This window comes from Desulfitobacterium sp. (genome assembly GCF_035539115.1).
Classification (GTDB): Bacteria; Bacillota; Desulfitobacteriia; order Desulfitobacteriales; family Desulfitobacteriaceae; genus Desulfitobacterium_A.
In genome coordinates, this window is record NZ_DATLJA010000032.1 from 1 (window position 1) to 43,982 (window position 43,982).

Consider the following 43,982-nt stretch of genomic DNA (forward strand, 5'->3'; position numbering starts at 1 on the left):
AACCCGGCTTTCGCCGAGCTTTGCGATATAGAAGACTTGGTCAGCGCCAAAGCGGTGGCCTTAGTCGCCTTATCCTGCCGAACTTAACCGCATTCATCGTAGGAAAGCGAAACCGCTGGTTGCACTTAGAGTTTATCTGCCGAAAATTTATACTTTCTGTTAGTATAAAAAAGAAGGGATTTAAGCCCCTTCTTTTTAATATATCCTGAGAACTCAGAAGAACACACGTCAAAGTGAAAAATGGTCCACTTGGAGGAATTATATGTTGGATCTTATGCGCATTTTTGTCCAGGTTGTTGAGGAAGGAAGTTATACTTTAGTCGCTCATCATTTGGGAGTCAGTCAGCCGGCAATTTCCAATCATATGCGTTCTTTGGAAGATAAACTTGGAGTTAAGCTTTTTCAAAGGCATGGTAAAGGTTTCATTTTGACCCAGGAGGGCGAGGTATTCTACCTCCACGCCCAGCGTATCTTGGAGGAGTGGAACCGGCTCAAAGAACATCTCGAAGAAAATTGTGCTGAGGTAAGTGGCAAAGTTCATATCGGAGCCTCACATATTCCGGGAGAGTATCTATTGCCCTATACCTTAGGGCCCTTCCAAAAAGACTATCCGAAAATCAGTTTTAAGTTGAGCATTGGGGATAGCCTGGAAATGGCCGACAAAGTACTTTCCCAAGAAGTCGATTTTGCCGTGATCGGGTCTAATTTCAAAACAGATAAGTTAAATTCTGTTTTCTGGATGCCTGATCAGATAAAACTCGTCTTTACCAAGGATCATCCTTTAAATCAGCTTGAAGTTATTCAGGCAGCGGATCTTAATAATTACGCTATGGTTATTCGTGAGAACGGTTCGGGTCACCGCCGGGCGGTCGAGGATGCTTTAATAAACTTAAACTTGCACCTCGAGGATTTCAGGATTAGTTTGGAAGCCGGTAGTACAGAAGCCGTTAAGAATGCGATACGGGGAGGTTTGGGGTACTCCTTTATCTCGATCAGTGCTCTGCAACCCGATGATGATGCTTTGGTGGCACGGGATGTCGCTGGTCTGGAAATTGAAAGAGGTTTTTATCTCATAACTCGCCGGAATAAGCTGTTAACCAAGCCCACGCAGCTTTGCTATGATTTTCTAACAGGGTCTACAATTGAAAAACAAATCTTAAGAGAGTAAAGGGAGGAGTTCGTTATTGGAGCCTTTTATCTCCCACTTTAACCGTTTAGCTGTTGATACATTGAGACACTATATTCCAGAACAGGCGCAACCGATAACCTTAATTTATGGACCGACAGGTGTTGGCAAAACGGAGTTGTTAAGAACGCTGTATCGCCAACATAAAAATCCTCAGGTTTTGTTGATTGATGCACTCACGTTTAGTCAAAATTATGCTTTTGCAGCTCAGGAAGGCTCCCTCAACGATTTCCGGCTGCACATGAGAACGCTTAAACTCATAATTCTGGATCGTTTAGAAATACTTAAAGGGAAAAAGCATACACTCGAGGAACTTCTCCATACTCTAGATGCTTTGGTCAGTCAAGGCGGAAAGGTTGTTACTAGTTTCCAAGGTGAGCCACAGGAGTTAGCTTTTATGGGCACGAAATTATCTTCTCGTTTTTTAGGGGGAATGACGATCCCTGTATTTGCTCCCTCTCCACTTGAACTGGAGGATTATGCTAACCGTTATGCGCGCTCTCGTTTTTTGCTCCTGCCGGAAGCGATCCTGCAGAGTATTGCTGAACAGACTTCAAGTCTAGTAGAGGTTCAGAAACTGATTAAAGACTTTGGGTTATTTTCCGGAAATTGTGGGGAGAATCAAGATGTTGAATTAACAGAAGAATACTGGCAGGATTTTCTTGAGACACAAAGAAAAAGAAGAGAAGCGGAATTAACGTCGGCTAACATTCTTCGTAAGGTCACTGAGCTAACCGGTGTTTTACCTGAGGATATCAGAGGTAATTCGCGTGCAGCGGCACCACTCGCGTCAAGAAGGTTAGCAGTTTACGCTATTCGTAAACTCTGTGTCTGGTCTTATCCTCAGCTCGGGGAATACTTCCAGCGAGCGCATAGTGTCATGATCAAGTCTTACCATCAATTTGAAGAAATGATGAAGGAAGACCCGGACTGGCGAAAAAAGTTCGAAATATTGCAAGATTATTTTGATCAGGATAAGGGGTGATTTCTTGATGCGAGAAGTCCGAAGCCTCGCTGTATTAACGAGCGGGGGAGATGCTCCGGGAATGAATGCAGCGATTCGGGCAGTGGTCCGAAAGGGAATTTATCATGGGCTAAAAGTATTTGGAATCGAACGAGGGTATGAAGGATTAATTCATGGTATGTTTCGCGAGATGAATCTTGGTTCAGTTGCTGATATTGTGCACCGCGGGGGGACAATGCTCATGACGGCACGCTCCCAGGAAATGCGGACCCCAGAAGGTCAGCGAAAGGCTGCTGAACAATTGGGGGTAGATGGGATTGATGCTCTGGTTGTGATCGGGGGAGATGGCTCCTTTCGAGGGGCTCAAACCCTTTCTCTACAAGGCGTACCCATTATTGGGATACCAGCAACCATCGATAATGATATTCCCGGAACGGACTTAACCATCGGCTTTGATACTGCTGTCAATACGGTGATTGAGTCCGTGAGTAAAATCCGGGATACCGCGACTTCTCACGAGCGAACTTTTCTTGTTGAAGTGATGGGGAGAGAGTCCGGAAGCATCGCCCTCCAAGCTGGGCTTGCCTGTGGAGCAGAATCCATTATTGTTCCTGAGATCGAAGTTGACTTGGATGAGGTCAGTAGCAAACTTGTGCGTGGGCATCAGCGCGGAAAAAACCACAGTATTATCATTGTTGCTGAAGGAGCGGGAAGTGCTTATAAGATCGGGGAAGAACTTCAGTTGCGGACCGGTTTTGATACAAGGGTCACTATTCTTGGACATATTCAACGCGGAGGTAATCCGAGCGCTCTCGATGTTGTTACTGCCTCTGAAATGGGGGCCAAAGCAGTTGACCTCTTACGTGCAGGAAAAAGCGATCAAATGACAGCCCGCGTGAATCAAGAGGTGATTGGACTGCCCTTAGAAGTCGCGTATGGACCCCGAAAACCCTTCAATCTGGCTTTGTATAACTTGGCTAATCAGTTGGCGATATAAAAAGTAAGTGAGAGAAGCGAATATACGTAAAAGCGCGCCTGATGTAAAGATGGCGCGTTCATTATTTCAAGGAAGGAATTTTGCTTAATTAAGTCGAATTCATGCTTCTAAGAGGTGAGACTCATGAAGCGAATTTTCGCCCTAGATATTGGTACAAGAATGGTTATGGGCTTGGTTATGGTCAAAGGAGCAGAAGGAGGATATGAGATCCTGGCGAGTGCCCAAACTGAGCATAAGCAGCGAGCAATGTATGATGGACAGGTCCATGATATTGAAGAAGTGGCCCAAGCCGTTTTAAGGGTTAAAGCAGAATTAGAACAAAAAATCAATGAGCCCTTGGAGTCCGTAGCGGTTGCTGCAGCAGGAAGGGCTCTAAAAACAGTGGTCACATCCTATGAACGGAGCGAGCTATTCCCAGTGGTCTGGGCGCGGGAGGATGTTGTTAGTCTCGAAATGGAGGCGGTTCAAAAGGCGCTCCAGAAAATCGGTGGAGTTGGCGTAAGTGGGGCCTATCATTGTGTTGGCTATTCGACCATTGAGAATCTTTTAGAAGGGCAAAAGATTGCGAATTTGGTTGGACAGCGTGGCAAGATCGCCGAAATCAAGGTAATTACGACTTTTCTACCGAGGACGGTGGTTGATGGTTTGTTAGCTGTCATTCAGCGGGCAGGTCTTAAAATGAAAAGCTTGACTTTAGAACCGATTGCCGCCGGTCAGGCAGCTATTCCTCAGGACATGCGCCGCATGAATTTAGTTTTAGTGGATATCGGTGCTGGCACGGCCGATATCGCACTGACTAAGCAGGGGGCTTTTTTTGCTTATGGAATGGTCCCCATGGCTGGGGATGAAGTTACAGAATGCCTTTGTCAAGCTTATCTCCTTGATTTTCAGATGGGCGAAATACTGAAACGAAGCATCGAGAATAGCACGCATTTGAATTTCACCAATTTTTTAGGCGAAAAGACTGAGCTCTCCCAAAGCGAGATTTTGCAATGTATTGCCCCAGTTGTTGATGAATTAGCGAATAAGATTGTTTCGGAAATTTTGAGATTGAATGAAGGTATTCCCCAGGCTGTAATCTTGATTGGGGGAGGAAGTCTAACTCCTCGGCTGCGTGAAATGATAGCCGAGGAGATCAAGTTGCCCTTAAACCGAGTGGGAATCCAGATCCGAGAAAGAATCGAGCAAGTCTTTGGGGAGAAGGAAATCAAAGGGCCGGACGTGATTACCCCAATCGGAATTGGAATCTCGGCTTTAGAGGATCTTGGACTTCGCTACTATGACGTGGGTGTTAACAAGACTCCAGTATCGATCCTCGAGCTGCAGCAGACAACCGTTGCTGATGCTTTACTATCAGCGGGAATGTCCCCTAGAACACTCTTAGGAAGGCCAGGAGCGGCCTTAACATTTGAAGTGAATGGCGACATCAAATTGGTGAAGGGAGATTTCGGAGAGCCAGCTCAGTATTTTGTCAATGAACAACGGGTTAGTCTCGACTATGTTTTAGCGCCTAATGACCAGATTAGGTTTATCCCAGGAGTCCATGGAGAAGCGGCACATATTCGGTTACAAGATGTCTTCCCTAGTTATGAAGAAAAGAACATCATTTTTAATCAAAAACCAATGTTATTCGCACCTCAATTTTACGTTGACGGACAAAAGCTTCCCCCTGATTCCGAGATTATTGATGGCTGGAAAATTGAATATCATCCCAATCAGACCTTGAGCGATCTTTTAGAAGAATTAAGAATACCCGTAGAAAATACCGAAATTCTCCATTTTAAAGTAAGTGGACAAGAACAAGAGTATAGAACAACGCGAGAAATTTTTATTAACGGTCAGCGAGTTGAGGAAGATTGCCTGCTTCGATCTCAGGATCAAATTGAAATTCAAGAGGCCGAACTTAGAATCGCGGATTTAGATTTGCAAGTGAGTCCCATGGTCTTTAGAATTAATGGCGAAGAAATTAATTATCCACCCCAGACATTGAGGATCTATTCACGTGGACAGAGTCTGGAACTTGAAGATCTCGTGAGAGAGGGAATGGAGATTCGGCTTGACGGGTATGAGCGAATGCCCATACTCTCGGATATTCTGCCCTATATTGAATTGTCGCAACCCAAAGGAGCGGGGGAAACCTTAAAAATTCGTGTTAATGGGTTTCCCGGTGAATTTACAACCTTGCTTCACAATGGCGACCGGATTGAGATTGGCTGGAATAATCCGGAAAATTGAATTTTAATCATGTCGAGAGTATCATCTTTGGGATTTTCAGTGTATAATTACAGCTAAGATGATTAATAAAGAAAACTCGGCTTTCGCCGAGCTTTAGCGATAAAGAAGACTTGGCCAAGCGCCAAAGAGCTGGCCTTAGTTGCCTTATCCTGCCGGACTTAACTACGTGCATCGTAGGAAAGCGAAAGCCGCTGGTTGCACTTAGAGTTTATCTGCCCAAAACTTATACTTTCTGTTAGTATTAAAAAAACCCCATCAGAGATGGGGTAGGGGCTTTCGCCCTGGGTGGAAAAGGGTAGAGGAGTGTTTAAAGTTAGTATAGACGTTAATATCGCTCCTGTCCGGACTTTTCCGCCAACAGTTTATTTTCTTCGGTGAGTGGTGGATTTTGAAGTCTTGACAATCTGAGAATTGTCCATAAAATATTAGTGGAGGTGTCATTATTATGGTGTTGCAGTGGATTGTCGGCCTATTTGTTATTACTGCGCTTGTTTTTACGGGATTTGCTGATCACTGGTGCTCAAAGGCAAAGTCTTTAGACTACTTTGAGAAAAAGAAAATTTCATCTGGAAAAGGATTTAGAGAGGCCAATATTCCCGATTCATCAGAATATGATTCTTTCTATTCTGGTTTAAACGCACGCTAAGTTGGGCGAAAATAACTAAAAGGCTTGATGATATATCAAGCCTTTTAGTTATACTAACAGAAAGTATAAGTTTTGGGCAGATAGCATAAGTGCAACTAAGGCTTCCGCCTACGCCAGGGGCTTGGCGCAAGCCAAGTTTTCTTTATAGGTACATATGGGGAATTTAAGGGGGGTTACTATGCATCAATATTGGTTTTTTATTGGTGATTTTCCAATTCGCGCTTACGGAACTATTTTTGCCTTAGCCTTCATTTTAGGAGTAGGAGTCACTGTTTATTTTGCAAAAGTTGAGGGCAAGAAAGAATGGATCGAACCCTTTTTGGATTTAGCACCACTTCTCTTGATCGGAGGATTGATCGGGGCCCGAATTTGGCAAGTCTTTTTCTTTGAGTGGGGTTACTATCGCGAAAATCCTCAGGAAATTATTGCAGTTTGGCATGGGGGGTTATCGATTCAAGGTGGAGTAGTAGGGGCGCTGCTGGTTGCTGGATGGTACACCTGGAAAAAGAAGCTTCTCTTTTGGAAATTGGCAGACTTGGCGGCACCAGGGCTTATCCTAGCCCAAAGCATTGGTCGGGACGCAAACTTGATGAACGGAGACGCCTTTGGCGGCCCGACCGGAGGAGATTTTGGAATTCTCTATCCGGTAGGTACAATTGCCAGGGATACCTTCGGAGCTCAACCGCTCTGGCCGGCTGAGGTATGGGAAGGTCAGTTTGATATCATTCTCTTTGCTCTTTTGCTCATCTTAAAGACAAGAAAATGGCCTTCCGGTTTTATCTTCCTTGTTTATGTCGCAGGGTATAATTCGGTCCGTTTCTTTTTAGAAAATCTTAGGGGTGACAGTCCTCGCTATCTCTTCAATTGGACTGCAGCTCATTGGAGTAGTGCTATTACTGTTGCCCTCGCGTTAGGTCTTATCGTGTGGCGTTTTATGCGCAGTAAAGATCAATCTCCAAACCAAAATCAAGAGGCTCATGAAGCTGAAGAGAAAGTTAATCGTTAAAGCGAAAATTCATCACTGAAATTAAAATATAAAGGGTTCAGTTCAAACTTGAACTGAACCCTTATATTTTTGATGAGTTCATTGAGAAATGAGTTCTTCAGTTTTTAGTGAGCATTCCCGAGGTCCGTTCGAGTGAACAAAAGTCATCTTCCCCAAGAGTAAGAATGTGTTGAATCATCTCTAGGTTCTTGTTTTGCTTTTCTCTGGCCGATAATGTCTCTGAATGAACAGAAGCTAGACTTTCAATGAGAGTTGGGTTCACAGTTATTTTTAGAATTTCTTGGGTACCTGTAAAATGAAACTGGTAAATGGGTTGATGTGTGTCCTCAATGATGAGTGCCCTTCGCCCGATTGTCGCTTTATTAATAATTTGGAAGGCGTCTAAGGCACAAGAACGGGTCTCAGCCTTGACTAAAAGTTCGGAATCGGCAGTTGGACGGATCCCCATTTCTTTCTGGGCAAGAACGGCAACGCGGTACCCTATGGCGATTCCAGGACAGGTATGTCCATGAAAATCAGTAACTTGTTCCCAAGGAGTTTTCTCTACACACATAATTTTTCCTCCTCTAACATTCCTCTTACTCTTATTCTATCTCTTTAAGTAAAAAAATGAAAGAGTTCTCGGAAAATTGAGTGACAATTCGAAATAAATCTTACTTGATCTTAATCGTATGCTTAGCGTTTAAGGATTGCGCCCATGATTCCACCAACTGCACTACATACGAGGGAGATCACCGTTTTTTCACCGAATCCTAACCAAGAAGGAGAACTGGATACGAAGATCGCGGAAACAACAAGTAGGAAGAGCATGAAGCCTACCCCTACAGCAAGGCCGTAGTAAAGTCCTTTTGCTCCTGCTTGATAGGAAGTCAAAGCTGAACCGCAGAAGATACTAATTCCCAAAATAATATTAAGCGATAACTCGGATTCTGGTGTCCGCGTAAAGGCGAGTATAAAGCTGAATAAAAGGGAAAGAACTAACGCGCATAGGGCTGAGATGAGAATTCCCTTAACGACAAGGCTAAGTTTAAAGGACTTCGGCATAAAAGCATTCCTCCTTTGGCTAGTAGAATCTATGCTTAAGTTGGGGAGAGTATTCTTTATCTTCCTGTTCTAATTTATGGTATAATAATCCATAGAAAAATAATTCATGGTTAGTAATAAGGGAGATGTAAGTATGAGAAAAACAGTACCTGACTTTTTTCAAATGAAGGCAGAGCATGAGAAAATCTCAATGCTAACTGCTTATGATTACCCATCAGCGCATTGGGCGGAAGAAGCAAACCTAGATATGATCTTAGTCGGTGATTCCTTAGGAATGGTCATTCTCGGATATGATTCAACAGTACCAGTAACAATGGAAGATATGATTCACCATGCGAAGGCCGTACGCCGAGGAGCACCACAGACCTTTGTCATTGTTGATATGCCTTATATGAGTTATCCTACAGTTGATTTAGCTTTGAAAAACGCGGGTCGCTTAATTCAAGAGGGCGGCGCTGATGGGGTCAAATTAGAAGGTGGAGAGAGCTTTGCCCCCATAATTAAGGCGTTAACCCAGGTAGGCATTCCCGTAATGGGACATATTGGTCTAACTCCGCAAACAGCAACCCAACTTGGTGGTTTCAAAGTTCAAGGACGTGATGTTGAGACTGCAAAGCAACTGATGCGTGATGCCCATTCCTTGGAAAAGGCTGGCGTCATGGGAATCACTTTAGAAGCAATACCAGCAGAAGTCGCCAAAAGAATTACCCGAGAAATTACGGTTCCCACAATTGGGATCGGTGCGGGTAAAGAATGTGACGGACAAGTTCTTGTGATCCATGACATGTTGGGGATGTTTGATCGCTTTAAGCCTAAATTTGTTAGGTCCTATGCAGACATCAAAACGACCGCTGTTCAGGCTATCTCTCAATATATTACAGAGGTTAAAGAGCAACGCTTTCCGGCAAGTGAACATGAGTTCTCAATCTCGCAGGAAGTTGTGGAGAAGCTTTACGGTAAAGAGTAAACTATCGAGCGTGTAATAACGTGTAATAACTACTATTGAAGTTGGCTACTTTCGTGGATTATATCTCTAAAAACGATTATAATATTAAAAGTGAATTTTCCCTGTTCGATAAATTTCCAGAGGAGATGGGCTTTTGAAATTAAGAGAGAAGACTCATGAAAAATTTATTCGTTTCTTTCAAAACATGTCTAAGGCGCATGAAGGGCAAGCGTTTGAATTGGCCTATTCTGAAATCCAGCGTGAAACGGGGACAGCCAGTTCAACTCTAAAACGTGCTCTCCAATCGCTTGAAGCTGACGGATGGCTCGAAATTCAACCGGGACGGAATACTCGCTATGGACGCTTTCAAGTTGTGACTGCCCAAGAGCCACAAGAGCCAAATGAGACTCCCTCTGATACGGAACATCAAATAGCGTCAGAGGAGGGCCCCCCAGAACAATCTCCTAATCCACAAGAAGAGATCCGTGATTTATATTACCAAGTGGAAAGCTTAAGACGAAGAATTCGTACCCAAGAAATGACGATTGCTATACTCCAGGAACGGTTGGCAGAAGTTGAAGATAAACTATTTAAAAGGTAAATTTACCAATCAAATCAACGAGAGATTTTTGATTAACCGTGTTATAATAAAACCGTATCCTGCGTTGTGCGTGAGATTTTCATGGTTTTGATCCTATTTATGTTTAGGGAACTGGAGTGATCTTCCTGGTACGTCAGGCCCTTTTGTAAGGGAAGGCGGAAAGCTTGATCTAGGTACCCACCTGCGAGAGCAGGGTCAGAAACCTGGAGTTTTACGGCAAGGCGGGGCTGGTAGGGAGTTGATCCCTACCATTTTTATACATAACCAAAGTCTTTGCTCGTTTTGACCTTTAACTAACCACTATACCCTTAGAATAATAGAGGATGAGAGTGAGAACAGAGCATGACAAGAGTAATTTTAACTCGGCATGGAGAAACCCGATGGAATCTTGAAGGTCTTGTCCAGGGGGCGATGGACTCGCCCTTAACTGAAAAGGGAATTCGGCAAGCCCAAGTTTTAGCGAATCGCTTACAAGATGAAGGAATATCCGTTATCTACTCCAGTGATTTACCCAGGGCTATAGCTACGGCCGATGAAATTCGCAAACGATTAAACTTACCGGAAGTATTTATATCAGCGGCAATGCGGGAGTTGTCCTTTGGAGATTGGGAAGGGCGGGCCTGGAAAGACCTGAGAGGAGCTTATCCTGACCTTTTTAAACTTTGGGAAGAGAGTCCTCATCAGGTTCAAATTCCTGGAGGAGAGAGCATACTGCAGGTTACAGAGCGGGCCTGGAGCTTCTTTTCTAGCTTACCAAGCAAATATCCTGAGCAAACGATTTGTATCGTTACTCATGGCATGACGCTACAACTCTTGGTCAAAAAAGCGTTAGGAATTGCGATCGATGATTGGACAAATGTACCCTGGCAGTATAATACAGCGATTAATATTCTGGATCTTACAACGGAAGGGGAAGTCATTCCTATCTTAATCGCTGATCACCAGCACTTGGATCTTGAGTAAAGTTAGGAAAACAAAAATGGAAAATAGGAAAGCCGGTAAGGATAGATATGGCTATCACAGTAGGAAACAGAATTCAATCAATAATTGATCACAAGGCAAAAGGCGAAATTGAATTTGGACTATCAGATGTTTGTATTGCAATTGATAAACAACAAAACTGAATCTCTTCACCAAGGTGCAGCCAGCTTCCAGCGGCATTATTATTGACCGCTCAAGGCATATAGAATCCTGTTTGAAGATTGAGAGGCTGAAAAGCTTATGAATAGCGAATTTTGAGTCGTTAACTCAGAAATTGATATTGTGTACCCCTTGAATGAAGAGATAAAAAAGATAATTTCTCAAAGTGAGCTTTATCTATGCAATTTAAGGCAGATTGAGTAATTTTCAAAGATTAATTTCTTTAGCTGAATGGAAAGTTATAAAAATACAAGAACATAGGTAAAAAATCATAATAATTTACACATGTCTCCTTGACGTGTGCAAATTATTTATATATACTGCACATATAGAGGAGGCGAATACAATGAACGAATATAAATTGCCTATATTGCCGCCAAGTGTTGAATTGGAAACAAGATCTGTGCTCAAAGCCTTAGCTAGAGCAAATCGTGCACTTGCGGAGTTGAAAGGATATGCAGATACAATTCCAAATAAACATATATTAATTAATGCTGTCATTATTAATGAAGCTAAGGATAGTTCGGCTATAGAAAATATAATAACTACTCATGACGAATTGTATAAAGCGATGAGTGGTACCAGTTTTAATAATCTTACGGCAAAAGAAGTTATAAGCTATAGAAGTGCATTATGGCATGGATATGAAAAAGTCAAAGAGAATGGAATGCTCACTACTAATATGATTATTGATATTCAGAGCTACATTGAAAACAATCGGGCGGCTATTAGAAAACTACCCGGTACAGTTCTGATGAATGAGACAACGGGTGAAACTGTCTATACTCCTCCAAGTGGAGAAGATGAAATAAGGATTTTAATGAGCAATCTTGAAAAGTATATAAATGAAGATTTTGATGGTATTGACCCATTAATAAAGCTTGCAGTTATTCACTATCAGTTTGAGAGTATTCATCCGTTTTATGATGGTAACGGTAGGACAGGTAGAATAATCAACGTGCTGTATTTGGTACTAAAAGAATTGCTTGAGAGTCCAATACTTTATTTAAGCAGCTATATAATACGGAATAAATCCGCGTATTACAGGTTATTGCAGGAAGTTCGAAGCAAAAATAACTGGGAAGATTGGATTGTTTATATACTTACGGGTATAGAAGAGACCTCGAAGGAAACCTTAAAGCTGGTTAAGAAGATTAATACTGAAGTAGATGTAATGACTGCGGAAATAAAAGAAAAATTACCAAAGATATATTCAAGAGAGCTGATTGATCTGCTGTTCTACGAGTTTTACACGAAAATCCAGTATATTGAAGAAGGTTTAGGAATATCAAGGAGAACAGCAGTTACCTATCTTAGCACTCTTGAAAAGGAAGGGTTTCTTTTATCTGAGAAAATAGGCAAGGAGCGTATATATCAGAATAAAAGACTGTATGACCTGGTTAAAAGTGTGAATTGATATAAACATGGAAGAGTGATATTGCATGGATATGAGATGGAAGGAAGAGCGAGATGGCATTTGTAAAGCCATTGTAAGATATAGTGAAGAGAAGGATGGTAAGCTGGAATGGTATAGTAAAGAGGTACAATTAACATTTCCGACAGTTTCATATAGCCCTGTGATAATCTCTGATGATTTGCTTGTTCAAAAAATAAAAAAAGCGGGGAGTATGGGAAATGTTTCTCTCCAGGTCGATACCTGCTATATGCCTTCTGCTGTACAGGAAAATAGGGGTGAACGCCCGTACTTTCCCAGAGTTTTCATCCTTGCAGAGCAAAAATCAGGTCAGATCTTGGACTTTGAAATGTACCAAAGTATTAGTGATGATGCCAATGTTACTCTTAACAAGTTAATTGGTTTGTGTATGAAAGATGGTATACCCAAAGAAATTCAGGTACGAAGTGAAGCAATGACTGCCATACTGGACGACTTTTGTAAAAAGACCGTAAGCGCATAATATACGGGTGCATGGTCAACCTACGCTAACTATGAGAAAATACCTCCATAAGGCCAAGGATTGGAGGTATTAAAGTGTCCAAGCGAGAACATAAAATTCGGATATCCGAGAACAATAAAAGGACCGAGGCCGCAGCCTCGGTTTTTCTTATCGCTTTTTATATTTTTATTCTTACTTAATTCGTTTATTACAGTCGAGTCTAGCTTTGACTGCTATTCTGCCAATCCGCATCAAAGTTCTGAATCAGTTTTGCAGTTGCTGAAGGCGAAGGTACGGTAATGGACAGTTCGTGGTAAACCACAAAAGTATAATACGTCCATCCTGAACTCGAGAAAACAAAGCGATTACCATCGAAAATGCCGAAATTAATACCCAGAGGTTGGCTGTTTTTTTCGTTATAGAAACGGACTTGAATTCCAGCTGCCTTCAGTTTTTCTAACAGTACGGGAGTTGATTTTGCTTTTGCATCATCGAGAATGACCCGAACATCAACTCTCTTAGCGGTAGCATCAATAAGCGCTTGTAGCGTATCCGGATCCGTTAGTTCTGTTAGTTCAACCCAAATACTTTTGTTACTTGAGGATATCTGCTCAGAAATCTGTTGCTTGATATTAGCATTTGCTGCAGGAATGATATTATCCTCGGCAAGCGTAGTCGTTTTGGGAACATCGAGAGTCAAAGTTGTCGTAAATTCCCAGTCTCGATTATAGACATTGGCTAATTTCCATGCTGATTTACCGTTGAGAACTACGGCCATGTTAGCAGCATTCCAACTCTCTTTGGCCCAATAGGACGAGTAAACGATAGCTTGACTCGAATCAACAACCAAGAGCTTAACCCGGTTATTTTGGCCTTTACGCGCAGGGTAGAACTGAGCAGAAACTTGATTATTTTTAAGGTCAGTTAAGGTTGTTTTATTGGCAGTATGAAATTGGTCCATTAAAACACGAACGTCAAGGCCGTTTCTTGATTTTGCGATTAGTAACTGAGACAGTCTTTCATCTGTAAATAAGCCTTGTTCAACATAAATCGATTTTTTAGCTATATTAATTAAATCCACGGTTTGGTTATAAATCTCATCATTCGTTAAGAGAATGGAATTCACTGGCAGATTAGAAGCAGGTATCTCCTTTTTTTTAAGCAATTGTTTGTAGTCTAAAGAGCACCCGGTAAGTAACAGAGAAAGGCAAATGAGAATTGCAAAAAACTTTTTAAACATAACAATTTTCCTTTTCTTTTATAGGGTTTCATCGGAATCATTATAACATAGAACTCAAGTATTAAAAAATTGGTCTATTCGTAGGTCCCTCCTCATAAAAATTGGCAAGCACAGTAAAGAAAAAAGGAGAAAGATTCGGATGAGGGGATTAAAGATCTGCGCAATATTTGGAGTAATGGTTTTTTTCCTGTTGGCTGGAACCTCTGTTGCTGATGCCTTACCCCAGCTACAAGAGTTAAGCTTTTCTTCCGGAAATGCTTATGAACATGCCCAGTACTTATCCGAAAAGATCGGCCCGCGACCCGCTGGGAGTAAGGGAGAACAAAAAGCGGCCCAATATATTTATTATGTACTGGAACAGGCGGGGTGGAAGGTCAAAGAACAACCCTTTAGTAAAGTTGTCGTTCAAAACAATCCACTTGATCCGGAAAATCGAATCCGAGTGATTAATAGCCAGAATATCATTGCCGAACTCCCAGGACAAAATCCCGAGACAGTGATTTTAGGAGCCCACTATGATTCTGCGGATACTTCAGCACCTGGAGCCTTGGATAATGCCTCCGGGGTGGGAGTTCTCCTAGAATTAGCAAAGGTGTTAGGAAGTAGTCCCCATCCAGAATCGTATCAGCTTATCTTTTTTGGCGCAGAAGAGGCTGGCTTGGTGGGGTCCGAGTATTTCGCTACGCAAGCCGATCTTTCAGCTGTTCAGTGGATGATCAATTTAGATATGGTGGGGTCTCCTCTGGAAATTGATGTGGCGGGAAAAACCTCAGCTCCTCCGGAATTAGTCCATCAGGTTGTAAGCGTTGTTAAGGACGAAGGCATGCCCTATCATCTCAGTCGAGATTTTTTGGTTATGACCCGGGAGGGAAGCCAAGGTGGAAACAGCGATTTTAGTCCATTCTTAGATCAGGGAATTCCGGCAGTCGGCTTTGGAATTTCAGGACGCCCAGAAGGATTTTATCACCGTCCCGAAGACCAAATGGGGAGAGTGTCCTTACAGGATATCGATCGAATTGGACAACTTATTTTGCAAATGCTCAAATCCGTTCACCTCTCGTCCTCAGGTCCTCAGACGTGGGATACTTCCTATCTTCCGTTCCAAATAGGTTCACACGTTTTCATTTTACCCACCTTGGGGTTACGTATCCTGTTTCTCCTCGTCTTCTTTTTTACAGGCTATCTTTTAATCAGGATCTTCAAGGGTACAGTCCGAATAAATTCTCAAGCTTGGGTTAAATATCTAGGCAGTGTGATGGCTCTGGCTATACTCTCGATTGCCATTGTAGGGCTTAGTGGTGTCGGCGAGTTATTATGGCAAAAAGTAAAAGGGACCGAAATTCTGTGGTTTGCTCATCCAGGTATCTTTTTAATCTCTCGAATCATGATCGTTACAAGTTTGATTCTCTTAACGATTTGGGTTCTCAAGAAAGTCCCGTTGTCCCAATCCAGTAATTTTTATTGGTTAGCAGCAACGGGATTATTGCTTTTGATCACAACTTTTTTGGCTCTTTATCGGCTTGACCTGGCGTTTCCATTTTTATTTTGGTTATTCTGTTTAGATCTCCTTTACTTTTGGCCGAATTTAATTTTAGTTATTCTTGCCCCCTATTTTATTTACCATATTCATTGGGAACTACTCAATTCACAGCAATGGACCAGCTTTTATGAAATAATCCATCAATATCCGCTCCTCTTTACGCTTCTTTATGCAGGCCTTCTACTCCCTGTTCTTTTTTCGGGGATGTATAGCTTATTCCGAAAACCTAAATTCCTCAAGCAGATTCTAAAAACAACACATCTTCCTGCGATAATCCTCCTCATTGCCAATTTGCTTATCCTGGGTTTTATTCCGAGTTATACGCGTACCTATCCTCAGACTGTCCACATTCAAAAGGAATGGGAAGGAAATAAAACGGCCCAGGTTCATATTGAATCAGGTGATTATATTCCTCACGACATCATCAAAGGACTTAATCAGGAGCACAGTAAAAATATTTATCTTCCGGCGCAAGCGGATAACCCGCCCATGAACTTGGAGGGTGTAATCCAAGATAAAGGGAGTCGCAATTTCAGTTTAAGCTTAAAAATGAATTATGTCCGTGAGCCCTACCAAGTTAAACTGAGAATTGAAAGTCCCCGTCCATTTCGAGTCACTCAGACCGATGATTTTTTACCGATGACTAAACTTCCCCGTAAAATAAAATTGGAGGGCCAAGAAAAAGCAGGTCAGTATGAGCTTATTATCGAGCGAACTCCGCCTCAGAAGTCGATTTTACAGGCCTCAATCGAAGGGAAAGGTAAGATCCGGGTCATTGCTGAAGTGAGTTTCGCCGACCTGAAGCCCAGCTTAATTATGGAAAAGCCAAATCTATCCGTGGATTATTTAGAAATCTATCGTTCTGAATTTGAATTTTGACTGGGAAATTTTCAACGGTATAGATAAAGGAAGAGAACAAAAAATAGCTGTAGAGGAGGTCGAGAAAATGTACAAAAAAGTAGCAGTTGAAGAAGGACTTTCCAACGTTGTTCAAGCCTTACATGCCTCTGGATTCCATACGACTTCCCTTGAAGGGGATGACCTTGTTAATGTCCGCGCCGTCATTGTCAAGGGGGATAGTACGGACATTTTAGCGTCTCCTGCGAATCTGCGTGTTCCGATCATTAATGCTTCAGGACGAAGCGCAGAGGAAGTTGTGGAAGTTTTAAGAGATCGCCTTTCCTAGCGCTTTTTCCACTAAGGTTTTTAAGTTAATCGTCTCGAGGCAAGGGCGTGTTCCTAAGGGACACGCCCTTGTTATTTGCATACGGGTGTGGCTGATTGGACATAACTACCATATAATGGAATAGGGAATTTTCTCAATCCAAATGAATGGTTTTTACAATCATTCTTGTCGTCTGCGGTCTTTTAATTTTATGAAAGGAGAGATGAAAATGGGCTTTGGGTTCATCCCTTTCGGTCTTGGTCTCGGCGTAGGGTTTGGGCTGGGTGCGTTAACTTCCCCGGTTAGAGGTTATCCCTACCCTTATCCGGGATATTATGGGTATGGGTATCCCCCTGGACTGTATGGAGGGTATCCTTATGGTTATTAGACCCTGATGCTGCGGTGTAGCATCATCAGAGGATGAAGAAGGTTGGGTCGTGTAGCTTCTCACACATCTGTTCTCTTAGCCGCTCTGGTGCTGGCACACTTGCTTCCGTGGGAGCTTTGCCAAACCCTTCTGCTTTCTGCAAGTTCGTCGCTCCTGTGCGTCCCGAACAGTCCAGTGAACTGTTCGCCCTTTAGGTTGCACCCGCGAAATCGTTCACTTCTATGCGAGAAGCTACGCTTTTAGGTCTTTAATTGGAAGGACATCCCGCCGCTTGCATCCAGCAGTTATGCCTAGCTTGGTCTGCGAGCGTACGTCTGAGCATCTGTAACGTAACTCTGCTTGCAAGAATCCCAGAAACAACCTATTTGACATGAATAGACCTAAGACTTTTTCAGTGTAAAAATAGGAAGAAAACAAAATAGCATAAAAAGAGTTAAGATAAGGGAAGCATGCCTTCCCTTATCTTTAGGTTCAGAGTATATTTGATAATGAAACTTACATCAGTGAAAGCGAGGATCCAATCTTGAACGAAGTAAAAGTGTACTTAACTCAGAACAGACGTAAACGACTAGAACAAGGGCATCCTTGGATTTATAAAAGCGAGATTGCCAAAATCGAGGGCGATCCAAGTGATGAGCAGGATTGTGTGGAGGTTCTAAACCATGCAGGCTTTTTTTTAGCTCAAGGATTATATAACCCTAATTCTCAAATTGCAGTCCGTATCCTATCTTATCATCGAGAAGAGATCAACCCCGCCTGGTTTTATGAGCGAGTGAATAAGGCTTGGCAACGGAGAAAGTGGTTATTACCAGAAGTGACTTCTTGCCGAGTCATTTATGGCGAAGCTGATTTTTTACCGGGGGTTATTGTCGATAAGTATGAAGATATCTTAGTGGTTCAAATCTTATTCCGCGGTATGGACCGCCGAAGAGAATGGCTATTTCAAGCCTTGAGAGAGGTATTTCAGCCGCGTGGGATTTATGAGCGTAGCGATGTCGCAGTTCGCGAACTCGAAGGTTTAGAACAACGAACAGGATTTGTGGGCGAAGCGTTCGACACGGTCGTGACAGTGCAAGAAAATGGAATAAAAGTTACTGTGGATGTCGCAGAAGGACAGAAGACCGGATATTTTTTTGATCAGCGAGAAAATCGAGCTTTCTTAAAGCCGTTAATGAAAGGTTGGGGAGAACGGAGAGGAATCCAACTCCAGAACGGTGTACCCTTCGATAAAAAAGGAAAGGAAATTAAAAATCCGTTTTGGGATGGAGCGGAAGTCCTTGATTGCTTTTCCCATACGGGTTCGTTTATGCTTCATGCCTGTCACTATGGTGCAAAAAAGGTAACCTGCGTTGAGATATCGGAACGGGCGATCGAAATGGCGCGTCATAATGCGTTACAAAATGGATTCTTACACCGGACAGAGTTTGTTGAGGCGAACGTTTTCAATTATTTAAGGGAGCAAGTAAAGGAAGAAAAGTCATGGGATGTCGTGATTCTTGATCCTCCTGCTTTCGCTAAGAGCCGTAAGACCTTACCAGGAGCCTTACGAGGTTACAAGGAAATTAACCTTCAAGGGTTAAAGCTGGTGAGGACGGGTGGAATTCTGGTGAGTGCCTCTTGTTCTTATCATCTGAGTGAAGAGGAGTTTCTCGAGATGATTTCGAAAGCAGCGGTCGATGCTAAAAAAGTTCTCCGTCTTATTGAATTCCGGAGAGCAGGGAAGGATCATCCAATTTTGTTAGGAAGCCCGGAAACGAATTATCTGAAATTTGCAGCCTTTGAGGTTTTCGATCGTTCGTGACTCACTAAAATTAAGCGATTTTCTTTGCAAAATAGAATGTGAGGAATATAATAAAGATAAGTGGGATATATGAGGAGGAAGGAATATGGCGGATGAGCAAGAAATATATCAGGTTATTTGTGATCGGCTACGAAATAATTCCTATAAATTAACTCCTCAGCGTCAAACCATTTTAAGGACTTTTATGGACAATGCGGCTCGACACTTGAGTGCTGAAGATGTTTATTCACTCGTTAAGCACGAGTATCCAGATATGGGATTGGCAACCGTGTATAGGACATTGGACTTATTGGCTGAGCTGGGGATCTTACAAAAGAATGATTTCGGAGATGGCTGTAGTCGCTATGAATTCTCGCGCAAGAATGAACATCATCACCACCATTTGATTTGTTTAAATTGCGGGGAAGTTTCTGAATTTGATGATGATCTTCTAGAATCGTTGGAAGCTGTAATTTTTAAGCGAAATCATTTTAAAGTCGTCGATCATGACCTCAAATTTCTCGGATATTGCCAGAAATGTCAAAGCACGTTAGAATAGACGTGCTTTTTTGACGGAATAACGCGCAAAGTAAATAAAGGAAAAATATCCCATAAGGCGAAGTTATTTACTAAAATATAGTAAAGGAGCGACGCCTTATGTTTCCTCTGACAACCAGTCCGAAAGTTTCTTGGCAAAGGAAATTTTCCTGGATAGCTCGTTTCGAAAATTGGAGTTGGATATTTTCTGGGAACTTGGAAAAGTCGATCAAAAGTTGGTTACAGCTCCTTGAAAGTGAATCCAATCGGCCTCAACTTCAGATTGTGCGACGTCTCATTGAACATGAAGTCTATCAAGAGGCTAGGGATTACTTAGAGAAATTTATCGGGATCGATGAGGGCCAAAATGCAGAGATCTATTATTTGATGGCTCGATGCTATATGGCTCAAGGTCTAATTCTTGAGGCGATGGGAAAGATCCAATATGCTTTAGATAAAGAGCCACAGAATGCTCTATATTTGGAGATGGAAGCCAATATTGAATTGGAGCAAGGAGATTGGCCGGCGGCAATTGCAACTTTAAATAAAGCGCTGCGGACAAATCCCCAAAATTCAGAAATACTCTTTAGGTTAGGTACAGTTTATACCTACCATGGGGAACACCAAGAAGCATTGCGTTGCTATCAAGGCTGCTGCAAAATTAAACCTCACCGGGCGGAATATTGGGAAATGAAAGCGGAGAGCCATGTCCAGTTACGACAAATGGCTCAAGCAGTGGTTAGTTTTGATCGGGCACTTCGCTATGGGGTAAATCCTGACGTCGTGGCTCGTTTAGCTTATTGCTATGTTCAACTCAATGAGTTGAAGAAAGGAATTCATTATTTCAAGTTGGTGCTGAAGCACGAACCAGATCATTATGATGCTCTCTGCAATTTAGCGGCTGTTTATCAAAACCTGGGGCAGTCTCTCGAAGCGTTGCATTTTCAGGAAAAAGCATATTCTTTATGTAAAAACGATCCAATTCTACTCAATAATATGGCCTATACCTTGGTTCAACTTGGAAGGTCACGTAAGGCTACGGAATATTATCAAGAAGCATTAAAAATCGCGCAAGAAAATCCTTTAATTCTTTATAATTTGGCGGTTTGCCATGTTCAAAAAGGAAGCTGGGAGGCGGGCATCGATACCCTGGGACGTTTACTGAAAATCGAGCCTGACCATCCTGAAGGATGGGCTTTGCTTGGAAATATTTATGAGCAACGCTCAGAATATGAGCGTGCTATCGACTGTTTTAACCGGTCTTTAAAATTGGCTTAGTCGCAGAATTTGCCCTGTGTTCTGGAGCGCTATTTCTTCAATGACGCCAAGTGAAGAGAGGGCGCTTTATTTTTCTTAGCTCAATGGACGCGTTATAACTTCTTTTCGAACTCCCCGTTTCCTTTTTCTGTCGAAAATGATAAAATAAATCACGTAAACTCAAATAATTAATGATAAAATAAAAAGAAAATCAAGATAATTCTAAAAACTTTGGAAGTATGGGGGAGGAAAGGCATCTTGGGTATGGACATGGAAAAGATTGAAGAAGCGGTTCATATGATTCTGGAGGCGATTGGGGAGGATCCAGAGCGAGAAGGTTTACGTGATACGCCAAAACGGGTGGCACGGATGTATGCTGAAGTGTTTTCAGGATTACACGAAGACCCCAGCCAGCATTTACAAGTTCAATTCTCAGAGGATCACGAAGAGATGGTTCTTGTCAAAGATATTCCTATCTATTCGATGTGTGAACACCATCTTATACCATTCTATGGCAAGGCTCATGTGGCCTATATTCCCCGCAAAGGAAAAATTACTGGACTTTCGAAATTGGCTAGAGTTGTCGAAGGGTTTGCCAAACGTCCGCAACTTCAAGAACGCTTAACTTCCCAGATCGCAGATTCGGTTATGGCTATGTTAGAACCGCGCGGAGTTTTAGTTGTTATTGAAGCAGAACACATGTGTATGACCATGCGGGGGGTCAAGAAACCAGGCTCCAGAACTATAACCTCAGCTGTTCGGGGGATATTTAAGACAAGCCAAGCTACACGTGCCGAAGCCTTTTCTTTGATTGAGCATAAATAAGGGTATACTAGGTTTAGCAGGAGAAGAGGTAAATCATGGAACACGAAAAAGGGAAACTGGAGTTAATATCGACGCAACGGGTTCATGCCCATCCAGAAATGTATAAGGTTGTAGATTTTCTTAATAAAAATTTAAAAGAACACCATTTGATGTTTGGACTAACAAAAAAAGAAGAAAGCATGGTTATCTCTATCTACGAGGTGGACTAACCATGAGGATGAAAATGCGCATTTTACTGACCAATGATGATGGCTTTTATGCGAGGGGCTTGCAAACCCTTTGGCAGGTTCTTGCTGAGGACGAAACGTTCGATGTATCCACTGTTGCACCAGAAAATCAAAAATCAGCAACAGGACACTCGATCACCCTTAATGAACCGATTTTTGTCACAGAACAACAAAAGAAGGGTCACAAAGGGTTTGCCGTACGAGGTAATCCTGCTGACTGTGTAAAACTAGCGCTTCAAGGAGAGCTCATTCCGAGACCAGACCTCGTTATTTCAGGCATTAATAATGGACCTAATCTCGGCACCGACGTTTTTTATTCAGGAACGGTTTCGGCTGCGATGGAAGGCGTTTTATTAGGTATTCCTTCGATTGCGGTGTCTTTGGCAGGCTATAATGGCGACGATTATGAAGATGCAGCACGTTTTGTCCATCATTTTCTGAAACAGAATAACTTCATCGAGGGTGGTCTGCTCAATATTAATATTCCTCCTCTTCCTGCAAATGAATGGAAGGGAGTTAAATTTACGAAATTAGGTAAGGCCGTTTATAATAATGTCTTTGAACATCGATTAGATCCTCGTGGACGATCCTATTTTTGGCAAGCCGGTTCCTTAGCTCCGGAAACCGACCCGGAAACTGATCTTTATGCCCTTCAACAAGAATACGTTTCAATTACACCGATGCATTCTGATCTTACGGATTACCGTAAACTGAAAATATGAGTTAAAAAAGAGGAAGGAGTATTGCTGTTATGCCGTACTCCTTCGCTAATTCAATTTAACTATAACCCGTTTTTGAGGTCTCCTTCAGCTCTGCGGATCATGGCTTTAACCATACTACCACCAATTCGCCCTCCAACATGTCCACATTCTCGAGAAGTCATGTTGGCCCAACCTTTGGTTTGAATTTTGTCGGTTAAGCCTAATTCCGAGGCGACCTCATATTTGAAATCGTCCAAAACAGATTGGGGTAAAATGCCGGAATTGCGATTACTTCGACTCATAAATGAAGCACTTCCTTTCCTCTGTTCTTGAGACATCATTATTTTAACCAAATATGGATTGATTATTGTACAAAAAATCTGGGGGATTTTATTCTAAACTGGTATTGGAGGAAGATGTCATGATTATTGGAGCTTTTTTGGTTTACTTCCTACTCTTTGTATTTATTTTTACTTCCCCGGAAAAGTTGAAACGGAAAGATAAGCGGATGAAGCATCTTTTTTTCATACCAGCAATCATTGCCCTCGTTATGACCTCACTTACCGTGTTAAAAGTCTATTTCATTTATAAGATTCTGATACTCTTATTCACGGGATTTACCCTACTTCTAAGTTACTGGCAATGGGGTGCTCAAATCAAACGCTGGTGGGAAAGTTAATAAGGAATATATCTACCAACCCAGGGTATTCTTCGAAGCTCCGCGGGGGTAATCCCGCCATTCAAAAGAAGGATAGCTAAATAACTGGCAAGGCCTAAGCAAATCTGAATTAAGATAAGCCAAGGCTGGGTAAAAATACTGAGCATGCGAAAAAGGAACATCATGCCAATTCCTGCGCTGATGGGCTGGAGAAAAAAACGCGGGAAATCGATCACCATACCTGTATAGCGAATAAGCGCTCCGAGATTCAGGAGAGCCATGATCAAGTAACCAAGGACATAGGCGAGAGCTGTACCAGTCAGACCCCAAGTCGGTTGAGCGGTTAAGACATAGAGGATGGGAATGCGCAGCAGGGCTGAGATGATTGAATGAATAACCGGTAGATAGAATTTACCAAGTCCTTGGAGAATGCCCGTAGTGGTCTGCTGGAGATAGGAAAAGATTCCCCCTAAAGTTAGAATCCTGAGAATTGGAGCGATATTTTCACTTTTGAAGAAAGCAGTTAAGGGAGTCGCAGAATCAAAGAGTATAAGCAAACAGGGGAGACCGATGAGGATGGTTAAACGAATGGCCTCGCTACTGCGTGCTTTAACGACTTGGTATTGTTTCCGAGCGGAGGCCTCTGAAATTGCGGGGACAAGGGAGGTTGCTAAGGCGAAGGTGAAAACACTCGGAAAACTCAGCAAAGTAAAGGCCGATCCGCCGAGTTGTCCAAATAATGTGGTCGCTTCACGAGCACTATACCCCGCGATCTGTAAGCGCTGGGGGATGAGCATCGCATCTAACGAGGATAAGCCGGTGGAGATGAGGCGCCCTGCCGTAACCGGCGAGGATAAGGTAAAAAGCTCTTTAAGGACTTGGGCCGACTGGGTCGGGAGTTCTTGTTGCGAGAGCTTTATTTTTTTTGCCTTGTAAAGAATCGAAATGACCAAGAGACCTACAAACTCGCCGACTAACATACCAAGAGCTAAGCCGACGGCAGCCCATTCTGCACCGCGAGGAGATAGGATTAAGGCAGACGAAAAACCGATAAGGACGCGGAAGATTTGTTCACAGATTTGACTAAGCGCCGTTGGCAGCATGTTCTGGCTTCCTTGAAAGTAGCCACGAAAAGCTGACGATATTGAAACGACAAAAATGGCGGGGGTACAAACGAGAAAGACCCTTAAAACTCGAGGATCAGGGAAGAGGCGGTGAGCAAGATAGGGCGAAAGAAAATAAAGCGACAATGCCACAATCCCACCCGCTATCGTTAAATAGGTGAGTGCTAACCGAAAGATATGTTGGGCACGGGCTAAGCGATTCAAAGAAAGAGCTTCGGAAACCATCTTCGATATGGCAAGGGGTATTCCAGCAGTGGTGAGAACCAAGGCCATCATATAAACAGGAAAAACCATATTAAATAAGCCATAGGCCTCGCCACCAATACGTGTCATGATGAGATATTGATAAATGAACCCTAAAATTCGGTTCAGAAGATTTGCGGCAAATAGAATTGTTGCACCATAGACAAAAGTGCGTCTAGCCATCGTTTCCTCCACTTTTTGTTGTCCTGGTTATGTATAACTCTATGCCCTGAGTGGAGAATCAATGACAAGAGAAAATTATCTAAACAGAAGAGGGTTAACAGGATTTTGCGGGTGCGATGGAGAAATACCTTTACAATGATCCTCTGATAAAGAATATTTTGGAAACAAGCGGGACATTCTATTCTCGAATTGGAGGGAGTCAATATGTGGCAACTCATCAGGAATGCACAGATCTATACACCAGAACGGAGTGAGAAGCATGACCTTCTCATTGTGGAAGAACGGGTTGCCGCTATTGGGAATGATTTAACCCTTCCCTCGTATGTGGAGGGTGAAGTTTTTGATCTCCAAGGGCAATCTCTCGTACCTGGCTTTATTGATGCGCATGTTCATATTTGTGGTGGTGGTGGAGAGGCTGGACCGAGTTCGAGGACGCCGGAGATTCAACTCTCGCAATTAACCCAAGCGGGTATCACGACGGTTGTTGGCTGTTTAGGTACCGATGCTATCTCTCACTCGATGGAGGAACTTTACATTAAGGCAAGAGCTCTCGAAAACGAAGGATTGACTACCTTTATTTATAGTGGCGCTTATCAAGCCAATCGTACTCTGATGAAGAACCTACGCCAGGATTTAGTGCTAAACGAGAAAGTAATTGGTGCTGGCGAGATCGCGATTTCCGATCACCGCTCTGCCCAACCTCAAATCGCCGAACTCGAACACCTTGCAGCAGAAGCCCGTGTTGGCGGAATGCTCGGTGGCAAGGCAGGGGTTGTCCATCTTCACCTAGGCGAAGGGAAAAAAGGAATTGAGCCGATTCAACGAATTTTAGAGGAAACAGAGATTCCGATTATTCAATTCATGCCGACTCATATGAATCGGACTTATTCTTTATTGGAACAAGGAATAGAATTCTTAAAATCCGGTGGAAATATTGATTTTACGGCAGGTTGTGATGATTTTCCAGAGGATCTTCAGGTTCCTTATGTCTTATATCTTTTATCTGAGCGTAAACTGTTTAATGATCGTGTAACCGTAACTTCTGATGGCAATGGGAGCATGCCTCAGTATAATGACAAAGGAGAATTAGTGGGCATGGGAATTGGCTCAGTGCGTGTCTTGTGGAGAGATATTCGCGAAGCCGTAAGAAAATATAAGCTTGCGCTCGAAGTAGCCTTGCGAGCTATAACTTCTAATCCAGCCCTTGTACTTCAGCTTCCGCAAAAAGGACTGATTCGGACGGGATTTGATGCTGATCTGGTCGTTTTAGATTCTAACTTAGAGATTCAGAACGTCTGGTCTCGGGGAAAGCTGATGGTTCGTCATGGTCAACCTATCGCTTTTGGTCAATATGAAAAAACGCTTAGCGAAAACTATAAAAATGTAGAAGTTTAAACCAATTTATCTTCAGACTGAATAAACTCCGTCGATTAGTAGGTAAAAGGGAAACCTTTTCTGTATAAAACGTCAAGGAGGATGATTGTCTTGAAGAATTATGACACTCTTAGTTTGCGGAATGTTTGTCTGGTCGGCCACGGTGGATCAGGAAAGACTTCTTTGACTGAAGCCTTTCTATTTACCTCAGGCGCGATATCCCGGATGGGGAAGGTTATGGAAGGAAACACAGTTTCAGATTCGCTACCTGAAGAAATTAAGCATAAGGTTTCAATCAGTACAAGTCATGTTCCGGTGGAATGGCAAGAAGTTAAGATCAATATCTTGGATACTCCAGGGTACTCGGATTTTCTGAGTGAAGTTAAATCTGCGCTTCGGGTTGTTGAGAGCGGGGTGCTTGTTCTTTGCGGTGTTTCAGGGATTGAAGTGCAAACGGAGATCCACATGGACCTGATGGAAGAACAAAAGCTACCCCGCCTTATTTTTATTAATAAACTTGAGCGTGAGAATGCGAATTATCAAAAAGTCATAGATCAATTGAAAGGAAAATTTCCCCAGACTCGTTTTGCTCCTTTGCATATTCCGATCGGACAGGAAGCTCAATTCCAAGGGGTTATCGATATCTGCACACGGAAGGCGTATTACTATGAAAATAATGCGAGCGGTAAATATACAATAAAAGACGTTCCCCCAGAGTATCAAGCAGAAATGGAGCAGTTACGGGATGTGTTAGCGGAAGCTGTCGCTGAGGCTGACGATGAAATCCTTACAAAATACCTGGACGGTCAGCCTTTAAGCGACGAAGAACTCCAAAAGGCCTTAAACAAAGCTTTTGCTCAAAATCTTGTTGTTCCGGTTTTAGCGGGTTCTGCCCTTAAAAATATCGGGATAGCCAACCTCCTCAATTTCCTCGCTAAAAATGCTCCTGTTCCCGAAGTCCGAACGGAAAAGTGCGCACTAGTCTTTAAAACCCTTGCTGATCCCTACGTTGGCAAAATGAACTTTCTACGCGTTTATGGAGGAAAGTTTCAGACGGATCAAATGATCTATAATTCTGCACGGGATACTGAGGAAAGATTAGGAAATCTTTTCTTGATCAAAGGGAAAAATCAGGAACCAGTTTCAATGATAGCGGCTGGGGATGTCGCAGTTGTGGCTAAACTTCAAGAAGTAGGAACAGGAGAAACCCTTTGCGCCAAGGAAAAACCAGTGCAATTGAGAGGAATTGATTTTCCGGAACCTCGACTTGCGGTTACAATTGAACCCAAAAGCAAGGGTGATGAGGATAAGCTGGGTAGCGCCCTAGCTCGGTTAATAGAAGAGGACCCAAGCATGCGCACAAAGAAAAATACAGAAACGAAGGAACTATTGCTTTTGGGTATGGGGGAAATGCACCTCGAGATTCTGATGGAGAAATTGCAACGTAAATTTGGAGTTGCGGTCAATACACGAGTGCCTAAAGTACCATATCGCGAGACGATTCGTAAGCCAGTTAAAGTGGAAGGCAAGCATAAAAAACAAAGTGGTGGCCATGGGCAATTCGGACACGTGTGGTTAACCCTTGAACCTTTAAATGATGGTGAGTTTGAATTTGCGGAAGAAGTATTTGGCGGATCCGTACCTAAACAGTATTTTCCAGCGGTTGAAAAAGGAATCCGGGAAGCGATGACGGAAGGTATTTTGGCTGGATATCCGGTGACAGGCTTAAGGGCTATCCTTTACGATGGATCTTATCATAGCGTAGATTCCTCTGAAATGGCCTTTAAATTAGCAGCCACTCTAGCGTTTAAAAAGGGAACAGAATTAGCTCAACCAGTGCTTCTAGAGCCCATCGTGAAGGTTGAGGTATGGGTCCCCGAATTATTCATGGGGGATGTTATCGGCGATTTGAACAGTAAACGGGGAAGAGTTCTTGGGCTGGAAGCGGACGGTAAGTATCAAAGGATTCAGGCCCATGTTCCTCAATCGGAAATGATGCGCTATGCCATTGACCTTAAATCCTTGACCCAGGGAAGAGGTAGCTTCAATATGGAGTTCCTCAAATATGAAGAGGTTCCCCCTAAAATCAGTGAAACAATTATTAGTCAGCTTAAGTCGGCCCGCTAACACACAACAATATGTAATCCGAATAAGCTCTTGCCCAAGACTCTGGGTGAGAGCTTATTCGTGTTATTATTTGCATAAATTATTAATGATAGAAAGGATAGTAGTCTGTAAGTGCCGAATATTCGAATAATTGGATAAAGTAAATTGATATTGATTATCTATAAAGGAGAAAAAGAGGGAGGAGTTACTGTGTCTTCTAGAGTTTATGTAGGGATTATCGGTGCTGGAAAAGGAGGAACGTCAATCTATAAAATCTTAAGAGGGATTGAGCATGTTGAAGTTATAATGGTTTGTGATATTTCGGATAAAGCACCCGGAATTATGATAGCCAGCCATGATGGGATTCAGACCTGCAGCTCAATTGAAGTGTTTTGTCAGCAAGAGATGGACGTCATTATCGAGGCGACAGGGGTACCTGAGGTGCAGCAAAGGATAGAGAAATTGAAATCACGTCACACCTCGCTCATGGAAGCGGAAGGGGCCAATCTAATGATGCATATCATTAAGGAAAAAGAGAATTTATCCGAAATCAAACGCCTCCAGGTAAAACTTGATACCATCCTCAGCTCAGCGCAGGAGGCCATTGAAGTGGCGGATATTGAGGAACTCATGCCTTTAGACGTGCTTGAAAAGAAAATGATCCGTTTAGCTTTACAACGTTATGGCGAATCTGTCGAAGGAAAAAAGAAGGCGGCTCAGACATTAAATATCTCCTTAGCAACACTTTATAATAAAATAAAGACCTTTTGAGACACGAAAGATGGTAATATATAATTGGTTTGTTCGTGAAATTATTAGTTTAGAGATATGAATAGTTAACTCTGTTAAATTATTTCGGATTACTGGAGGAAATTTCATGGCGGTTTTGGTGACTGGTGGGGCTGGGTACATAGGCAGTCATACTGTAGCTGAATTTCAAGCGCAAGGGGAAGAGGTCATCGTTCTAGATAACTTAGAAAAAGGGCATGCTAAAGCCGTTTTAGCTCCGAGGTTTTATGTCGGAGATTTACGCGATTCCAACCTCTTAGACCAGATTTTTGCTAAACACGCCATCGAGGCGGTAATTCACTTCGCTGCAGATTCTCTTGTGGGCGAAAGTGTTTCTGATCCTCTTAAATATTATCAAAATAATGTGGCCTCCACTCTAAATTTACTCACAAAAATGAAGGAATACGGAGTGCACCAAATCGTTTTCTCCTCAACGGCCGCAACCTATGGCGAGCCTCAGCGCATCCCAATCCAAGAATCAGATCCGACTCTACCTACAAATCCTTATGGCGAAACAAAACTTGCCATCGAAAAGATGCTCCGCTGGTGTGATCAAGCCTATGGAATTCATTTCGTTGCTTTACGCTATTTTAATGCCGCAGGTGCTGATCCGAAGGGGGGAATCGGCGAAGATCATCATCCAGAATCTCATCTTATTCCACTCATTTTCCAAGTAGCCTTAGGACAGCGTGAATCAATCACAATTTTTGGAGATGATTATCCAACTTCGGATGGTACCTGTGTCCGGGATTATATTCATGTACTAGATCTAGCCCAGGCCCATCGACTTGCGCTCAACAAACTCCGCAAAACCCATAAAAGTGGGATCTATAACCTCGGGAATGGTCAAGGATTCTCCGTTTTAGAGGTGATTGAAACTGCGCGTCGTGTTACCGGACACCCTATACCGGCGCGAAAAGGTACCCGACGGGCTGGAGATCCTGCAGTCTTGATAGCTTCCTCGTATTTAGCGCAAGAAGAGCTGGGCTGGATGCCGAAATGGAACCGTCTAGAGCAGATTTTGGAAACCGCCTGGAATTGGCACAGCAGTCATCCACAGGGATTTAAGGAGTAACATTCGAAAAAACCCAAAAAGAAAACCTAAAATAAGAAAAGGAATGAATTAAATGAAAGTGCTTATTTTGACCAGTAGCCCTAATATTGAAGGCTTAACTGCAAGCTGTGGTTTAGCTGCTAAAGCGGCCGCAGAGAAAGTGGGCGCAGAAGCGACACTTATTAATCTCAATAAACTTCAGATTGGAAATTGTCATGCCTGTGGAAATGGCTGGGGAACGTGTGGCTCAAAACATACTTGCCAAATCAAGGACGATTTTCAAGATTTGCATGCCTCTTTAGCCGATTATGATGCCTTTGTTTTAATTACTCCAGTTTATTGGGGAGAAATGAGTGAATCCGCCAAAGCTTTCTTAGATCGCGTTCGACGTAGCGAAGCGAAGAAGAAAGAAAAAACCTTTTTTGAGGGGAAACCTGTGATTGCTGTTGCTGCGGCAGGGGGGAGTGGCAATGGCTTAACGACGTGCCTCACTTCGATGGAACGTTTTCTCCAGCATGTTCGGGCCGTGAAATTTGATCTAATTGGTGTTACGCAAAAGAGTCGGGGTTATAAACTCAACACAATTCACGAAGCCGTGTGTGCAATGATCTCACGACTCAAAGAGTAAGGACGACTTTCAAATAATACATTATACATGGCCTAATTCAGTTTACGAACCTCCCTTTTATTAGGTAAAATAAATAGAAATGTTTTTCTTTACTTTTGAATGCTAATAAAAGGGGTGGTGGAGTCAATGGCAACACAACCGATAGAGGAGCTAGGCCATGTTGAGCGAAAACTCCCAGCGGTTTTAGAGATTATTCGTGAAAATATTATGAAACACGGGAATCCACTTGCCTTAAATGGAACAGAAGTGTCCTCTTGGGCAAAGAATATGAATTTACCGAAGACTGGTGATTTGCTTTTTTATACAGGGGGAGAATATCAACTCCTTCCGTTTATTGATTCTCTGGTTAAGACGATAAGTGTTGTCGATCAGGGCAGTAAACTTTTCGCAATGGCAATCGGCGTACGCAACTCTCTGGAGAAAGCAACAGGCATCAATGCCGAAAAAATTTACGCGTCAGTTCTTTCACAGGATAAAGAACGCTATCAAACGATTAATACGAAAGCCGCTCGTATTCTTCAGTCTCTCGGATATGATTTATGCTATTCTGGAGATGAAGAGCTTTACAGCGGGGCTCTACTCTATGAATTGGGCTACTGGGAAGATTTAAAAGAATATGCGCCACGAGTTCAGCGCGTTTTACAAAAAAGTGGGGCAAAAACGTTGGTTTGTCTCTCTCCCCATGCTGCTGAAGTGCTTAAATTTGTTTATCCCAAACTCGGAATATCCTTAAATATTGAAATAAAAACGTTCGTTGAGCTTGTTTGGGAACAAAGGTACAAACTTGAACAGGCTTCCTCCGCACCTACAGTGGTGATTCATGATTCCTGCCGGTTAGCGCGAGAGCTCCATATTACAGAAGAGTTGCGTGATATTTTAACGGCCGTTGGCATTGAATTTCGCGAAGCTGAACGGAGCAAAGAATGGACGACATGTTGTGGCGGACCGAGCAAACTTCTTTTCCCGCAGCTCTCCCATACCATGGCCGAACGACGGGTCAAGGAACTCCAGGAAACCGGGGCAGAACTAATGCTCACCTCTTGCCCCTATTGCTTATCGGCGCTTGAAGGAGCTCTTGAGAAAAAAGATAAAAATCAAGCCGTGGATCTGATTGAATTTTTATATAGGGGGATCGCACGATGAGTAATTCTCAAAAGTCGGGAAAGCAGGAAAAGGTTGATTTGCAAAAAGGCTTTACTGATTATACCAAAGAGTTGGAGCGCGCCCGTAAAGACGAAAACATCCGCACCGCTATCTCCCGAGCTGTCAAGGCCTATCGTGCAACGACGGATAGTACTATGGCGCGTTATCCCCAAACTCCAGAACTTGCAGCAGAGGTTCGTGAGATTAAAACCAACGCGGTTGCTCATCAAGAGGAACTTCTCAAACAAGCGATGGAATCAGTTGCAAGAAATCATGGCAAAGCCTTCTTTGCCAAAGATAAACATGAGGCTCTTTTGATTGCCAGTGAAATCATCGGCACAGGGAAAACGGTAGTCAAGGGCAAAAGCATGCTTGGAGAAGAACTTCACCTCCGGGAATACTTGGAAGGGGTCGGCAATGAGGTTTGGGAAACAGATTTAGGGGAATTTATTCTCCAGCTTAAAAAAGACCGTCCAATGCATATTCTATCTCCTGCGATCCATGTCCCCCGGGAGATGGTTGCGGAAATCTTCTCCACGTTTTTTCAGAAAGAGGTTAAGCCTGATATTGCCGAGGAAGTCAGCGTTGTGCGTGAGTTCATGCGCGAGAAATACTTCAACGCGGATGTCGGCATCAGTGGCTCGAATGTCGTTGCTGCGGATACAGGGGCTTTTGTTATTATTGAAAACGAAGGAAACGTACGCTTATCCACTTCAGCGCCTCCTGTTCATTTGCTTTTCGTGGGGATAGAAAAGATTGTGCCTACCTTTCAGGACGCCATGAAAGTAGCCGAAGTGACCTGGCGTTATGCTCAATATCCAATTCCGGCTTATGTAAGTATCATTACGGGTCCGAGTAAAACCGGGGATATCGAGAAAGTAACCACTTATGGAGCACATGGTCCTAAAGAGTTTTATGTGGTCTTCGTTGATAATGGCCGTAGCGCGATGGCGGCAGATAATGACGTTAAGCAAGCTTTACACTGTTTACGCTGCGGAGGGTGTATGTATGAATGCCCAGTATTTCAAGTTACGGCAGGCACGTTTGGGGAAACCTATCTCGGTGGCATCGGCGTAATCTGGGATGCTTTCGTTGCTGGTGGACTGGAACAAGCTGCCCCTGGAATTTATACTTGCCTGCGTTGTGGTCGCTGTGTTGAACGCTGTGGCATGCAAATTAATGTACCAGCTATGGTCGGTGAACTGCGGAATCGGTTAACCAGCGGTCAGTCCATGGACTGAAGGTAAACTATAAAGTTAAGCTAGATAGGATGAAGTAAAGTATGGAAACATCATTTGCACAATTAGGGATCAATCCGCCTCTCGTCGAGGCCCTCAAAATAGCGGGAGTCGTTGAGCCGACCGAGATTCAGAAAAAAACAATTCCGTTCGTCTTAGACCAACGCGACGTTATCGGACAATCCGAAACCGGATCTGGCAAAACCTTAGCTTATCTGCTTCCGATTATGCAGAGGATCGATCCCTTGAAAAAGGAAAATCAAGCTCTGATCTTGACTCCTACCCATGAACTTGCCCTTCAAGTTCACCGACAAATTCAAAGTTTAGCTCAACATTCAGGCGGAACAATCACTTCTGCTGCAATTATCGGTAATGTCAATATTACGCGTCAAATCGAAAAACTCAAAGAAAAACCTCATATCCTAGTCGGTTCTGCTGGACGGGTCTTAGAACTTATCCAGAAAAAAAAGATTTCCTCACAAACTCTTAAAACGGTCGTACTTGACGAAGCTGACCGTCTACTTGATGAAAAAAATAATCAGATGGTAAAGGCGGTGCTCAAGACTACACTTAAAGATCGCCAGTTACTTTTGTTTTCTGCTACTTTATCTCGCGAAGCTTTAGAGCGTGCCTCGATTGTTTTAAAGGATCCCGCAGTTATCCGCATTACCGAGAAAGCGAGTGTTGCCCCCTTAATCACGCATCAATACTTTACCTGTGAACAGCGTGATAAGTTTGAAGTACTACGAAAGTTAGTTCGCCATCTCAATCCTTCACGCGCTTTAATCTTCATTAATAAAAGTGAGGAAATCGAGCGAACAGTTGAAAAACTCAAATTTCATGGATTGGACGCCCAGGCGATCTCTGGAGCTTCCCACAAGGTGGATCGGCGTAAGGCGATGGAGGATTTCCAGACGGGTAAAGTTCATTTACTCGTGGCCTCCGATCTAGCCGCGCGGGGCTTGGATATTAAGGATGTGACCTATATCTTTAATCTCGATATTCCTGAAGATCCCCAGCTTTATCTTCATCGGGTGGGGAGAACGGCGCGAGCAGGGAAGAGTGGAACAGCGATTTCTCTCGCCACCGAAAAGGAAATCTACTTTATTCATAAGATAGAGAACACCTTTAAGATTGCCATTGAGCTTAAAAAATTGTCACAAGGAAAAGTTTTTGATTCTCACCCACGCTCCTCCTCGAACCCATCACGCAAAAGGTAATTTCCAGAGAAGTTTCGTTAAAGGGGGCATATATTTGAAGGAACTAGACACAATAATTGCCTAGTTCCTTTTATGACTCCAAGAATCTTAGAAAATTTAAATCGTTTGATTCGTGTTCTTACTTTCTACAAGTTGCGGGGACTGAATTGAAGATTTCGCGAGCGAAAGAATGACCCCAAAAATCACGAGGATAAATCCGAGCCAATGATAAACAAATAAAGACTCTTTAAGGATAAAAACGCTGAGACTAATACTGAAAATATACTGCATATTATTAAGTATCGTAGCCTGACCACTGCCAATTTTTTGAATTCCATAAAGATTGAGGAAGAACGCGATACCCGCTGCGAAGCACCCCATGTAGATAACTAAAAGCCATCCTGTCAGAGAGAGATGCCAAGTAAAGGAATTCATCTGATAGAGACCCAGGGGAATTAACGTCACAGTCGCGAAAATAATAGAATATCCACTCGTGACGATGGAGGAGAACTTTTTCATGATGTCTTGACCCACAATATTAAATAGGCTGATACACACAACATTGATTAATAAATACAACTCGCCCCTACCCATTTTAAACGATAAAAGGTGAAGCAGATCCCCCTGGGTGAAGACGATAACGAGACCTAAAAAGGAAGTAAAAATACCCCAGACTTGAAACTTGGAAGGTTTAGTCTTGCAAATTAAAAATAACATGGCATTGGTCATCGCCGGGAGAGTGGCCAGAATTACAGATGCATTCGTGCCTGTAGTCTCCGCTAAGCCTAAAATTAAAGAAATATAAGGAATCGTGATTCCTATTAAACTGATCACAATCAATTGGAACAGCTCTTTTTTTGTGGGCTTAGGAGCTCGTTTGATAGCAGGCCATGTGATCGGAAGAAGAATGATCAAACCTAAGATAGCGCGAATTGCTGATAAGGTAACAGGAGGAATTGTCCCTGCGATTAATCGACCAGCAATGATGTTCCCTCCATAAATCAGCGCAGAAAGAAGTATGGCGACAATGGCTTTAAAATGCGTGCTTTTGATGGTGTTGGCTGTAAAGTTTAACATGGTGTGAACTCCTCTAATTATCCTGATGATATTGATGTGAAAATTGACCCGAGAAATATTATACACCACATTACGCACGTGCAGAAATTTAATTACACGCGAACAAAAGGAGTAGGCTACACTCCTCTCGAAGAGGATGTAGTTTACTCCTTTTGTTAACGGTCTTACTTGCTTAGTGCTGAACACCTTCAGAAATGCCACTGAGCGCTTCGCCCGCCTCATTCACGTGAATGGACTGGACGGCGATGTCACCAATCGCCAGATAGCCGACGAGTTGATTATTTTCAACTACGGGTAATCTACGAATCTGATTTTCCGCCATCAAATCAGACGCTTGATGAATATCAGTATCTGGAGAAACACTTCTTACTTCCTGGGTCATCACTTCATTAGCCTTTGTGGTTTTGGGATCTTTTCCCTGGGCGATCGCTCGAATCAAAATATCGCGATCCGTAATCATTCCTATCACTTGTTGTCCTTGACAGACGGGGACAGAACCGATATCAGATGAAGCTAAAATTTGAGCAACCTCTTCCAGAGATTGATTAGGTTTAACCCATTTTACATTTTGTGACATTAAATCGCGAACCTTCATTACCCTACCTCCTTATAATTTTAACCTTTAGGTATTTTCCGACCGTGGGCGTTAGAATATACCTTTTGCATTATTAATTTTGTTGAGAAAATTACAGGGTTGAAACCTTTTGCCTGTTCAAGTACACTAAAACAAGGTGCTCAAAGAGTAGGTGTCCTAGAAATCGAGGAGAAATTATGCTGAGTTATCTTGCTGCCTGGAACCGCTGGCTCGGAAAGCGAATGTTTTTTGTAACGTTAATCGCCCTAATCATCGGGTTTAACTTTAGCTTGCCGAATTTCCTTTTATCACAAAATGTGACGCTATTTTGTTTTATTTATTTAACCTTTATAACCTCCCTTGATATTCATTTTAAGGATTTGCTAAGGATAATTAAGCACCCGGTTCTTCCGATCGGTATGCTTATCCTCATACATGCCGTCATGCCGATCATCGCTGGAGGGATTGGCTTTTTATTTTATCCCCAGGATTTCTACACGCGACTGGGTTTTTTGATCAGTTCGGTTATTCCTATTGGACTTACCTCAATCGTCTGGACAGGAATAGCAGGGGGAGATGTTGTTCTCGCTTTGGTGGTCGTCATGCTCGACACCTTGCTTAGTCCGCTCATTCTTCCTGGTTTTTTTTCGCTCGTGTTGGGTCAGAGTCTTGCCTTGGACTACTCTCAGATGGTCTTAGAACTGATCGAGATGGTCGCCTTGCCAAGTTTAGCTGGAATGGCCCTCAATGATATTACGAAAGGCAAGGTGGACAACTTCTCCCATTCTATCGGGGGACTGACGGCTAAAATTGGGGTCTTTTTCATCATCTTAATTAATGCTGCCAATATTGCTCCGAATATTGTGTGGGGAATTTCGATCTTGAAACTCTTGCTGGTAATCCTTTTACTGATGTTGTGTGGTTATTTAGTCGGCTATCTGGCGTCGTTTGCTTTACGCAATCGCACTCGCGCCACTGTGCTTACGATGATATTTAATGTAGGTATGCGTAACATCAATTTTGGGTTTGTCCTAGCGATAACGTATTTCCCGATTGCGGTTGCCATTCCCGTCACTTTAGCTTCCGTTTTTAATCAACCTCTGGCCTCAATTTTTGCCTGGTTTTCTGTTCGCAACGCTCCCGAGGATGCGAATGTGAGGATCGAGAAAGTAGTCATGAAAGATCAATAATTTTGAAGAAATAGTCATCGAAAATCGAGTGAATGAAGGGTAGTGACAACATGCGTATTCTTGGCCTTGGAGCGCATCCTGATGATTTAGAAATTAACTGTGGGGGGACTCTTGCCCGGTTCCATCAACTTGGGCATCAAGTGGTGATGGCCTTTGCCTGTAGCGGCGATAAAGGACACTTCCGAATTCCTCCCGCTGAACTTGCGGAAATCCGCAAACAGGAGGCACAGGAAGCCGCAGCCGTAATTCAAGCCAAAAGTATTTGGCTCGGATACCAGGATGGAGAAATCGTCGGAGAATCACTTCAAAACCGCGACATTTTTATCGATCTGATTCGCCAAGTTCAACCGGATCTCATTCTAACGCACAGCCCCGTCGATTATCATGCCGATCATACGGCCGTCAGCCGACTGGTGGTCGATGCTGCATTTATGAGTACCGTTCCTCATCTTAAAACCCGTTATCCTGCGCTTAACGACGTGCCCCAAATTTACTTCATCGAACCTTATGGGGGTATGGCGTTTCAACCGGATGTTTATGTGATATCGAACCCGCATATACTTTAAAACTGACCATGCTTGCCAAGCATCAAAGCCAGGTTGTGTGGCTACAGGAACATGATGGCAAGGATATCTTAGAGTACCTAAAAATAAGTGCCCTTTATCGTGGCATGCAATGTGGAAAAACCTATGCCGAAGGGTTTATACGCTATCAAGCATCTTTGAAAGGATTGACGGAGCGTTTATTGCCTTAAAGAGAATGAATTAAGGAAGTGAAATTTTTGCAGAAAATGAGCTACTTAGTTGTGGGTGATATAAATGTCGATCTCATTTTCAAAGGAGTTCAAGCTCCTCCTGCAATGGGTCAAGAGATTTTTGTTCCGAGCATGGAAGCGCAGACAACAAATAATTAGAAACAGGAGAGCACCGATGAAAAAAAGTTTAGTTCTTGCCGAAAAACCTTCAGTTGCCCGAGAAATTGCTAGAGTCTTAGGTTGCAACCAAAAAGGGAATGGCTGTCTTATCGGTTCCCAATTTATCGTAACCTGGGCCCTCGGACATTTAGTAACCTTAGCCGATCCGGAGGCCTATGGCGATCGTTATAAAACCTGGAGACTCGATGACCTTCCCATGCTTCCTCAAAAGATGGAATTAGTCGTCATCAAAGAAACCTCCAAACAGTTTGGTGCTGTGAAGCAGCTCCTCAGACAGTCAGATATTGAGGAACTCATTATTGCAACCGATGCGGGACGAGAAGGAGAGCTCGTCGCACGCTGGATCCTCGCTAAAGCAGGCTGGCATAAACCAATTAAACGCTTATGGATTTCCTCCCAAACCGATAAAGCCATCAAGGAAGGTTTTAGAAACCTTAAACCGGGTCAGAACTACGAGTCCCTCTATGCTGCTGCCGAATGCCGTGCCGAAGCGGATTGGTATGTAGGACTCAATGTGACGCGCGCCCTAACCTGCAAGTACAATGCTCAACTTTCTGCGGGAAGGGTTCAGACGCCTACCCTGGCCTTGATCGTGGAGCGGGAAAATGAGATCAAGAAATTTATACCGAAGGACTATTGGACTATTAATGCCCTCGCCAATGGATTTTCTCTGCGCTGGCAGGATAATAAGGGTCAGACTCGGATCTTCGATGCCCATAAAGCCGAACAACTCCTGACCAAAGTCAAGGCTCAAACAGGTCTTATCCTTGACGTTAAAAAAGAAGGAAAAAAGGAGCTTCCACCTTTGGCCTATGATTTAACGGAACTCCAAAGAGACGCGAATCGAAAATATGGGTACTCCGCCAAAAAGACCTCTTCGATTATGCAACAACTTTATGAGCGTTATAAAATTGTAACCTACCCGCGCACAGACTCGCGCCATCTCACCGACGATATTGTACCCACGCTTCCTGAACGCTTAAGGACGATTGCTATCGGACCTTATGCCAAATTAGCCCGCAGTATTTTGCAGAATAAAATCGTCACTACCAAACGCTTAGTGGATAATTCGAAGGTCAGCGATCACCATGCGATTATTCCGACCGAAGAACCAGTTTTCTTAGCCAAGCTCAGTCAGGAAGAGGCGAGAATTTATGACTTAATCGTGCGGCGCTTTCTGGCGGTGCTTTCACCGGCCTTTGAGTATGAACAGACCACCGTCAAAGTAGACATCGGGGGAGAAATCTTCACTGCTAAGGGCAAAATTATGAAGCAAAAAGGTTGGCGCAACGCTTACGACGATCGAGACCCAGGCGAGGAAGAAGAGGACCACGAGGAAGCTGAGCAGACCCTGCCCGACCTTAAAGTGAAAGGACGCCTTAATCTGCTCTCCGTTAAATCTCTACCTGGCAAAACCAAACCACCCAAGCGCTACACCGAAGCCACACTCCTCTCAGCCATGGAACATCCCGGGCAAAAAATAGAGAATGAAGCCTTACGGGAAACCCTTGAGAAAACCAGTGGTCTGGGTACGCCGGCGACACGCGCTGACATTATCGAAAAGCTTTTTAATTCCTTCTATATGGAGAGACAGGGAAAAGAGATTCATCCGACCTCGAAAGGGATTCAACTCATCGGACTTGTTCCATCTGAGCTTAAGTCTGCTGAGTTGACCGCGAAATGGGAACAACAATTGAATGAAATCAGCAAAGGGCGCGCAAAGCGGCAGAATTTTATCCAGGGCATCACTGGATATGCGACGCACTTGGTCTCAGAAGTTATTGCGAGCAGTCTAATCTTCCATCATGATAACTTGACACACACCAAATGCCCCAATTGCGGAAAGTTTCTTTTACAGGTGAAGGGCAAGCGCGGGGAAATGCTCGTGTGCCAAGATCGAGAATGTGGTTACCGCCAAGGACTTTCTATTCACTCCAACGCTCGCTGCCCCGAATGTCATAAAAAGATGGAGCTTCGTGGGGAAGGAGAACATAAAGTCTTCACCTGTACCTGTGGTTACCGGGAAAAACTCTCCGCGTTTACTCAGCGGAAAGACCAAGAGGGAAGAGGTTCTGTTAATAAAAAAGAAGTCCAAAACTACCTGCAGAAACAGAAGGTAGACGCCCCCCTGAATACCGCCCTCGCTGATGCTCTTGCCAAATTGAAACTGGAAAAATAGGGGGCGCTTTTCTTATTTGATTTTTATCAATTACCGAACTTTTTCTCGTATTTTCTGAGGATGAAACAAATTTGCCCAAAAAATTCTTTTATTCGATGCAATTCGCTCTCGCGGCTTCCTGTCCTCCATACGTTGCAGTAATCCACCAGCCAGTATTCCAGCTTACCAGCCAGTTCATAGGGAGTGTCCAGCGGATGGACATCCTGCCCATACTCGTGTTCTTTAAGCACCAGCGCCAATTTCTGCATCAGGGCTACACCACGGGCAGCAAGATAATACTCTAACATTTCATCTTGACGGTCTGCATAGGAACCCATATTATTCTGTTTAAGGTCATTTAAGACTTCCGCACATCGGGTAACTGCTGTCTTGAGCTGATTCTCTGAAACCTGCATGATTTTTTCTTGAGTTTTTTCATACAGGGAGATTCCAAAATCAGTGTAGGTCTGATCGTACACCTTATAATCCCTGAAAAATGCCAGATCATTAAAAATGATGATATCTTGATGAGAGAGCTCACGCAGCAGGCCTACCAGATTTTTTCCAGGGTCTCCAAATTCAACCCAAGAAATAGCCTGATCTATGGTCCTAATATCCCTGTCGTCCTCCACGTTCCAGCCCTGTGCTGCCCCGTAAATCATGCCGGGAATGGCAAGAGACGGCATATTAATGTGACCACAATCTCCCCAGTCCGTATTTAAAAAGCCTAGGGCATGATACTGATTTCCTAACTTCGCCAGCTCCCTGATGTTGGTAAAACTCAAGTCATAATCATTTATCAATCGGCTATACCCGGATACACTAGGACATACATACTGTTTAAAGCCATTGTCAGAGAAAATTTTAATATTTTGTGCTTTAGCACCATAATCATAATACCAGTTGAGGCAGGTAACCTGTGCATTGAGTTGGCCCAGATGTTCGGGATGGCTCTTGAGAATATCCCCCCAAATCATGACCTCTTTTCCCTTGCTTTGAAGATATTCCACTAACTGGTTGACATAAAAAAGATACATCTCTCCGTAATCCATTTGCTGAGCCAGGGAAGCACTTTTTCCCTTGCCTAAATCATAGGTTTCATCGCAGCAAATATTTATTTTATTACTGCGAAACAAGGGCATGTATTGGTTAAGTATGCTTTTGATAAGAGTAAAGCTTTCGGGGTCGGACACATTGATGATGTGGTATCTCATGCGGTTATACCAAGTAAAAGTTTCCCCTGGACCGGTGTCCATTTCTCTGTATCTGCCAAAGGTCTCTGAACGGAGTAAATCATACAAATGTCCGAAGGTAGCGATGCAGGGTACAAGCTCAATGCCTCTTATATTGCAGTAACAATCCAACTCCAGAATGTCTTCCGGTGTCAAAGGATCAGTCTGCGACCAAATTTCCTCTAAGCCATCTAAGCGTAAACAGTTTTCCATATACAACTGAAGTTGGTTGATTTTATACAGCGCCAACCGATCGACCAGTGCTTTCAGGCTCTCCATAGTGGGTACCCTTCCGCGGCTAACATCAAGCATATAGCCTCTGTTGGCAAAGGAGGGTTCATCGTCAATATCTAAACAGCCAATTTCCCCACGAAATATTTTGAATAGCTGAATCAGCGTCGCTGCCCCATACAGGTAGCCGCGGTTGGAACAAGCGGTAATGGTAATTTTATGGGGTCTCACAGTCAGACGGTAGGCTTCCTTTTTACTATCCATAGTGTCATATTGAAAGCAAATGCAGTTTTCATCAAGATTTCCTGCACTTTGCAGCACTTTTTTAATGGGCAACGTAATGGCAATAACCTTTTTAATTTCCTGCTGTAACAGCCTTGCTGTTTCCAAACCATGATCATCCTGGGCCATATCTAACTCAATGGTAGTAGTGTGGTCTGTCAAAAATATTCCATCCTGTGCTGCAATCGTGCGTGGCAATGGTATCAAATTCATGCTAGTTCCTCATTTCTGATATTGTCATAATAGGTATACCTTATCCGTTATCAAAGTTCAATTGTTGGCATACAACTTTTCATCAAGGTGTTGTTTTGCTCGCAATTTTTCTATTTTAAGCATAATATAGAAAATAAGAGGGTTCTGAATCTACTTTTTGCAAAAAAAATTAGCAAATAAGGGACGCAGGGGACGTTGTAAAAGAACTGTCCCTAGTCTTTCCAAATAGGGGGGCATTCCTTGTTTTTTTGGAAAAGAAAAAGCGAAGTTGTAAATCCGGTTCCTGTGCCAGAAGTACTTCCACAGCTTCCCCAAAACCGGAAATATAGAACCAATTTCTATACCTTGAAGGGTTCAAAACATCGGGAATCACCTCGGTGTAAAAATCTAAGAAAAGGGGAAATCGGGGAATATAAAATTGAAGTTGGATTAGGGCAACTCCCCCGCTGCTATAAACTTTCGAGTAACCTATTATTCAAAACAGAGCAGGGTTTTGAACATATTGATCATCTTGTCATCTCTCCCTATGGCCTTTTTATTATTGAAGTCAATAACCTGTCGGGAATAATCCTCGGCGAGGAAACAGACCTGAACTGGCATCAGGCAATCACTTGGCGAGTAAAAACGTTCCCTAATCCTCTTTTCAAGAATCAAAACAGTATCGAAGTTCTCAGCAAGTGGGTCAATCTTGACGAGAAGCTCCCCATTTATTCCTTTGTGACGTTTAGTCGCCGCAGTGATTTGAAAGTGATTTCCGGGTCTGTCTTCTACGATACAGATATTCTGACCGTAATCCGCAAACGGACACAACAAGAAGTGTTGAGTGAAGCAGAGGTACTCGCAGTCTATAACAAAATTGGGAAGGCCAATATTCTGGACCCAAATATTCGGAACAAATATAGTGCTCGCCTACGCAAAGAAAGACTGCTGCAGAGACCCCAATATGGTGATATTCGTTGCCGAATCTGCCAAAAAGCTGTGTCTCAAAGGAGTGCACGCTACTGTATCACTCACCCTGATAAATTTGCCTGGCAAATTTATTGTGCGAAGCACCAAAAAGAGCTTACGCGCCTGCCGAGAGTCGATCAACGAAATCGATAAGAAAAGAGCAAGCCTCTCAAGAAAGATGAGAGGCTTGCTCTTTTCGCATATCGTCTTATACCGTTGTCAGTTACTCGTGCTACTCCGCGACCGGATCTGGATTAATCAGATTAACCAGCTTCGCAACGTTTTCTGAAAAACGGCGAATGGTCCGAATTCCTTCTTCATCCTCCCACACTTCACCTGGGGTTCGTCCAAAGACGATATTCCAGTAAGTGGAACCCGGTATAATCATATCATTCATCAGGTAAAACATTAACATTTCTTGAATTGAAGCTGTTTGTCCGCCCCTTCTGGCAACGGCGATCGGGCCACCCACTTTCCAAGAAAGAAAATGATCAGTGTTACCTGAGACCATGCCAATGCGTTGAAGTACAGACATCAGATCACCACGGGCAGTGCCAAAATAGACGGGTGATCCAACGATAAAGCCTTGAGCACTTCTTAACTTTTCGATAATCTCATTGACATCATCCTTAAGAATGCATTTTTTCAGTTCCGCACATTTTCCACAAGCGATGCAGGATTGTATTTTTCTTCCTGCTAAACTGAACAATTCAGCTTCAACACCCTGACTTTCGATAACCTTTAGGCATTCCTGCAAAACCTGAAAGGTATTTCCTTCAGGCCTAGGGCTTCCAGATAAAAGTAAAACTTTATTCACGGTCTGACACTCTCCTCCTAAAAATAGTTCTCGTACTCGCTTGCAGACACTGTCACTATTTATAATACGAACACGAAAACAAAAGGTCAAGCACACAAATAATAGCATTAATCTTGTATTCATTCTAACCCAAGTTTGGCGACAATTTATTCCAAACGCAGTAATATCAAGGCTTCTAGGGTTTGCCAACGAAAGTGTAGTCCCAAATTGGAAAATGACCTCTCCGAACTATTGATTTTACTGGGCTAAAGGGGTTCTGTTTTTGAT

Annotated in this window: 44 protein-coding genes and 1 other RNA gene; 36 read left to right on the top strand and 9 right to left on the bottom strand. The window is 43.1% G+C overall.

Going from position 1 to position 43,982, the window contains the following annotated elements; all coding sequences use genetic code 11:
* The first annotated feature begins 262 nt into the window (after positions 1-262).
* The 6 genes from VM640_RS06045 (at position 263) to lgt (ending at position 7,034) form a co-directional block, all read left to right on the top strand.
* Positions 263-1,168, top strand: coding sequence for a selenium metabolism-associated LysR family transcriptional regulator (locus VM640_RS06045; RefSeq protein ID WP_325390526.1), 906 nt, complete (start codon positions 263-265; stop codon positions 1,166-1,168).
* Between the two features lie 16 nt (positions 1,169-1,184).
* Positions 1,185-2,171: a DnaA ATPase domain-containing protein gene (locus VM640_RS06050; RefSeq protein ID WP_325390527.1), complete on the top strand. Its 987-nt coding sequence runs from the start codon at positions 1,185-1,187 to the stop codon at positions 2,169-2,171.
* A gap of 7 nt (positions 2,172-2,178) precedes the next feature.
* Complete coding sequence (gene pfkA, locus VM640_RS06055; RefSeq protein ID WP_414647917.1) at positions 2,179-3,147, top strand: 6-phosphofructokinase; 969 nt, start codon at positions 2,179-2,181, stop codon at positions 3,145-3,147.
* Positions 3,148-3,270: 123 nt separating this feature from the next.
* Entirely contained in the window at positions 3,271-5,382 is a 2,112-nt protein-coding gene (locus tag VM640_RS06060; protein ID WP_325390529.1) for a cell division protein FtsA, read from the top strand.
* A 445-nt stretch (positions 5,383-5,827) separates the two neighbouring features.
* Complete coding sequence (locus tag VM640_RS06065) at positions 5,828-6,028, top strand: hypothetical protein (protein ID WP_325390530.1); 201 nt, start codon at positions 5,828-5,830, stop codon at positions 6,026-6,028.
* 178 nt (positions 6,029-6,206) lie between these two features.
* Complete coding sequence (gene lgt / locus VM640_RS06070; protein WP_325390531.1) at positions 6,207-7,034, top strand: prolipoprotein diacylglyceryl transferase; 828 nt, start codon at positions 6,207-6,209, stop codon at positions 7,032-7,034.
* Between the two features lie 97 nt (positions 7,035-7,131).
* Here lgt and VM640_RS06075 read toward each other — a convergent pair whose 3' ends face one another.
* Together VM640_RS06075 and VM640_RS06080 are read right to left on the bottom strand one after the other, a co-directional pair.
* A complete protein-coding gene (locus VM640_RS06075; RefSeq protein ID WP_325390532.1) occupies positions 7,132-7,587 on the bottom strand; it encodes a formylmethanofuran dehydrogenase subunit E family protein in 456 nt (151 codons plus the stop codon).
* Positions 7,588-7,709: 122 nt separating this feature from the next.
* Positions 7,710-8,078 (bottom strand): TIGR04086 family membrane protein, encoded by a 369-nt coding sequence (locus tag VM640_RS06080; RefSeq protein WP_325390533.1) that lies wholly within the window; start codon positions 8,076-8,078, stop codon positions 7,710-7,712.
* A gap of 133 nt (positions 8,079-8,211) precedes the next feature.
* On the opposite strand from VM640_RS06080, the gene panB reads away from it, so the two are divergent.
* The 6 genes from panB (at position 8,212) to VM640_RS06110 (ending at position 12,681) form a co-directional block, all read left to right on the top strand.
* The gene (gene panB / locus VM640_RS06085; RefSeq protein WP_325390534.1) at positions 8,212-9,045 is read left to right on the top strand and encodes a 3-methyl-2-oxobutanoate hydroxymethyltransferase; all 834 of its coding nucleotides are present in this window, start codon (positions 8,212-8,214) and stop codon (positions 9,043-9,045) included.
* Positions 9,046-9,178: 133 nt separating this feature from the next.
* Positions 9,179-9,625, top strand: a complete 447-nt coding sequence (locus VM640_RS06090; protein ID WP_325390535.1) for a helix-turn-helix domain-containing protein — start codon at positions 9,179-9,181, stop codon at positions 9,623-9,625.
* 53 nt (positions 9,626-9,678) lie between these two features.
* A non-coding RNA gene (gene ssrS, locus VM640_RS06095) (6S RNA) lies at positions 9,679-9,857 on the top strand.
* 110 nt (positions 9,858-9,967) lie between these two features.
* Positions 9,968-10,588, top strand: a complete 621-nt coding sequence (locus VM640_RS06100) for a histidine phosphatase family protein (RefSeq protein WP_325390536.1) — start codon at positions 9,968-9,970, stop codon at positions 10,586-10,588.
* A 523-nt stretch (positions 10,589-11,111) separates the two neighbouring features.
* Complete coding sequence (locus tag VM640_RS06105) at positions 11,112-12,182, top strand: Fic family protein (protein WP_325390537.1); 1,071 nt, start codon at positions 11,112-11,114, stop codon at positions 12,180-12,182.
* A 25-nt stretch (positions 12,183-12,207) separates the two neighbouring features.
* Entirely contained in the window at positions 12,208-12,681 is a 474-nt protein-coding gene (locus VM640_RS06110; protein ID WP_325390538.1) for a DUF6930 domain-containing protein, read from the top strand.
* Between the two features lie 199 nt (positions 12,682-12,880).
* Here the strand turns inward: VM640_RS06110 and VM640_RS06115 are convergent, their stop codons facing one another.
* Positions 12,881-13,900, bottom strand: a complete 1,020-nt coding sequence (locus VM640_RS06115; RefSeq protein ID WP_325390539.1) for a phospholipase D-like domain-containing protein — start codon at positions 13,898-13,900, stop codon at positions 12,881-12,883.
* A gap of 139 nt (positions 13,901-14,039) precedes the next feature.
* Here VM640_RS06115 and VM640_RS06120 point away from each other — a divergent pair, with 139 nt between their 5' ends.
* The 9 genes from VM640_RS06120 to surE all read left to right on the top strand — a co-directional run bounded on the left by VM640_RS06120 (position 14,040) and on the right by surE (position 22,341).
* Positions 14,040-16,319 (top strand): M28 family metallopeptidase, encoded by a 2,280-nt coding sequence (locus VM640_RS06120; protein WP_325390540.1) that lies wholly within the window; start codon positions 14,040-14,042, stop codon positions 16,317-16,319.
* Between the two features lie 67 nt (positions 16,320-16,386).
* The gene (locus VM640_RS06125) at positions 16,387-16,626 is read left to right on the top strand and encodes a YkuS family protein (protein WP_325390541.1); all 240 of its coding nucleotides are present in this window, start codon (positions 16,387-16,389) and stop codon (positions 16,624-16,626) included.
* 208 nt (positions 16,627-16,834) lie between these two features.
* The gene (locus VM640_RS06130; RefSeq protein ID WP_325390542.1) at positions 16,835-16,993 is read left to right on the top strand and encodes a hypothetical protein; all 159 of its coding nucleotides are present in this window, start codon (positions 16,835-16,837) and stop codon (positions 16,991-16,993) included.
* A 523-nt stretch (positions 16,994-17,516) separates the two neighbouring features.
* The gene (locus tag VM640_RS06135; protein WP_325390543.1) at positions 17,517-18,794 is read left to right on the top strand and encodes a class I SAM-dependent rRNA methyltransferase; all 1,278 of its coding nucleotides are present in this window, start codon (positions 17,517-17,519) and stop codon (positions 18,792-18,794) included.
* A gap of 85 nt (positions 18,795-18,879) precedes the next feature.
* The gene (locus tag VM640_RS06140) at positions 18,880-19,332 is read left to right on the top strand and encodes a Fur family transcriptional regulator (protein WP_325390544.1); all 453 of its coding nucleotides are present in this window, start codon (positions 18,880-18,882) and stop codon (positions 19,330-19,332) included.
* Between the two features lie 98 nt (positions 19,333-19,430).
* On the top strand, positions 19,431-20,588 hold the full coding sequence (locus VM640_RS06145; RefSeq protein WP_325390545.1) for a tetratricopeptide repeat protein: 1,158 nt from the start codon (positions 19,431-19,433) through the stop codon (positions 20,586-20,588).
* A 243-nt stretch (positions 20,589-20,831) separates the two neighbouring features.
* Positions 20,832-21,392 (top strand): GTP cyclohydrolase I FolE, encoded by a 561-nt coding sequence (folE, locus tag VM640_RS06150; RefSeq protein WP_325390568.1) that lies wholly within the window; start codon positions 20,832-20,834, stop codon positions 21,390-21,392.
* 35 nt (positions 21,393-21,427) lie between these two features.
* Positions 21,428-21,601, top strand: a complete 174-nt coding sequence (locus VM640_RS06155) for a YpmA family protein (protein ID WP_325390546.1) — start codon at positions 21,428-21,430, stop codon at positions 21,599-21,601.
* A gap of 14 nt (positions 21,602-21,615) precedes the next feature.
* Entirely contained in the window at positions 21,616-22,341 is a 726-nt protein-coding gene (surE, locus tag VM640_RS06160) for a 5'/3'-nucleotidase SurE (protein WP_325390569.1), read from the top strand.
* A 59-nt stretch (positions 22,342-22,400) separates the two neighbouring features.
* Here surE and VM640_RS06165 read toward each other — a convergent pair whose 3' ends face one another.
* The gene (locus VM640_RS06165; protein WP_325390547.1) at positions 22,401-22,622 is read right to left on the bottom strand and encodes an alpha/beta-type small acid-soluble spore protein; all 222 of its coding nucleotides are present in this window, start codon (positions 22,620-22,622) and stop codon (positions 22,401-22,403) included.
* Between the two features lie 119 nt (positions 22,623-22,741).
* Between VM640_RS06165 and VM640_RS06170 the strand changes: the two genes are divergently transcribed.
* Complete coding sequence (locus VM640_RS06170; protein ID WP_325390548.1) at positions 22,742-22,999, top strand: hypothetical protein; 258 nt, start codon at positions 22,742-22,744, stop codon at positions 22,997-22,999.
* On the opposite strand, the gene VM640_RS06175 is transcribed toward VM640_RS06170, so the two are convergent.
* Complete coding sequence (locus VM640_RS06175) at positions 22,996-24,528, bottom strand: putative polysaccharide biosynthesis protein (RefSeq protein WP_325390549.1); 1,533 nt, start codon at positions 24,526-24,528, stop codon at positions 22,996-22,998. The genes VM640_RS06170 and VM640_RS06175 overlap by 4 nt on opposite strands.
* Positions 24,529-24,732: 204 nt before the next feature.
* Between VM640_RS06175 and iadA the strand changes: the two genes are divergently transcribed.
* The 8 genes from iadA (at position 24,733) to VM640_RS06215 (ending at position 34,080) form a co-directional block, all read left to right on the top strand.
* Positions 24,733-25,923: a beta-aspartyl-peptidase gene (gene iadA, locus VM640_RS06180; RefSeq protein ID WP_325390550.1), complete on the top strand. Its 1,191-nt coding sequence runs from the start codon at positions 24,733-24,735 to the stop codon at positions 25,921-25,923.
* A 90-nt stretch (positions 25,924-26,013) separates the two neighbouring features.
* Complete coding sequence (gene fusA / locus VM640_RS06185; protein ID WP_325390551.1) at positions 26,014-28,029, top strand: elongation factor G; 2,016 nt, start codon at positions 26,014-26,016, stop codon at positions 28,027-28,029.
* 189 nt (positions 28,030-28,218) lie between these two features.
* A complete protein-coding gene (locus VM640_RS06190) occupies positions 28,219-28,779 on the top strand; it encodes a helix-turn-helix domain-containing protein (protein WP_325390552.1) in 561 nt (186 codons plus the stop codon).
* A 106-nt stretch (positions 28,780-28,885) separates the two neighbouring features.
* Positions 28,886-29,872, top strand: coding sequence for a UDP-glucose 4-epimerase GalE (gene galE / locus VM640_RS06195; RefSeq protein WP_325390553.1), 987 nt, complete (start codon positions 28,886-28,888; stop codon positions 29,870-29,872).
* Positions 29,873-29,924: 52 nt separating this feature from the next.
* Complete coding sequence (locus VM640_RS06200; protein ID WP_325390554.1) at positions 29,925-30,479, top strand: flavodoxin family protein; 555 nt, start codon at positions 29,925-29,927, stop codon at positions 30,477-30,479.
* 126 nt (positions 30,480-30,605) lie between these two features.
* The gene (locus VM640_RS06205) at positions 30,606-31,622 is read left to right on the top strand and encodes a (Fe-S)-binding protein (RefSeq protein ID WP_325390555.1); all 1,017 of its coding nucleotides are present in this window, start codon (positions 30,606-30,608) and stop codon (positions 31,620-31,622) included.
* Complete coding sequence (locus tag VM640_RS06210) at positions 31,619-32,863, top strand: lactate utilization protein B (protein ID WP_325390556.1); 1,245 nt, start codon at positions 31,619-31,621, stop codon at positions 32,861-32,863. The genes VM640_RS06205 and VM640_RS06210 overlap by 4 nt, the downstream gene beginning before the upstream one ends.
* Before the next feature lie 41 nt (positions 32,864-32,904).
* Positions 32,905-34,080 (top strand): DEAD/DEAH box helicase, encoded by a 1,176-nt coding sequence (locus VM640_RS06215; RefSeq protein ID WP_325390557.1) that lies wholly within the window; start codon positions 32,905-32,907, stop codon positions 34,078-34,080.
* A gap of 96 nt (positions 34,081-34,176) precedes the next feature.
* Here the strand turns inward: VM640_RS06215 and VM640_RS06220 are convergent, their stop codons facing one another.
* The gene (locus VM640_RS06220) at positions 34,177-35,136 is read right to left on the bottom strand and encodes a DMT family transporter (RefSeq protein ID WP_325390558.1); all 960 of its coding nucleotides are present in this window, start codon (positions 35,134-35,136) and stop codon (positions 34,177-34,179) included.
* Positions 35,137-35,308: 172 nt separating this feature from the next.
* The gene (locus VM640_RS06225) at positions 35,309-35,731 is read right to left on the bottom strand and encodes a CBS domain-containing protein (RefSeq protein WP_325390559.1); all 423 of its coding nucleotides are present in this window, start codon (positions 35,729-35,731) and stop codon (positions 35,309-35,311) included.
* A gap of 176 nt (positions 35,732-35,907) precedes the next feature.
* Here VM640_RS06225 and VM640_RS06230 point away from each other — a divergent pair, with 176 nt between their 5' ends.
* Genes VM640_RS06230 through VM640_RS06250 form a run of 5 tightly spaced genes read left to right on the top strand, consistent with a single transcriptional unit; the run spans position 35,908 to position 40,013 of the window.
* Positions 35,908-36,900 carry a bile acid:sodium symporter family protein gene (locus tag VM640_RS06230; protein WP_325390560.1) on the top strand — a complete coding sequence of 331 codons (993 nt, stop codon included), beginning with the start codon at positions 35,908-35,910 and terminating at the stop codon, positions 36,898-36,900.
* Between the two features lie 32 nt (positions 36,901-36,932).
* A complete protein-coding gene (locus tag VM640_RS06235; protein WP_325390561.1) occupies positions 36,933-37,466 on the top strand; it encodes a PIG-L deacetylase family protein in 534 nt (177 codons plus the stop codon).
* Between the two features lie 35 nt (positions 37,467-37,501).
* Complete coding sequence (locus VM640_RS06240; RefSeq protein ID WP_325390562.1) at positions 37,502-37,654, top strand: hypothetical protein; 153 nt, start codon at positions 37,502-37,504, stop codon at positions 37,652-37,654.
* 27 nt (positions 37,655-37,681) lie between these two features.
* The gene (locus VM640_RS06245; RefSeq protein WP_325390563.1) at positions 37,682-37,813 is read left to right on the top strand and encodes a hypothetical protein; all 132 of its coding nucleotides are present in this window, start codon (positions 37,682-37,684) and stop codon (positions 37,811-37,813) included.
* Between the two features lie 16 nt (positions 37,814-37,829).
* A complete protein-coding gene (locus tag VM640_RS06250; RefSeq protein WP_325390564.1) occupies positions 37,830-40,013 on the top strand; it encodes a DNA topoisomerase III in 2,184 nt (727 codons plus the stop codon).
* 26 nt (positions 40,014-40,039) lie between these two features.
* Here VM640_RS06250 and VM640_RS06255 read toward each other — a convergent pair whose 3' ends face one another.
* Positions 40,040-41,950: a beta-N-acetylhexosaminidase gene (locus tag VM640_RS06255; protein WP_325390565.1), complete on the bottom strand. Its 1,911-nt coding sequence runs from the start codon at positions 41,948-41,950 to the stop codon at positions 40,040-40,042.
* 240 nt (positions 41,951-42,190) lie between these two features.
* Here VM640_RS06255 and VM640_RS06260 point away from each other — a divergent pair, with 240 nt between their 5' ends.
* Positions 42,191-43,051, top strand: coding sequence for a nuclease-related domain-containing protein (locus VM640_RS06260; RefSeq protein WP_325390566.1), 861 nt, complete (start codon positions 42,191-42,193; stop codon positions 43,049-43,051).
* A gap of 79 nt (positions 43,052-43,130) precedes the next feature.
* Here the strand turns inward: VM640_RS06260 and VM640_RS06265 are convergent, their stop codons facing one another.
* Positions 43,131-43,715, bottom strand: coding sequence for a flavodoxin family protein (locus VM640_RS06265; protein ID WP_325390567.1), 585 nt, complete (start codon positions 43,713-43,715; stop codon positions 43,131-43,133).
* Between the last annotated feature and the right edge of the window lie 267 nt (positions 43,716-43,982).

Coding starts and splice junctions, on each gene's coding strand:
- VM640_RS06230 (WP_325390560.1), top strand. CDS start 35,908: ATGCTGAGTTATCTTGCTGCCTGGAACCGCTGGCTCGGAAAGCGAATG.
- galE (WP_325390553.1), top strand. CDS start 28,886: ATGGCGGTTTTGGTGACTGGTGGGGCTGGGTACATAGGCAGTCATACT.
- VM640_RS06175 (WP_325390549.1), bottom strand. CDS start 24,528: ATGGCTAGACGCACTTTTGTCTATGGTGCAACAATTCTATTTGCCGCA.
- VM640_RS06060 (WP_325390529.1), top strand. CDS start 3,271: ATGAAGCGAATTTTCGCCCTAGATATTGGTACAAGAATGGTTATGGGC.
- VM640_RS06075 (WP_325390532.1), bottom strand. CDS start 7,587: ATGTGTGTAGAGAAAACTCCTTGGGAACAAGTTACTGATTTTCATGGA.
- iadA (WP_325390550.1), top strand. CDS start 24,733: ATGTGGCAACTCATCAGGAATGCACAGATCTATACACCAGAACGGAGT.
- VM640_RS06145 (WP_325390545.1), top strand. CDS start 19,431: ATGTTTCCTCTGACAACCAGTCCGAAAGTTTCTTGGCAAAGGAAATTT.
- VM640_RS06100 (WP_325390536.1), top strand. CDS start 9,968: ATGACAAGAGTAATTTTAACTCGGCATGGAGAAACCCGATGGAATCTT.
- VM640_RS06210 (WP_325390556.1), top strand. CDS start 31,619: ATGAGTAATTCTCAAAAGTCGGGAAAGCAGGAAAAGGTTGATTTGCAA.
- panB (WP_325390534.1), top strand. CDS start 8,212: ATGAGAAAAACAGTACCTGACTTTTTTCAAATGAAGGCAGAGCATGAG.
- VM640_RS06255 (WP_325390565.1), bottom strand. CDS start 41,950: ATGAATTTGATACCATTGCCACGCACGATTGCAGCACAGGATGGAATA.
- VM640_RS06225 (WP_325390559.1), bottom strand. CDS start 35,731: ATGAAGGTTCGCGATTTAATGTCACAAAATGTAAAATGGGTTAAACCT.
- VM640_RS06170 (WP_325390548.1), top strand. CDS start 22,742: ATGATTATTGGAGCTTTTTTGGTTTACTTCCTACTCTTTGTATTTATT.
- VM640_RS06045 (WP_325390526.1), top strand. CDS start 263: ATGTTGGATCTTATGCGCATTTTTGTCCAGGTTGTTGAGGAAGGAAGT.
- VM640_RS06205 (WP_325390555.1), top strand. CDS start 30,606: ATGGCAACACAACCGATAGAGGAGCTAGGCCATGTTGAGCGAAAACTC.
- VM640_RS06115 (WP_325390539.1), bottom strand. CDS start 13,900: ATGTTTAAAAAGTTTTTTGCAATTCTCATTTGCCTTTCTCTGTTACTT.
- VM640_RS06215 (WP_325390557.1), top strand. CDS start 32,905: ATGGAAACATCATTTGCACAATTAGGGATCAATCCGCCTCTCGTCGAG.
- VM640_RS06220 (WP_325390558.1), bottom strand. CDS start 35,136: ATGTTAAACTTTACAGCCAACACCATCAAAAGCACGCATTTTAAAGCC.
- VM640_RS06155 (WP_325390546.1), top strand. CDS start 21,428: ATGGAACACGAAAAAGGGAAACTGGAGTTAATATCGACGCAACGGGTT.
- folE (WP_325390568.1), top strand. CDS start 20,832: ATGGACATGGAAAAGATTGAAGAAGCGGTTCATATGATTCTGGAGGCG.
- VM640_RS06105 (WP_325390537.1), top strand. CDS start 11,112: ATGAACGAATATAAATTGCCTATATTGCCGCCAAGTGTTGAATTGGAA.
- VM640_RS06125 (WP_325390541.1), top strand. CDS start 16,387: ATGTACAAAAAAGTAGCAGTTGAAGAAGGACTTTCCAACGTTGTTCAA.
- VM640_RS06140 (WP_325390544.1), top strand. CDS start 18,880: ATGGCGGATGAGCAAGAAATATATCAGGTTATTTGTGATCGGCTACGA.
- VM640_RS06235 (WP_325390561.1), top strand. CDS start 36,933: ATGAAGGGTAGTGACAACATGCGTATTCTTGGCCTTGGAGCGCATCCT.
- surE (WP_325390569.1), top strand. CDS start 21,616: ATGCGCATTTTACTGACCAATGATGATGGCTTTTATGCGAGGGGCTTG.
- VM640_RS06130 (WP_325390542.1), top strand. CDS start 16,835: ATGGGCTTTGGGTTCATCCCTTTCGGTCTTGGTCTCGGCGTAGGGTTT.
- VM640_RS06165 (WP_325390547.1), bottom strand. CDS start 22,622: ATGAGTCGAAGTAATCGCAATTCCGGCATTTTACCCCAATCTGTTTTG.
- lgt (WP_325390531.1), top strand. CDS start 6,207: ATGCATCAATATTGGTTTTTTATTGGTGATTTTCCAATTCGCGCTTAC.
- VM640_RS06120 (WP_325390540.1), top strand. CDS start 14,040: ATGAGGGGATTAAAGATCTGCGCAATATTTGGAGTAATGGTTTTTTTC.
- VM640_RS06065 (WP_325390530.1), top strand. CDS start 5,828: ATGGTGTTGCAGTGGATTGTCGGCCTATTTGTTATTACTGCGCTTGTT.
- VM640_RS06200 (WP_325390554.1), top strand. CDS start 29,925: ATGAAAGTGCTTATTTTGACCAGTAGCCCTAATATTGAAGGCTTAACT.
- VM640_RS06110 (WP_325390538.1), top strand. CDS start 12,208: ATGGATATGAGATGGAAGGAAGAGCGAGATGGCATTTGTAAAGCCATT.
- pfkA (WP_414647917.1), top strand. CDS start 2,179: ATGCGAGAAGTCCGAAGCCTCGCTGTATTAACGAGCGGGGGAGATGCT.
- VM640_RS06080 (WP_325390533.1), bottom strand. CDS start 8,078: ATGCCGAAGTCCTTTAAACTTAGCCTTGTCGTTAAGGGAATTCTCATC.
- VM640_RS06250 (WP_325390564.1), top strand. CDS start 37,830: ATGAAAAAAAGTTTAGTTCTTGCCGAAAAACCTTCAGTTGCCCGAGAA.